At 53.8% G+C, this 42,255-nt stretch carries 40 protein-coding genes, 1 tRNA gene, 1 pseudogene and 1 other annotated feature; of the genes and pseudogenes, 29 read left to right on the forward strand and 13 right to left on the reverse strand.

The window, feature by feature from the left end:
- Window positions 1–238 precede the first annotated feature (238 nt).
- The 23 genes from upp to efp all read left to right on the forward strand — a co-directional run bounded on the left by upp (window position 239) and on the right by efp (window position 27,547).
- Window positions 239–898, forward strand: a complete 660-nt coding sequence (gene upp, locus M1136_03965; GenBank protein MCL5074796.1) for a uracil phosphoribosyltransferase — start codon at window positions 239–241, stop codon at window positions 896–898.
- A gap of 160 nt (window positions 899–1,058) precedes the next feature.
- The gene (locus tag M1136_03970) at window positions 1,059–2,414 is read left to right on the forward strand and encodes a glycerate kinase (protein ID MCL5074797.1); all 1,356 of its coding nucleotides are present in this window, start codon (window positions 1,059–1,061) and stop codon (window positions 2,412–2,414) included.
- A gap of 10 nt (window positions 2,415–2,424) precedes the next feature.
- Window positions 2,425–3,672: a glycosyltransferase gene (locus M1136_03975; protein MCL5074798.1), complete on the forward strand. Its 1,248-nt coding sequence runs from the start codon at window positions 2,425–2,427 to the stop codon at window positions 3,670–3,672.
- Between the two features lie 37 nt (window positions 3,673–3,709).
- Window positions 3,710–5,809, forward strand: coding sequence for an acetate--CoA ligase family protein (locus M1136_03980; protein MCL5074799.1), 2,100 nt, complete (start codon window positions 3,710–3,712; stop codon window positions 5,807–5,809).
- 55 nt (window positions 5,810–5,864) lie between these two features.
- Window positions 5,865–6,926, forward strand: coding sequence for a phosphotransacetylase family protein (locus M1136_03985; GenBank protein ID MCL5074800.1), 1,062 nt, complete (start codon window positions 5,865–5,867; stop codon window positions 6,924–6,926).
- Window positions 6,927–6,940: 14 nt separating this feature from the next.
- A complete protein-coding gene (gene eno, locus M1136_03990) occupies window positions 6,941–8,254 on the forward strand; it encodes a phosphopyruvate hydratase (GenBank protein MCL5074801.1) in 1,314 nt (437 codons plus the stop codon).
- A gap of 164 nt (window positions 8,255–8,418) precedes the next feature.
- On the forward strand, window positions 8,419–9,429 hold the full coding sequence (gap, locus tag M1136_03995; protein ID MCL5074802.1) for a type I glyceraldehyde-3-phosphate dehydrogenase: 1,011 nt from the start codon (window positions 8,419–8,421) through the stop codon (window positions 9,427–9,429).
- Between the two features lie 57 nt (window positions 9,430–9,486).
- Window positions 9,487–10,659, forward strand: coding sequence for a phosphoglycerate kinase (locus tag M1136_04000; GenBank protein ID MCL5074803.1), 1,173 nt, complete (start codon window positions 9,487–9,489; stop codon window positions 10,657–10,659).
- A 37-nt stretch (window positions 10,660–10,696) separates the two neighbouring features.
- A complete protein-coding gene (gene tpiA / locus M1136_04005; protein ID MCL5074804.1) occupies window positions 10,697–11,470 on the forward strand; it encodes a triose-phosphate isomerase in 774 nt (257 codons plus the stop codon).
- 193 nt (window positions 11,471–11,663) lie between these two features.
- A complete protein-coding gene (locus tag M1136_04010) occupies window positions 11,664–13,283 on the forward strand; it encodes a phosphoenolpyruvate carboxykinase (protein ID MCL5074805.1) in 1,620 nt (539 codons plus the stop codon).
- 211 nt (window positions 13,284–13,494) lie between these two features.
- Entirely contained in the window at window positions 13,495–14,838 is a 1,344-nt protein-coding gene (locus M1136_04015; GenBank protein MCL5074806.1) for an NADP-dependent malic enzyme, read from the forward strand.
- Between the two features lie 54 nt (window positions 14,839–14,892).
- Window positions 14,893–15,738 (forward strand): fumarate hydratase, encoded by an 846-nt coding sequence (locus M1136_04020; GenBank protein MCL5074807.1) that lies wholly within the window; start codon window positions 14,893–14,895, stop codon window positions 15,736–15,738.
- Window positions 15,739–15,774: 36 nt separating this feature from the next.
- Entirely contained in the window at window positions 15,775–16,347 is a 573-nt protein-coding gene (locus tag M1136_04025; GenBank protein MCL5074808.1) for a Fe-S-containing hydro-lyase, read from the forward strand.
- Window positions 16,348–16,353: 6 nt separating this feature from the next.
- Window positions 16,354–16,770: a succinate dehydrogenase, cytochrome b556 subunit gene (gene sdhC / locus M1136_04030; GenBank protein MCL5074809.1), complete on the forward strand. Its 417-nt coding sequence runs from the start codon at window positions 16,354–16,356 to the stop codon at window positions 16,768–16,770.
- A gap of 28 nt (window positions 16,771–16,798) precedes the next feature.
- Window positions 16,799–17,215 (forward strand): succinate dehydrogenase, cytochrome b556 subunit, encoded by a 417-nt coding sequence (locus M1136_04035; GenBank protein MCL5074810.1) that lies wholly within the window; start codon window positions 16,799–16,801, stop codon window positions 17,213–17,215.
- A 15-nt stretch (window positions 17,216–17,230) separates the two neighbouring features.
- On the forward strand, window positions 17,231–18,928 hold the full coding sequence (locus M1136_04040) for an FAD-binding protein (protein MCL5074811.1): 1,698 nt from the start codon (window positions 17,231–17,233) through the stop codon (window positions 18,926–18,928).
- The gene (locus M1136_04045; GenBank protein ID MCL5074812.1) at window positions 18,928–19,668 is read left to right on the forward strand and encodes a succinate dehydrogenase iron-sulfur subunit; all 741 of its coding nucleotides are present in this window, start codon (window positions 18,928–18,930) and stop codon (window positions 19,666–19,668) included. Before M1136_04040 ends, M1136_04045 begins: the two co-directional genes overlap by 1 nt.
- Complete coding sequence (locus M1136_04050) at window positions 19,644–20,840, forward strand: C39 family peptidase (protein ID MCL5074813.1); 1,197 nt, start codon at window positions 19,644–19,646, stop codon at window positions 20,838–20,840. Before M1136_04045 ends, M1136_04050 begins: the two co-directional genes overlap by 25 nt.
- Window positions 20,841–20,871: 31 nt before the next feature.
- Window positions 20,872–21,975, forward strand: a complete 1,104-nt coding sequence (gene dprA, locus M1136_04055) for a DNA-processing protein DprA (protein ID MCL5074814.1) — start codon at window positions 20,872–20,874, stop codon at window positions 21,973–21,975.
- A 102-nt stretch (window positions 21,976–22,077) separates the two neighbouring features.
- Window positions 22,078–23,475: an amidohydrolase gene (locus M1136_04060; GenBank protein ID MCL5074815.1), complete on the forward strand. Its 1,398-nt coding sequence runs from the start codon at window positions 22,078–22,080 to the stop codon at window positions 23,473–23,475.
- A gap of 199 nt (window positions 23,476–23,674) precedes the next feature.
- A complete protein-coding gene (gene topA / locus M1136_04065; protein ID MCL5074816.1) occupies window positions 23,675–25,813 on the forward strand; it encodes a type I DNA topoisomerase in 2,139 nt (712 codons plus the stop codon).
- 34 nt (window positions 25,814–25,847) lie between these two features.
- Complete coding sequence (locus M1136_04070) at window positions 25,848–26,957, forward strand: aminopeptidase P family protein (GenBank protein MCL5074817.1); 1,110 nt, start codon at window positions 25,848–25,850, stop codon at window positions 26,955–26,957.
- A gap of 29 nt (window positions 26,958–26,986) precedes the next feature.
- Entirely contained in the window at window positions 26,987–27,547 is a 561-nt protein-coding gene (gene efp / locus M1136_04075) for an elongation factor P (protein ID MCL5074818.1), read from the forward strand.
- Window positions 27,548–27,564: 17 nt separating this feature from the next.
- Here the strand turns inward: efp and M1136_04080 are convergent, their stop codons facing one another.
- Complete coding sequence (locus tag M1136_04080; protein MCL5074819.1) at window positions 27,565–28,506, reverse strand: radical SAM protein; 942 nt, start codon at window positions 28,504–28,506, stop codon at window positions 27,565–27,567.
- Window positions 28,507–28,515: 9 nt separating this feature from the next.
- A complete protein-coding gene (locus M1136_04085; protein MCL5074820.1) occupies window positions 28,516–29,355 on the reverse strand; it encodes a hypothetical protein in 840 nt (279 codons plus the stop codon).
- 174 nt (window positions 29,356–29,529) lie between these two features.
- Between M1136_04085 and M1136_04090 the strand changes: the two genes are divergently transcribed.
- Both M1136_04090 and M1136_04095 read left to right on the forward strand, forming a co-directional pair.
- Window positions 29,530–30,411 carry a site-specific DNA-methyltransferase gene (locus M1136_04090; GenBank protein MCL5074821.1) on the forward strand — a complete coding sequence of 294 codons (882 nt, stop codon included), beginning with the start codon at window positions 29,530–29,532 and terminating at the stop codon, window positions 30,409–30,411.
- Window positions 30,412–30,430: 19 nt separating this feature from the next.
- Complete coding sequence (locus M1136_04095; GenBank protein MCL5074822.1) at window positions 30,431–32,386, forward strand: glycosyltransferase family 39 protein; 1,956 nt, start codon at window positions 30,431–30,433, stop codon at window positions 32,384–32,386.
- Between the two features lie 51 nt (window positions 32,387–32,437).
- Here M1136_04095 and M1136_04100 read toward each other — a convergent pair whose 3' ends face one another.
- Window positions 32,438–32,590 carry a DUF86 domain-containing protein gene (locus M1136_04100; GenBank protein MCL5074823.1) on the reverse strand — a complete coding sequence of 51 codons (153 nt, stop codon included), beginning with the start codon at window positions 32,588–32,590 and terminating at the stop codon, window positions 32,438–32,440.
- A 105-nt stretch (window positions 32,591–32,695) separates the two neighbouring features.
- Window positions 32,696–32,772: transfer RNA gene (locus M1136_04105), tRNA-Asp, on the reverse strand.
- Window positions 32,773–33,074: 302 nt separating this feature from the next.
- Between M1136_04105 and fabF the strand changes: the two genes are divergently transcribed.
- From fabF to fabD, 4 genes and pseudogenes are all read left to right on the forward strand, one after another.
- A complete protein-coding gene (fabF, locus tag M1136_04110; GenBank protein ID MCL5074824.1) occupies window positions 33,075–34,313 on the forward strand; it encodes a beta-ketoacyl-ACP synthase II in 1,239 nt (412 codons plus the stop codon).
- A gap of 23 nt (window positions 34,314–34,336) precedes the next feature.
- A pseudogene (locus M1136_04115) lies at window positions 34,337–35,320 on the forward strand (ketoacyl-ACP synthase III).
- 130 nt (window positions 35,321–35,450) lie between these two features.
- Entirely contained in the window at window positions 35,451–36,194 is a 744-nt protein-coding gene (gene fabG / locus M1136_04120; protein ID MCL5074825.1) for a 3-oxoacyl-[acyl-carrier-protein] reductase, read from the forward strand.
- Between the two features lie 21 nt (window positions 36,195–36,215).
- Window positions 36,216–37,202 carry an ACP S-malonyltransferase gene (gene fabD, locus M1136_04125; GenBank protein MCL5074826.1) on the forward strand — a complete coding sequence of 329 codons (987 nt, stop codon included), beginning with the start codon at window positions 36,216–36,218 and terminating at the stop codon, window positions 37,200–37,202.
- Here the strand turns inward: fabD and M1136_04130 are convergent.
- The 9 genes from M1136_04130 to rpmG form a co-directional block, all read right to left on the reverse strand.
- Window positions 37,195–37,602: a hypothetical protein gene (locus tag M1136_04130; GenBank protein ID MCL5074827.1), complete on the reverse strand. Its 408-nt coding sequence runs from the start codon at window positions 37,600–37,602 to the stop codon at window positions 37,195–37,197. The genes fabD and M1136_04130 overlap by 8 nt on opposite strands.
- A 15-nt stretch (window positions 37,603–37,617) precedes the next feature.
- Entirely contained in the window at window positions 37,618–38,205 is a 588-nt protein-coding gene (locus M1136_04135; GenBank protein MCL5074828.1) for a UbiX family flavin prenyltransferase, read from the reverse strand.
- A 194-nt stretch (window positions 38,206–38,399) separates the two neighbouring features.
- The gene (gene rplL, locus M1136_04140) at window positions 38,400–38,789 is read right to left on the reverse strand and encodes a 50S ribosomal protein L7/L12 (GenBank protein ID MCL5074829.1); all 390 of its coding nucleotides are present in this window, start codon (window positions 38,787–38,789) and stop codon (window positions 38,400–38,402) included.
- Between the two features lie 206 nt (window positions 38,790–38,995).
- Complete coding sequence (gene rplJ / locus M1136_04145; protein ID MCL5074830.1) at window positions 38,996–39,532, reverse strand: 50S ribosomal protein L10; 537 nt, start codon at window positions 39,530–39,532, stop codon at window positions 38,996–38,998.
- A 12-nt stretch (window positions 39,533–39,544) separates the two neighbouring features.
- Window positions 39,545–39,700, reverse strand: a sequence feature (ribosomal protein L10 leader region).
- A gap of 157 nt (window positions 39,701–39,857) precedes the next feature.
- The gene (gene rplA / locus M1136_04150; protein ID MCL5074831.1) at window positions 39,858–40,574 is read right to left on the reverse strand and encodes a 50S ribosomal protein L1; all 717 of its coding nucleotides are present in this window, start codon (window positions 40,572–40,574) and stop codon (window positions 39,858–39,860) included.
- 80 nt (window positions 40,575–40,654) lie between these two features.
- Complete coding sequence (gene rplK / locus M1136_04155) at window positions 40,655–41,083, reverse strand: 50S ribosomal protein L11 (GenBank protein MCL5074832.1); 429 nt, start codon at window positions 41,081–41,083, stop codon at window positions 40,655–40,657.
- 21 nt (window positions 41,084–41,104) lie between these two features.
- Window positions 41,105–41,677 carry a transcription termination/antitermination protein NusG gene (gene nusG, locus M1136_04160; GenBank protein MCL5074833.1) on the reverse strand — a complete coding sequence of 191 codons (573 nt, stop codon included), beginning with the start codon at window positions 41,675–41,677 and terminating at the stop codon, window positions 41,105–41,107.
- 29 nt (window positions 41,678–41,706) lie between these two features.
- Window positions 41,707–41,937, reverse strand: coding sequence for a preprotein translocase subunit SecE (gene secE, locus M1136_04165; protein ID MCL5074834.1), 231 nt, complete (start codon window positions 41,935–41,937; stop codon window positions 41,707–41,709).
- 166 nt (window positions 41,938–42,103) lie between these two features.
- Window positions 42,104–42,247 (reverse strand): 50S ribosomal protein L33, encoded by a 144-nt coding sequence (gene rpmG, locus M1136_04170; protein ID MCL5074835.1) that lies wholly within the window; start codon window positions 42,245–42,247, stop codon window positions 42,104–42,106.
- Window positions 42,248–42,255 lie beyond the last annotated feature (8 nt).

Raw genomic sequence — 42,255 nt, forward strand, 5'->3', positions numbered from 1 at the left:
AATCTTAGCCAGAACCACCGCTCGCTTGTTCTCCTTCTTGCTCAACGTCACCATCTCCGTATTCATACTTTAATGGTGACATATTCACTGAACAGTTAACAGGTGACAGAATCATAGACCATTCACATAATCCCCGAGCGACCCTTGACTCCACCATCTAATTCTAATAAAGTGAATGGTAAAATTGAGCATCAACAGCGCTGGCTTAATGTTTCGTTCGGAAGATGGGGGTGTAAGAATGATACACAGTTTTGAATCTAGCCCAGTTATCTCTTATCACTTGATGTATTTAAGGGACAAGAATACGGAACCGAGCCAATTCAGGGAGCATCTGATACAGCTAGGCACATTTCTGGGCTATGAAATCGCCAGGGCATTGCCAAAGAGGCAGAAGAAAGTGCTCACCCCGATGAACTATGAGGCCACCGCTGAAGTATTACACAACAGTAGTACTGTATTAATAGCTATTCTGAGGGCTGCCCTGCCATTGACGGAGGGTTTGCTGCGCATTTTGCATTGCGATGTCGGATTTGTGGGGCTTTCCAGGGACGAAGAGACCCTCAAGCCTAGATTCAGATATGCCGGTGATATAGATGTGGAAGATAAGAACGTTGTCTATGCAGATACTATGATCGCCACCGGCGGCTCAATAATAGAGCTGGATAGAATCGTCTGCGAGAAAGGCAAGCCGAAAAGAAAGGTCCTCGCTGGGGCTATATCTACAGATTATAGCTTAGATAGAATCAAGAAAGCTATACCGGAAATAGAGATATATGTTGCAGGCATCGACAACAAAGTTTATGAAGAGGGCTTCATCGCCCCTGGTTTGAATGGCAAAGGCTATATTGTGCCTGGTTTAGGAGACGCGGGCGATCGGTCCTTTGGCAAGACAGTTTGACACGAGGCCAGCAGTTATGTTAGACTCTGTAAAGAGTAAGTAGCTGTTCTTCTGGCTGGGGCGGTCGATACCTTTGCAGATGTTGTAAAGAGCGGGGACCGCCCCTTGTTGTATCTGGAGGGCATTTTTTAGTCCCAGTGTGAGGAACCATAAGGACGCCATGATAATAACTCCCCCTCCTCGTGGGTACGATAGACAGTTCAGGCAAGAGATAGCTCACCATCTATTGCAGGCTGCCCTGCGGGCTGTCGATCCGAAGGAGACCATTCGGCGTTATGTCCGTCTCCGCGGACACGATCTGAAAATCGGCGAACGGGCCTATGATCTCCACCAATATCGAAGAATTATGGTGGTCGGAGCGGGAAAGGCGACGGCACCGATGGCCCAGGCCCTGGAAGAGATGCTTGGTGATTGGCTGAGTGGCGGGATCATTAACGTTAAGTATGGATACATCGCTCCCACCTCTAAGATCGAGCTCAACGAGGCCGGTCACCCCATCCCTGATGAGAAGGGGGTGGCTGGAACGAAGTGCATCGCGGATCTGGTACGCTCGGCTGGGAGGGACGATCTGGTCATCTGCTTACTCTCCGGCGGGGGTTCGGCCCTGTTAACCCTCCCTTCAGAGGGGATATCCCTGGCGGATAAACAGCGGCTTACCGAGCTCTTGCTGCGTTCAGGAGCGACGATCAACGAGATCAACACAGTGCGCAAACACCTCTCGCAACTTAAAGGGGGAGGACTGGCCAGTCTAGCCTATCCTGCCCAGGTTATATCCCTGATTCTCTCCGATGTGATTGGCAACTCGCTGGATGTGATAGCCTCCGGACCAACAGTGGCCGACCCGACCACTTTCCAAGAGGCTTATGCCGTTCTTGAAGCCTATAAGCTGGTGGACGAAGTCTCTCGCCCCGTAGTTGCCCACCTTCTGGCAGGCTGCCGGGGATTAACGCCGGATACCCCAAAGCCGGGCGACGCTATCTTCACCAGGGTTTATAATTTGGTGATCGGTGGCAATGATAGTGCTGCCCGAGCGGCGATGAAGGAGGCCATCGATGGAGGATTTAATACCCTCCTATTATCAACCTATGTTGAGGGCGAAGCGCGGGAAGTGGCTAACGTCTTTGCAGCAATAGCCAAAGAGATCCATTTCTCAGGCGGTCCTCTTGCCAGACCGGCGTGCGTGATAGCTGGGGGAGAGACGACCGTCACCGTCAAAGGAGATGGGCTTGGCGGTCGTAATCAAGAATTGGCCTTAGCCGCGGCCATCAAGATTGACGGACTGGAGGACGTTACGATCATCAGTGTGGCTACCGATGGCACAGACGGCCCCACGGACGCCAGTGGGGCGATAGCCGATGGAACCACTTTGCGGCGAGCCAGGGGACTCGGGCTGAAGGCAGTCGATTATCTGGTCAATAACGATAGCTACCATTTCTTTCAGCGATTGGGTGATCTCATCATCACCGGGCCAACCAATACAAACGTAAACGATTTGATCTTCGTTTTTGTCGTCTAGGGAGGATCAGGTGAAGCCACTGACAGCGATGCTACCGGAGGACGCCTCTCTCTGGTTGCAGGGGAGGGGGAAGGCTGAATTGGTGATCGGTATCCCCAGCTTCAATAACGCCAGCACTATTGGCTATGTGGTGCGCATGGCTGCTGAGGGAGCAGTCAAATATTTCCCTGACCTTAAACCGGTGATCATCAACGCCGATGGTGGCTCGACTGATGGTACACGCCAAGCAGTCCTAACGGCCGATATACCGTCGGGAGTGGATCGACTGATCTTGATTTACAGCGGCCCTTCTGGTAAGGGGAGCGCTTTGCGGGCCATTTTCGGCGCGGCAACGCTTCTGAAGGCGAAGGCCTGTGTCGTTTTGGATTCCGATCTACGTAGCGTCGCTCCAGCGTGGATTGAGCGACTGGCAGCGCCCATCGTTAGAGAGAACTATGGCTACGTTACGCCGCTCTACAAGCGCCACAAATATGATGGAACCATTACCAACAATATCGCCTATCCCTTGACGCGAGCCTTGTATGGCTGGCGGGTCCGCCAACCAATCGGAGGGGACTTTGGTTTCTGTGGCGAGTTGGCGCGGCGTTGCCTTGAGCAAGAGGTATGGGAAAGCGACGTCGCCCGGTATGGTATAGACATATGGATGACGACGACAGCTGTCAGCCAAGGTTTCGCCTTGTGTCAAGCCGATCTAGGGGTGAAGATCCACGATGTGAAAGATCCAGCTGTCAGTCTGGGCCCTATGTTCAGGCAGGTAGTGGGCACACTTTTCGCACTAATGACCACCTATGAAGACAAGTGGAAGGGAGTCACGGCCAGTCGACCGCTACCTGTTTATGGAGAATCACTGCGGGTCGAACCAGAACCGGTTGTGGCGAGCTTGGACGCGATGGTAGATAAGTTCTACAGTGGTGTAAAGCAGGTTGGCCATATTTGGAAATCGGTTATGTCTGAGGGGACATTCAAGGCAGTGATGGATGCGCTGGCTCTGGATCGGGAGTGGTTCTCCTTTCCGGCAGAGACGTGGGCCCATGTCGTTTATGATTTCGCCGTGGCCTATAACGGGCGGCAGGCGGTGAAGGGCATCGATGCTGCTGACCTGATAGCGGCTCTGACACCGTTATATTATGCCCGCACAGCCGGCCTGATCTCGGAGACGCTGGAAATGGATAGTGATCAGTTCGAAGAGGTGATCGAATCCCAGGCGGTCATTTTTGAACAACTAAAGCCCTATCTTCTGATGAGATGGGATGGGTGACTCTTAAGCAAGAACTGGCCTATAAAGAGGTAATGAGGTGCTGGAAGCGTTTTTCGCTCCGAAAGCGGTGGCCGTTATCGGGGCTTCAAGGGATGAAACTAAGCTGGGTCATTCTGTTCTGAAGAACATTGTTCAATATGGTTATAAGGGGAAGGTTTATCCCATCAATCCTAAAGCTGAAGATATTCTGGGATTAAAATGTTATAAGAGTGTGAGGGACGTACCCAACGCAGTGGATCTGGCGGTCGTTGTTGTACCTCGCCCGGTGGTGGCCCCAGTGATCAGCGATTGTGTGGCGCACAAGGTTAAGGCGGCGATCGTTATCGCTGCTGGTTTCCGCGAGGCAGGGCCAAGGGGGGCTAAGGCGGAGAGCGAGATTGTTCGTATCGCTAAGCAGGGTGGAATGCGCCTGCTTGGTCCAAATACCCTGGGGCTAATTGATACGCAGAGCTTCCTCAACGCCAGTTTTGCAGCCAGCATGCCGTCTCCGGGCAGGATCGCTTTAATGTCTCAGTCGGGGGCTTTGTGCACCTCTATTCTAGATTGGGCTAATCGGGAGAAGGTCGGCTTCAGCAAGTTCGTGAGCTTGGGTAATAAGGCTGATATCACGGAATTAGATCTTTTGGAGGCTCTGGGGGAGGACGCAGCCTCCAGCGTAATTGTTGGCTACTTGGAAGGAATCGCTGATGGGCAGCGCTTCATGCAACTGGCCGTGGAGGTCACTAAGCGTAAGCCGTTGATTCTGGTGAAGTCCGGTAGCACGGCGGCTGGTTCTAGGGCCGTCTCATCGCATACAGGAACCCTAGCCGGTTCTGATACAGCCTATGAGACAGCCTTTAAGCAATCTGGGGTAATCAGAGCCACATCTATGGAGGGCCTCTTCGATTTATCTCTAGCCTTTGCCTATCAGCCCCTGCCCAAGGGGAAAAGAGTGGCTATCGTTACCAATGCTGGTGGACCTGGCATTATGGCCACCGATGCTTTAGAACGTAGTGGGCTAGAGTTGGCTACTTTCCAACCGGAGACGGTAAGAACGCTACGGAAACATCTGCCGTCCGCGGCGGCAGTGTATAATCCGGTAGATGTAATCGGCGATGCCCGCGCCGATAGGTATCGGGTTGCCTTAAGAACGGTGTTGCAGGATCCGGGGGTTGAGTCCGTCGTAGTTATTTTGACCCCTCAAGTGATGACCGAAATTGAGGAGACAGCGAGGGCTATCGTGGAGGAAGCAACGGAAACGGATAAAGCGATCATCGCTAGTTTTATGGGGGGCGATCTCATTGAGCCCGGCGTACGGATTCTCACGGAGGGACACGTGCCAAATTATCTTTTCCCGGAGCGGGCCGTGGCTGCACTGGTGGCAATGAATCGGCAATGGGAATGGCAGTCTAAACCTCTTGGACAACCGGAGCATTTCGAGGCGAGGAAAGAGAGGGTCAAGGAGGTTCTGCAACGTGTAAGGGGGGGACAGCGGGATGCTCTAGGTGATGTGGAGGCCCGTGAAGTATTAGAGGCCTATGGCCTCCATACACCGCGCTCCCGCTTGGCCAAATCAAGTGAGGAGGCCGTCCATCTGGCTGAAGAGATTGGCCTGCCGGTGGTGATGAAGATCGTTTCCCCCAATATTCTGCACAAATCAGATATTGGTGGTGTGCGCGTTGGGTTGCGGACGCTGGATGAAGTAGCCACGGCTTATGTTACTATTGTGGGAAACGCGCGACGTTATATGCCTCAAGCAGAGATTTGGGGGGTGGCGGTACAGGAGCTGGTCAAACCGGGCCGGGAGGTTATCGTTGGGGTGACCTTTGATCCTCAGTTCGGTCATCTCTTGATGTTTGGGATGGGGGGAATATACGTGGAGGTGCTCAAAGACGTGACCTTTCGGGTGGCCCCCTTGACACGTGACGTGGCGCTAGATATGATTCGTGAAATTCGAGCTTACCTCTTATTACGTGGCGTTCGTGGCGAGCCTCCAGCCGATGTGGAGGCCATCGTCGATGCCCTTTTGCGAATCTCACAGCTGGTGGGCGACTTCCCGGACATTTTAGAGTTGGATGTCAATCCGCTCATCGTCCATGAGGCGGGACGGGGTGCCACGGCCGTAGATTGCCGCATAATTCTGCGCCCAGTAAGATAGTATCGTAGTGTTATTTGATGGTGTATAGCAACAAGAAGCGAGGTGGTAAGCAATTATGGCCACTTTATACTTGACTTCTTTAGAGCCTTATTCAGGGAAAAGCGCTCTTTGTGTCGGTCTGGCCCTGGAACTGAAATCTCAGGGGCTTTCTATAGCGTATATGAAGCCCCTGGGGGCATCGCCAACCGAGGTACGTGGCTGCTTAACTGATGAAGACGCCGTTTTCATTCAGCGGACCCTGGAGCTGGATGAGCCTCTGGAGGTGATTTGTCCCTTGCTCTTAACACCTGAGCTTATGGCTCAGCCCCTGCGCGAGCCAGTGAGGGACAAAGAGAGGCAGCTCTTGGATATTCACGACCGGTTAGCTGCTAGTCATAACGTGGTCATTATGGAGGGACCGAGAAGTCTGGCTACTGGCTGGGCCATCGGTATCCCACCTGCTTATTTAGCCAAAGTCACCAGGGCGAAGATGATCATCGTGATCAGGTACGAGCCTGACTTGTCCATCGACGATCTGCTGATGGCCAAGGAGGCGGTAGGTGATCATTTGAGTGGGGTTATCGTGAACAGTGTTCCTACTGAAATGATGTCATATGTAAAACAGAGTCTTGCGCCGTTCCTTGCTCGTCACCAGATGAGGCTCTTTGGAGCATTGCCGCTCGATAAGTTGTTGATGGCCATCACCGTACGTGAGTTGGCTAATCTCTTGAACGCAGAGATTCTCTGTAGCGCGGACAAGCAGGAAGAGTTGGTGGAAAATTTCAGCATTGGGGCGATGAATGTTGATAGCGCTTTAAAGTATTTCCTGCGTACACCGGACAAGGCGGTCATCACAGGGGGTGATCGCGCTGACATCCAACTGGCCGCATTGCAGACCTCGACTAAGTGTCTCATTCTCACGGGGAACCTGTACCCTGATGCGATCATCCTCGGGCGCGCGGCGGAGTTAGGTGTTCCTATGCTTCTCGTACGGACGGATACAATGCGCACGGTGGAGATAGTGGAGCGAGCTCTTGGACATATCAGACTGTCAAGTCCACGGCAGATTGACCGGCTGACCAGCATGATCAGAAGTGAGATCGATCTGGCCGGCTTGCGGCAGATTTTAGAGAAATAGATGGAGCAAGGGTTATGGAAAAAGAGGTTATTACCTTAGAAGAGGTAGCCATTGAGGAAGTTGTCGCCCGTGAAATTCTGGATTCACGGGGGAATCCAACCATTGAGGTTGAAGTACAATTGGTCGATGGAACGATTGGTCGGGCTGCTGTGCCTTCAGGAGCGTCCACCGGCCTCCATGAGGCCATCGAATTGCGTGATGGTGACCCCTCACGTTTTTATGGTAAGGGCGTATCGAAAGCGATAGCGAATGTCAAGGATAAGATTGGACCGCGGGTCGCTGGCCTCTCTGCGCTAGAGCAGGCTCGCCTGGATATAGCCATGACCCAGCTTGATGGTACTCCCAATAAAGCCAATCTTGGGGCTAACAGTATTCTGGGTGTCTCGTTGGCTGTGGCTCACGCCGCGGCTGCTTTTGTAGGACTTCCCCTCTATCGTTATCTGGGAGGGGTCTCAGCGCGCACATTGCCTGTGCCCTTACTGAATATCTTAAACGGTGGCAAACATGCCGAGGATGCGGCTGACCTACAGGAATTTATGATCGTGCCCGCCGGCGTGGCCTCCTTCTGCGAGGCGCTACGCGCCGGAGCCGAGGTGTTTCAGGCCCTCAAGGGGGTCCTGAAGCAGAGGGGGCTGGCCACTGCTGTTGGGGATGAGGGAGGATTCGCGCCCAAAGTAGGATCGAACGAGCAGGCGCTTGAACTCATTCTGGCGGCCATTGAAGCGGCTGGCTATAAGCCCGGCCGGGAGGTGTACATCGCCCTCGACCCAGCTGCCTCTGAGCTGTACAAGGATGGTAAATATCTTTTGGCCAGAGAGGGGAAGAGCCTCTCTGCGGCGGAGATGGTCGAACTCTACGCCAGCTGGGTCTCTAAATATCCCATCATCTCCATCGAAGATGGCCTGGCCGAGGACGATTGGGATGGATGGAAGCTCTTAACACAGAGATTAGGTTCAAGTATTCAACTGGTGGGCGATGACCTCTTCGTGACTAATGTAAAACGCCTGGCGCGAGGTATCGAGGAAGGTGTGGCTAATTCTATTTTGATCAAGGTTAATCAGATCGGCACGTTGACGGAGACGCTAGAAACTATGGAGATGGCTAAACGAGCTGGTTATACGACGGTCATCTCCCATCGCTCTGGGGAAACAGAGGACGTCAGTATCGCCCACATCGCTGTGGCTACGAACGCTGGCCAGATCAAGTCAGGCGCGCCATCGCGTGGTGAGCGGGTGGCTAAATATAACGAGCTGTTGCGTATCGAGGAGGATCTTGGTACAGCGGCCCTATTTGCGGGTTTGGAAGCATTTCCCTGCTTCTCTGGGTAGGATTAACTGTAAGCTGTTGACAGGGGATTCAGAGGCTTGAAGCCTCCCGCGTGGGGCCTGGGAGCGTCCCCAGTCCCCTTTTTTCAAACCTGCTCTTGATCGCAGTTAGATCTATATTAATCACTATTCAATGACTAATACTATTCAAAAGGAGGAAGCGATTTATGGCTAGGATAGGTATAAATGGTTTTGGGAGAATTGGACGGCAGGTTTTAAAGGCTATTGGGGAACGACATTCGAACGAGATAGAGGTGGTGGCCGTAAATGACCTGGCCGATACAAAGACGAACGCCCATCTGTTCAAGTATGACTCCAATTATGGTGTTTTCCCTGGTAGGGTCGAGGCTACTGATGACGCGATCAAGATCGATGATAAGGTGATACGTGTTCTAGCGGAAAAGGACCCAGGGGCCATCAACTGGAGATCGTTAGGTGTGGATATCGTCGTCGAATCAACGGGTGTGTTCACCGATGCGACCAAGGCGGCGTCTCATCTGAAAGGCGGGGTGAAGAAAGTGATCATCACTGCGCCGGCGAAGAATGAGGATCTAACTATTGTGATGGGGGTAAACGAACACAAATATGATCCAAGATCGCATAACATCATTTCTAATGCTTCCTGTACGACTAACTGTCTGGCGCCGGTTGCTAAGGTTATCTACGATAATTTCGGTATTCGGCGTGGTTTGATGACAACGGTCCACTCGTACACGAATGATCAACGGGTTCTTGATGTGGTGCACAAGGATCTGCGTCGTGCTCGAGCGGCTGCTCTAAATATTATCCCAACCACCACGGGCGCGGCGAGAGCAGTAGCCCTGGTCATCCCAGAATTGAAGGGTAAATTTGAGGGTATCTCCTTGCGTGTGCCCACCCCAACCGTTTCCATCGTCGACTTTGTCGCTGAGACAGAACAAAGTGCTACTGTGGAGCAAGTGAATGAGGCCTTGAAGAAAGCGGCGCAGGGCCGCCTGAAAGGCATTTTAGACTACTGTGAGGAGCCGCTTGTCTCAGTAGATTTCAAGGGGAATCCAGCCTCTTCTATTGTGGATGCCCTGTCAACTATGGTTCTGGGAGGCGATATGGTTAAGGTGCTTGCCTGGTATGATAACGAGTGGGGCTTCAGCTGCCGTGTCGCCGACCTCATCGCCTACATAGTTAAAAAGGGTCTCTAGAAACGAACCACCCGCGAGGGCCCACGGGGAATCGGAACAAGTCTGGGAGAAATAGTCATGAAGAAGACAGTGGCTGATGTTGATGTCAGCCATAAGAGGGTTTTGATACGCGTCGATTTCAACGTTCCCCTTGATGAGGCGGGGCGCATTACCGATGATACACGGATAAGAGCCGCGCTCCCGACCATCAAGTATTTGCTTGAGCGTGGGGCGAAAGTTATCCTGATGTCCCATTTAGGCCGACCAAAGGGCAAAGTCGATGAGAAACTACGTCTTACGCCCATTGCGGCGCGCCTTTCGGAACTGCTGGGAAGGCCGGTCGAAACGGTCAGGGATTGTGTCGGAAAGGAGGTAGCCGATAAGGTCCGCCAGATGAAGCCTGGAGATGTCCTCCTTCTGGAGAACCTTCGTTTTCATCCGGAGGAGGAGAAGAACGACGAAGATTTTGCCCGTCAGTTGGCCAGTTTGGGAGACATTTTCGTCAACGATGCCTTTGGGACAGCTCATCGGGCTCACGCCTCTACGGTGGGCGTGACTAAGTTCCTGCCCGCTGTGGCTGGCTTTCTCCTAGAGAAAGAGATCAAGATAATGGGTGACGCTCTTGAGAATCCGCGACGGCCTTTCGTCGCTATCATTGGCGGAGCGAAGGTATCGACAAAGATCGCTGTCCTGGAGAATCTTTTAGGCAAGGTTGACCACCTGCTCATCGGTGGAGGAATGGCCTGTACTTTTCTTAAAGCGCAAGGGCGTGAGATTGGTAAATCCCTGGTAGAGGATGATAAGATTGAAGTGGCCAGGCAGCTCCTGGCGCACGGTGGGACGAAGATCATCCTCCCGGTTGATGTGGTGATAGCTGATAGTCTGAATGCGGAGGCCCAGACGAAGATCATCGCTGTGGATAACGTACCTTCAGATTGGTTGATCGTTGACATCGGTCCTCGGACGATCGATTGGTTCCAGAAGGAATTAACGGCGGCGAGCACGATTATCTGGAACGGGCCGATGGGTATCTTTGAGATAGAGAAGTTTGCGGCAGGCACGAAGGCTATCGCCGAGGTGCTGGCGGGTGCCCAGGCGACAACGATCATCGGTGGTGGCGATTCGGTGGCTGCTGTAGAGCAGATGGGCTACGCTGATCGTATGACGCACATCTCTACAGGTGGTGGGGCATCGTTGGAGTTCCTGGAGGGAAAGGTGCTGCCGGGTGTAGCTGCTCTCAACGATAAGTAGTTACGCCAGATTTGCTGAATCCAATGAGGAGGGATAGGTGCGCAGGCCGATTATCGCTGGAAACTGGAAGATGAATACCAATGTGGCTGAGGCCATCGCTCTGGTCAGGCTGATAAAGGACGATCTGGATAAAATGGACGGCATCGACAAGGTTCTCTGTCCCCCCTTCGTCTCCCTTGCGCCGCTGGCTGAGCTCCTTTGTGGAGCTTCGGTTGCCCTGGGGGCCCAGAATCTCTTCTTCGAGGAGAAAGGGGCCTACACCGGGGAAATTTCGGCCCCGATGCTGGCTCCTCTTTGTCGGTATGTGATCATTGGGCATTCGGAGCGTCGCCAGTATTTTGGGGAGACGGATGAGATGGTTAATAAGAAGGTGATCACTGCCCTCAGGCACGGGCTGATACCCATCCTCTGCGTCGGCGAAAATCTTGAGCAAAACGAACGAGGGGAAACAAGGGTAGTCGTGGAGAGGCAGGCCGAGCGCTGCTTGATGGGTGTAACTGACTCAGATTTGGAGGGGATGGTCATCGCTTACGAACCTATCTGGGCTATTGGCACCGGTAGGCCGGCGACAGGGGAGGGCGCCAATGAGGTTATAGGCTTCATTCGTGCCCTGCTAGCCAAACGGTATGGACGACAGGTGGCAGACAGAGTGCGCCTGCAATACGGGGGCAGCGTTACGGCCGCAAATATTGCGGAGTTCGTCTCGCAGGCGGAAATTGACGGCGCTTTAGTCGGAGGTGCAAGCCTGAAGGCTAGGGAGTTCGTCTCTATCGTGGATGTCACGGCCAAAATCAAAGGGAAACGAGACTGAAACGGATAGAACTCTGGGAAGTGGGGAGGATCCTTTTTAGGGCAGTATTGGGGATGTCTCCAAAGTGAGTTATAATTAAGGAGGGGTAGCCATATCCTGCTTTGGAGAGGACCTCGTTTGAACTAGGGGCTAGCGCGGGCTCGTTTGTGTAAGGCGAAGTATCATGGCTATTAACGTGAGGTGAATCTTGATTATGGAAAGCGTTGTCAATGCGGTGAGAGAGCTGTATCACCAACCCAATGTCTCCCATCCTAACGATTGGGAGCTGCGGCAGATAGCTGAAACGTATGGAACATTTACCAGGTTCGGGAATGTCGTCTTCCACACTACGGTTAAAAATAGGAGCGCCGGCCTGACCGTCTATGTTGGAGGACCTGAAGTACAGCAGGCGAAGCTGTCGGCGCGTCAGAGAGAGATCCTAAAAAAGGTGCCTGAAACACTCGAACAGGTGCACGCCTATATGAAGAAAGCACCATTCGTTTGCATAGAGAGGACGATGGGCGATAATACTGAATTCGCCCCACATTGTACCCTTTTTGTTTCCACGCAGAGGAAAGACTCTATACGCCTCGCTCATATGTGGGGGAGTACACTTTTCCCTCCGAAGGAGGCTGTTGGTCCAAACCTTTATCTTGTATATATACCAGAATGGCAAGAGAAGGATAGGCAGATACTGGTCTTTCCGGAAGAAGGTGTTACCTACGTCCTGGGTAGTGATTATTTTGGTGAGTCTAAGAAGGGTTTCTTGCGCATGGCAATGTGGAGGGCCAAACAAAGGGGGATGCTGGGTGTCCATGCTGGGGCCAAGATACTCCGAGCCAGGGATAGAACCGGAAGGATCAGAAGATACGGTATGCTCATCTTCGGGCTCACGGCAACAGGGAAAACGACCCATTCTTGTCATAACCACGGCTTGACTGGGGAAGGGGAAGGCGTGGAGATTGTGCAGGATGATATTGTCCTTATGAAGCCGGATGGTTCGGCCTTAGGTACCGAAAGGGGCTTCTACATCAAGACTGAGGGGGTGAATCCTGAGTCTCAACCCTTAATTTACAGCGCGGTGACCAAACGCGATGCCATTCTAGAGAATGTGATGGTTGACTATCTTGGCAATGTTGATTTTCAGGACGAGTTACTGACAGGCAATGGGAGGGGGATAATCCAGCGAGATGATTTGGGGATTTATAGAAGTGAGAGCATCAATCTTCCTCCCCTTGAGGAGATTGATAGACTTATCATCGCTTCCATCACACGCCGAAATACCGTTGTCCCTATCGCTTCGAAACTGAGCCTTGAACAGGGTGTGGCCGCCTTTATGCTTGGAGAGTCTATAGAGAGTTCTGGGAGTGACCCCCGGAGGGCCGGCGAATCCGTGCGGGAAGTCGGTACCAACCCCTTCATAATAGGTAATGAGGCGGCTGAGGGGAATAGATTCTATGAGTTTATCAACAGGCATCCCGAGAAAGTGCAGTGTTACCTCCTGAATACTGGCGGTGTGGGGGAGATAATGGAGGAGGGCGAGGGTGGTGCCAAGGTTATTAGGCGGAAGGTAGTGCGGGTAGAGATACCGGAGATGGCGGCCATTATCAGAGGGATTGCCAGAGGCGACATAGAATGGGTAGAAGAGCCTCACTTCGGCACTCTGGTGCCAAAGAAGGTTGAAGGCGTCGATATGTCTCGATTCGACCCACCCAAATTTTACTCCCAGGAACAGATAGACGCCTATGTCAGCAAGTTACGGCGAGAACGGATAGAGTATCTCGAAAGCTTCCCCAGTTTAGATCCGGCCATAGTCGATGCGATCCGATACTGAGGCTGATGCTCGGTCACTGCGCTCTAGCGCCTGAATTCTAATCCTGGATCGTCGAGTGTTCAATAACGCTGCTGGGGGCCATAATACTGTGCTCCGGCTCGTTTGGATGTCTTACCAGAGGTTATGGTGAGATTAAGATGTTGAACCGTTTCTTAGGGCGCTCCTTTCCTGCTCTAGGAGCACTGGGAGAAATCGATGGGGGAGGTTCGCTATGGAAATGAGGGAAGACGAACTAGTGGCGAAAACACGTAAGCCTGGTGAAGATGCGATGCGTCTCCACCCCTACTATCGGGGCAAAATCGAGGTTGTGCCCAAGTGTGCGATAAGGAATCTCAATGATTTTGTCATATGGTACACGCCAGGTGTTGCCGAGCCGTGCAAAGCTATCAAGGCAAACAAGGAGGCTGTCTACGATTATACCAATAAGTGGAACACTGTAGCGATAGTGTCCGACGGTACACGCGTGCTTGGCTTGGGAGATATCGGGCCGGAGGCGGGCATGCCTGTTATGGAAGGGAAGGCTCTTCTCTTTAAGTACCTTGGCGGTGTCGATGCTGTGCCTATCTGTCTCGATACCAAGGACCCTTTAGAAATAATTGCGGCGGTCAAATGGCTTCAGCCGTCGTTTGGTGGCATAAGTCTCGAAGATATTGCTCAACCCAAATGCTTTCATATTTTAAACGTGCTGCGCCAACAAATGGATATCCCGGTCTGGCACGATGATCAGCAGGGCACTGCGACCATCCAGTTAGCTGGGCTCGTCAATGGCTTAAAAATTGTCCAGAAGTCGATTGGCGAGATCAAGGTGGCAATGATTGGGGCGGGCGCTGCTAGCATCGCCATCACCCACCTACTTTTCAAGGCGGGAGTGATGCCTGAGAACATGATTGTGGTTGATAGTCAGGGGATTTTGCATCCGGGCCGTGAGGATATCGTCGCAAGGAAAGAGGAATTCGTGGACAAATGGCGGCTTTGCCAGATCACCAATCCTGAGAGAAGGACTGGGGGTATAGCGGAGGCCATGAGAGGAGCAGACGTGTGCATTGCGTTGTCGAAGCCCGGGCCTGATACAATCAAAGCGGAGTGGGTTGCGGGTATGGCGTCGGATGCCATTGTTTTTGCTTGTGCTAACCCTGTGCCTGAGATTTGGCCGTGGGAGGCGAAGGAAGCTGGCGCACGCGTAGTGGCAACTGGTCGCTCTGACTTTCCTAATCAACTTAATAACTCACTTGTCTTCCCGGGCATTTTCCGCGGTGTTCTTGATGTTAGGGCAAGGACCATCACTGATGAGATGTGTATAGCTGTGGCAACTGAGGTGGCTAGATGTGCTGAGGAGCATGGTCTGAGCGAGGACCTCATTGTCCCAACGATGGACGATTGGGAGGTATTCCCACGGGAAGCTGCAGCTGTGGGGATGATGGCCCAACAACAAGGTGTTGTTCGAGCGAAGGCCACGCGAGATGAATTATACAGGCACGCCTCGGAGGTGATCAGGAGGGCACGGGAGCTAACCCAAACTATGATGAGGGAAGGTTACATCCCACCAATGATTTGATGTAATAGAGGAGGGCGTGGTGTGGCCTTGGGCAGTGATTGAGGAGGAAGCTCAGTGCGGTCGATTGATTGTGCTCAGATAACGGAGACGGTGGCCCAGCTGGCCATAGAAGCGAATTATGTCCTGGGTGCGGATGTCAAGGCTGCGCTTCGGCAGGCCTTAGAGAGGGGATCTTCTCCCCAAGGTAAGCAGGTATTAGAGCAGCTACTGGAGAATGCTGAAATCGCCGAGCAGGAGCGTGTCCCGATGTGTCAGGACACCGGTTATGCAGTGGTCTTCCTGGAATTGGGACAGGAGGCACATATCATTGGGGGTTATCTGTACGACGCTGTACAGGAGGGTATCAGGCGGGGTTATCGGGAGGGTTATCTGCGCAAGTCTATTGTCGCTTATCCCTTCACGAGGAGGGCGAATACCAAAGACAACACGCCAGCTGTGATTCACACGGAGATCGTTCCTGGCGATAGCCTGAAAATAACCGTGGTGCCTAAAGGGGCTGGCAGTGAGAATATGTCTCGCTTGTTTATGCTGATACCGGCCGAGGGGGTCGAAGGTATCAAACGAGTGGTGGTCAGGGCAGTTGATGAGGCTGGTCCTAATCCATGTCCACCTGTAATCGTTGGGGTGGGCATTGGTGGTACGGCTGAGATGGTCATGTTGCTGGCCAAAAAGGCCCTCCTGCGCCCGCTGGGCGAACCTAACCCTGATCCTGAGATGGCGGCCCTTGAGCATGACCTTGGGCAAGCAGTCAATGCCCTGGGCATAGGGCCAGCTGGATTCGGTGGACGAGTAACGGCCTTGGCGGTTCACGTGGAGTCGTTTCCGGCCCACATCGCCAGTCTCCCCGTGGGCGTCAACATTCAGTGCAATGCCGCTAGACATAAATCAATCGTGCTCTAATCTATCCTCAGTGTGTTTATCCCTAAGGAGACTTCGGTGAAGATTTCGGCCCCCTTTACAGAGGAAGCTGTTTGTAACCTAAAGGTTGGCGATGCGGTAGAAATTTCGGGCACCTTGTACGCCGCCCGTGATGCGGCTCACAAACGCCTGGTCAGCGCCCTAGAGAATGGTCATCCGCTTCCCTTCGATCCGCAAGGGGCGGTTATTTACTACGTTGGGCCAACCCCGGCGAAGCCAGGGCAGGTCATCGGCTCAGCCGGACCCACTACGAGCTATCGTATGGATCCCTATGCAATACCATTGCTGGCGGCTGGGGTTCGGGGGATGATCGGCAAGGGGGGGCGTTCTCCAGAGGTGAAAGCAGCTCTCCAGCGCTATAAGGCCATCTATCTGGCGGCGATCGGGGGGGCAGCGGCCCTCATCGCTAAAACCATTAAAGCCGCAGAGGTGATAGCCTATGAGGAGCTTGGCCCGGAGGCGCTCTTGCGCTTGAGCGTAAAAGACTTTCCGGCCGTCGTCGTCAACGATATCTATGGGGGTGATTTATACGAACGGGGAAAGCAGCAATGGGCCTCGCCATCGGAGCCATCCAGCGGGCTTAGGGGGTAGGGTCAGGTGCTTAAAATAGTAGGGTGGCGTGGACGGAGCAGCAATACACCCCTTTGGCCGACCAATTATCGGGTCGGCATGTGGGCATGGTTATTGCAGCGAATCACAGGCCTGGCCTTAGTCTTTTATCTCTTTTTACATATTTGGGTGATCTCGTTTTCGGCGGTAGGGAAGGATGGTCTCAGTTTCGACCTTGTCTTAACCGCGCTCCAGACGCCATTTTTTATCGTGCTTGATCTGGCTCTGCTGGCAGCGGTACTTTTTCACGCCCTTAATGGGATACGCATCTTGCTCTTTGATTTGGGGATAGGGGTGAGATCGCAAAAGGTTCTGTTTGGATTGTTCATGGCTATAGGGTTGTTGGCCTTCGGGGCTGGAGTGGCTGTTCTTCTGCCGTATGCCCTGGGCAAGCCTTTATCTTAATCGCTGCCCAGTTTAGGGAGTGATGAACATGGTTTCTATAGGGGTGAAAGAGGAAGTGAGCGAAGTAGGCCTTAGGCCAGAAGAGGCAGGAATTGGGGTATGGTCGTGGGTTCTGCAAAGAGTGACGGCTGTTTTACTTCTGGTCTTTCTTGGGGCGCACTTCTGGGTTTTACATTTTGCGGTCGTCGGTGAGCAGATCAACTTTGTGCGGGTGTCTGAGCGGCTGCGGACGCCTTTCTTCATCGTCCTCGACCTGGCCCTCTTGGCGACGGTTCTTTACCACGCTCTCAATGGCTTGCGCATAGTTATAGTTGACTTTGGGATCAGCCCTATGGCCCAAAGGCTGCTCCTTGGGGCGCTTTGGCTAATAGGCATCCTCACCTTCATCTTTGGAGCTAACACCCTTTTGCCGTTTATTACTAGCACGCCCCTGTTCTATCGCTAGGAGAAGGATGAACGAATGATTCGTCATCAGATTTTGGTAGTTGGTGGGGGTCTGGCTGGCTTACGAGCGGCCATAGAGGCCAGCGATAGCTTGGATGTGGCCATTTTATCCCGAGTACACCCTGTCAGGTCTCATTCTGGGGCAGCGCAAGGTGGGGTTAACGCGGCCTTAGGCAATGCCCCTGAAGGCAGGGATGATAGTTGGGAAAGGCATGCCTACGATACGATTAAAGGAAGCGACTTTTTGGCTGATCAGGACGCCGTGGAAATAATGACCAAAGACGCCCTGGCGCGTATTTACGAGATGGAGCACTGGGGGACACCTTTCAGTCGCACCAAAGAAGGGAAGATAGCCCAGCGACCCTTTGGAGGAGCTGGTTTCCCCCGTACGGCCTACGCGGCCGATAAGACTGGACATGTCCTGCTGCACACGATGTATGAACAGGTGGTAAAGAGACGGATTATCGTCTATCCAGAGTGGATGGTGCTATCTTTGGTGGTGGAAGATGGGGTATGTCGGGGTGTAATTGCCTTGCACCTTCCCACTGGAAAACTGGAGCCCTTCTTCGCTGAAGCGGTGATCTTTGGAACCGGTGGGGCGGGTCGAATCTACGCCCGTTCGACAAATGCTCTGATTAACACTGGTAGTGGCATAGCCAGTGCTTACCGAGCGGGGATACCTCTGAAAGATACGGAGTTCATTCAGTTCCACCCGACAACCCTTGTGGGGACGAATATCCTTATCACGGAGGGTGCTAGAGGCGAAGGAGGATATTTGATTAACAATATGGGTGAGCGTTTCATGCAAAACTATGCGCCAGCGGCGATGGAGCTAGCCCCCCGAGATATCGTTGCTCGCTCTATCCTGATTGAGATCAACGAGGGTCGTGGGTTCGAGGATGATTATGTGTATCTGGATCTGCGCCACTTGGGTCGAGAGAAGATTATGGAGAGGTTACCGGGCATCCGCGACCTGGCCGTCAATTTTGCCGGTGTGGATCCTATAGATCTTCCGATCCCCGTTCAACCTGGGCAGCATTACACTATGGGTGGTATTGATACAAATTATGATGGAGAAACGGCGGTCAAGGGCTTCTTTGCCGCCGGTGAATGTGCTTGTGTCAGTGTTCATGGTGCTAACCGCTTAGGGGGCAACTCCCTCCTGGAAACCATCGTCTTTGGGCAACGGGCAGGCTGGAAGGCAGCGGAATACATCCAGGGACGGGAGATGACCGAAGGTGGAGAACATTCTCTGTTGCAGGCCCTGGAAGAGACCGAGTCCAGGATAGAACGACTTCTGCAGAGCGAGGGAGACGAGGACCCACTGGTCATCCGTGAAGAGATGCAGGCGCTTATGACTGAGAAGGTAGGAATCTTCCGTGAGCGGGGGCCGCTGAGGGAGGCATATGCAAAGATAGAGGAGCTCCAGGAACGCTACCGAAGGGTTCGGTTGGCCTACAAAGGGAATAGATTCAACCTGGATCTGGTGCGTGTCTTAGAGCTGGAGGATATGCTGGCCATCGCTGAGATAGTGACGCTAGGAGCCCTGGTTCGGGAGGAGAGTCGTGGCTCTCATTATCGCCTGGATTGTCGGGAGAGGGATGACCAGAATTGGTTGAAGCATACGCTGGCCTATCATACGCCGGATGGTCCTCGCCTGGAATACGAGCCAGTGACCATTACCCGGTTCCCACCAGAGGCCAGGAGGTATTGATGGTTACGTCCCCTACAGTTGTCTTGAAAGTGTATCGCTACGATCCGGAGCGTGATAGTGAGCCTCGTTATGATACCTTCAAGGTGCCCGTTCGGGAAAGGATGACTGTTCTAGATGCCTTGTTTTACATTTTGGATAGGCTGGACAGTTCCTTAGCCTTTCGATATTCCTGTCGTGGCGCAGTGTGTGGTTCCTGTGCAATGTACATCAATGGCTCTTACCGTCTGGCTTGTGGAACACAGATAGCGGCCTTGCGCTCCCCCCAGATTAATGTCGATCCCCTGCCCAATCTAGCACCGCTCAGAGATCTGGTAGTCGATATGGATCCATTTTTCGCCAAGTACGAGTTAATTAGACCATACTTGATCAACACGATAGCTGCTTCGGAGGGAGAGCGGTTGCAAAGTCCGAGAGATAGGAAAGCCATCGATGAGATGATCGACTGTATCCTCTGTGGATCGTGTTACTCCTCATGTCCGGTAGCCTGGATGGATAAGGACTTTGTTGGCCCGGCTGCCTTTGTGAAGACCTATCGCTTCATAGCCGATTCCCGAGATGAGGGAGGCAGCGAGCGTCTCAAGATAATCGATCGGGGAGACGGCATTTGGCGGTGTCATACCGTCTTCAATTGCGCTGAGGCTTGTCCTAAGTCGATCAATCCAACCTATTCCATTCAGCAGTTGAAGAGATGCGGGGTGCTGAGGAGGCTAGGGCTTTGGCCACGTTTTATCAAGAGATAGGCCGCGTTGGTGTCGTTATCTGTGGGCCAGCTAGGGGGTTAGCCAAACAGGCTGCAGGGCGACTGTTGAGGTTATCTCTCCTTCTACTCATCATTATTTCCCTCTCTTATCCACCGGTAGCCACCGCTCAGCAAATTAGTGCCTATGATGGGGCAGCACGTGAGATCGGGGCCTCGTTCGATTGGTACCGTTATCAGGGCGAGTGGGATAGTGGACCAAACAACCGTGATAATTGCCGTGTGACGGCAGTGGCGATGGCCATTCAGTTTAGCCAGAACAACGTTTGGGTGTCCATCAGGGAGATCAGGGACTATCTCCAGCATGGGGGTCCAACAAGCATCTTCGATGCCCAGAAGGACCTGTCTCATTGGGGTATCCGCTATAAGGGCTTAGATACCATCCATGATGTGCTCGAAAGTGTCAGACGCGGCCACATCGTCATCGTGGGCATGGTTATGGGTGATATCTCTGAGGGCCCCGATTACCTGGTCGCCTACTCTGATCCTGGGCAACGTTATGATCGTTATTACTCCTATAGCGGTGGTCACGCCATTGTGGTTAAGGGCGTCTCCGCCGACGGACAATGGCTGACGGTTTATGATCCAAATGTCTGGGATGGTAATGGTATTTACTGGTATTCCGATGGGACGCCAAAGGGCAAGGATAGGTACTATAGGACGGCTGAGGTAGCCACAGCGATGCGCCATATGGGCGAATCGCCAGCCGCTTTAGAGATACTTGACGTGCCACCTAGCTTGAGCCCGGCTGTGGCGGAAACGAAGTCTCCCTCCTTGGCCGGTGGCGGCTCCTCTCAGGAGCAGGCCCCTGCTCAATTGAAGCAATCAAGTGATCTGACAGTCTGGCTTTCCGGCGGGGCGGGATGGCGCAGCGTTATTTTTTGTTTCAGTGTGACCAATCCTGGTGCTCAGTCGCTTCACTTGCGGAATATTGGGGTGGTGGGGTGGAGGCCGACAGGCCGAGAGTTCGTTGTTTGGCAGCGGAATGTTATCGTCCACCCCGGTTGGAACGAATACCTCGCCCTCCCACTGTCTATAAATGATCCGGGTAAGTGGCTGATAAAAGGGATCAGATACCAGGTGGAGGATAAGTGGTACGAATTGGCTGCAGATGGTCACCAGCAAAGTATACCCTTCTTTGTTGCTCAGGACTGATGTCGTTGAGTAGAAGGTCGCCGCAGTGCAAATAAACGAACTACCCTATTGGGTGGGATTCAATCTGGTTCCCGGTATAGGTCCGGCCAAGCTGCAACGGTTACGGGAATATTTCGGGGATTTAGAATCGGCCTGGTTGGCCAACGCTTCTGAGATGGAGCGGTCTGGCTTAGATGCTCGGGCCATCACGTCTGTCGTAAGTAAACGAAATGAGGGCGCTCTCGAGAAAGAGATGGAGAAGATCGAGGGTGCCGGCGTAACGGTGCTAACCTGGGACAGTCCTCAATATCCAGAGAGGCTACGACACATTTATTACGCGCCGCCGGTGCTGTATGTGAAGGGGACCATCCGGCCGGAGGACGAGCTATCTGTGGCTGTGGTTGGGACGCGCAAAGCAACAGCTTATGGACGGCAAGTAACAGAGGAGATCGTCGGGGAGTTGGCCAGGAGTCGAGTGACCATCGTGAGTGGCTTGGCTAGAGGGATCGATGCCTTTGCTCACCGGGTGGCCATCGAGGCCGGTGGGCGTACACTGGCCGTACTAGCCAGTGGGGTGGACATCATTTATCCCTCTGAAAACGCCAAACTGGCGCAGTCTATCGTGGAGTATGGCGCTTTGATCTCTGAATATCCACTTGGGACACGGCCGGAGGCGAGGAATTTCCCGGTGCGCAACCGCATTATTAGCGGTTTGACTCTCGGTACACTTGTGGTGGAGGCCGGACAATCCAGCGGGGCCTTAATTACGGCGGGCTTTGCCCTTGAGCAGGATAGAGATGTCTTTGCTGTGCCCGGGGGCATCTTTTGGCCAAAGAGTAGCGGGACTAACAGCCTGATCCAACAGGGGGCAAAGCTGGTCACTGCGGCCCGAGACATCCTGGAGGAGCTTAATCTGGGCATGGCTGTGCAGCAGATAGAAATGAAAGAGCTGTTGCCAGAAAATGAGGCTGAGTCTGCGCTTCTAGCCCTTCTGTCAACGCAACCGGTACACATCGATGAGTTGGGAAGGAACAGTGGTTTACCGATGCCCACTGTTAGTAGCACGCTAGCGATGATGGAGCTGAAGGGAATGGTGAGGCAGATTGGAGGCATGCACTATATTAGAGAGAGTCGTGCTGACTATGCCTCGTTCTGAGATATAGAGACTGTTCCTCAAGAAATGCGGAATTTACAAGACTTGAGGCTAAAAAGGTTTACGCTTTTTGTGTGACCTGATACCTCTGAGGAAGGTTGACTTATGCTGCTCATTACCAACGTGATCGCGGTGACGGTTGACGCGCGGCGGCGCATTATTATCGATGCGGCTATCGCCGTGGATGGCGACCGGATCGCCGCCATTGGCAAAGCTGCTGAGATTGAACCTCGCTATCCGAATGTTGAGCGGCTCGACGGCTGCGGGATGCTCGCGCTGCCTGGTCTGATCGACGCGCACGCGCACTCGCCTCAAGCGCTCCTGCGCAGCGTCGCCGACGATGTGCCCTGGCGTCCGTTTCTTGAAGACTTCATCTGGCCGCTGCAAGGCTGCTATACTCCAGAAGACGCCCTAATTAGCATGAAGTTGTGCCTGCTGGAGATGCTGAAGTCCGGCACGACGTGCTTCGTAGACCCGCTCATCCACAGCCGTTATGACTTCGATGGGCTGGCGCAGGCTGTGAACGATATGGGCATGCGCGCAGTAATGGCAAAAATGGTAATGGATCAGGCCGGGTTGGCGCAGCAGGCCGGCGTGATCAACGCGGGCATGCTCGAAACTGAGGAACAGTCCCTAGCCGAGGCCGAACGTGCGATCCGAACCTGGCATGGCGCGGCCGGCGGCCGGATACAGGTGTGGTACGGGCCGCGTGTGCCGCGCGAGCCTGCCGTCGCCTGCTCGCCGGATTTCTATCGCAGGGTCTCCAGACTGGCGAAGGATCACGACGTTGGCATCACCGTCCACCTCGCTGGTGAGAAAGACGATCTGGCCTTCTTCCAGCGCGGGTATGGCGCGCGGCCGGTCGAGTTCGCCCGGCGTTACGGGTTGGTCGGGCCCAACGTGCTCATTGCCATGGGCTGCTGGATATCCGAGGAGGAGATTCCGATCCTGGCTGAGAGTGGCACGAAGATCGCTCACTGCCCGTCGGCAAATATGAAAATGGCCTCCGGCATCGCCAAAGTGCTGCAGATGCGCGCGGCCGGCGTGACCGTGGGCCTGGGTTGTGACTCTGGCGCGAACAACAACTGCTTCGACATGATCCGCGAAATGAAAGCTGCCTCCCTCTTGCACAACATTGCAACCATGGACGCGCGTGCGCTGACAGCGGAAGATGCGGTGGAGATGGCGACGATCGAGGGCGCGCGGGCGATCGGATGCGAGGCCGACCTCGGTTCATTGGAAGTCGGCAAGCAAGCCGACGTAATCCTCGTCAACCTGCGTCAGCCGCACGCCACGCCCCGCTTCGATCCCATCGCCAACCTGGTTTACGCCGCCCATGGCGGTGATGTAGATACGGTCATCGTCGCCGGGAGGGTATTGATGCGAAACCGCCAAGTGCTTGTCACAGACGAAGCGGCGATATTGGACGAGGCCGAGGCGCGTGGCCGGGCATTGCTCGAACGCAGCGGCATCCGTGTGGCCCCTGATTGGCCTCTTGAGTGATGTCCTAACAATGCTACATTCGGCAGTTCACAGTGCGCTACGCAGCGCGGCAGAGTGGCGCACCGGAGCACACCGCCCCGCCGCGTGCTCCACTACGAGTACGTTCGTCGAGGGTGCCACGTTGCACGAATTGTGTATCAGTTTGGCTCTCGATCTGTGTGTTATAATTTGGTGTTAACAGTTGGAGGTAAGAATCTTAGTGGCGAAGAAATTGGTGATAGTTGAATCACCGGCCAAGGCACGTACGATCGGTCGGTTCCTTGGCAGTGAATACACCGTCAGGGCTTCAATTGGGCATATTCGCGATCTGCCCTCGAATAGACTTGGGGTAGACATTGATAACGGTTTTACGCCCCACTATGTTGTGCCTGAGAAGAAAAAACAGGTGGTCCAGGAGCTGAAGGGGTATGTTAGGGAGGCATCGGATGTCTATTTGGCTACAGACCCTGACCGCGAGGGCGAGGCTATCTCCTGGCATTTAGTCAATGCCCTCAGGATACAGGATAAAGCGATTCATCGGGTGGAGTTTCACGAAATAACCGCTGAAGCGATCACGGCTGCTTTCGCTTATCCACGTGAGATCAATATGCAACTGGTGGATGCCCAGCAGGCACGACGAATCCTTGACCGACTTGTTGGCTACAAGCTTAGTCCATTGCTCCGTCGCAAGGTGATGAAAAAAGGGCTTTCAGCCGGGCGGGTACAGTCGGTGGCTTTACGTCTAATCGTTGAGCGAGAACGTGAGATTGAATCCTTCGTACCGCAGGAATACTGGAGCATCGAGGCCGAGCTAGCTAAACGCCGAGAGGATAAGCGGCGAGGCAAGCGAGAGCGGTTCAAGGCGAGCTTGCAGCAGATTGATGGACATAAGATAGAGATCAAGAATGAGGCCGAAGCAAAAGCTATCCTATCTGACCTGGAAGGCGCCAGCTATATCGTAGCTGAGGTCAGGAAGAAAGATGTACAGCGAAATCCGGCGCCACCCTTCACCACCAGTACGATGCAACAGGAAGCATCCAGGAAACTCGGCTTCACGGCCAAGAAGACGATGGCCGTAGCCCAGCAGCTCTATGAGGGTTTGCCGATCGGCGCAGAGGGCAATGTCGGGTTGATCACCTATATGCGCACGGATTCAACTAATATTGCTCCCTCGGCCATAGCTGAAGCAAGGTCGTATATCACTGAGCATTTTGGTCAGAACTATGTGCCGTCTAAGCCACGGTTCTTCCGTGGTAAGGTAAAAGGAGCTCAGGAAGCACACGAGGGGATACGCCCGACGTCCATCGCTCGTTCTCCTGAGGCTATAAAGCCGTATCTGTCTTCAGATCAGTATAAATTGTATCGACTAATCTGGCAGCGTATGGTGGCTAGTCAGATGGCCGCCGCAGTTATGGAGAGCACCTCCATTGATATACAGGCGAGCAATGGATCGCATGATAGGCGTTATCTATTTCGAGCCACTGGCTCAGTAGTCAAATTTCCTGGCTTCACTGTCCTTTATATGGAAGCCCGCGATGAGGATAAAGCCGAGAACGAGCAAAAGGCGTTGCCCCCTTTAGCTAAGGGTGAACTGCTCGACTTGCTGGCGCTCTTACCGGAACAACATTTTACCCAGCCGCCACCACGCTATACAGAGGCTACCCTGGTTAAGGCCTTAGAGGAGTATGGCATAGGCCGTCCTAGCACTTATGCGCCTATTCTGTCCACCATTCAGGAACGTGGTTACGTGGAGCGCATCGATAAGCGTCTAAACCCAACATCCATCGGCTTTATCGTTAACGATCTCCTGGTGGGTCACTTTCCGGAGATCATCAATGTCAGTTTTACTGCCCAGATGGAGGCCCAGCTCGATGAGATTGCCCAGGGGGCGCGCCAGTGGGTGCACATGATTCGCCAATTTTATACTCCTTTTGAAGCACTGCTCCAAAGGGCAGAGCAACGGATGGAGCGGGTGGAGCTGATGGCCGAGCCCACTGGTGAGATTTGTGAGAAGTGTGGTGGCTCGATGGTCATCAAGTATGGGCGCTTCGGCAAGTTCATCGGCTGCGCGAACTATCCTCGGTGTCGCAATGCCAAGCCATTGGCGGTCAAGATTGGGGTCAAATGCCCTGAGTGTGGCGCTGACCTGGTGGAAAAGAAGACGCGGCGCAAGCGTACCTTTTATGGCTGTTCCAGGTACCCTCAGTGCTCATTTGGGGCCTGGAATAAGCCCTTACCAGATCCATGTCCGCAATGTGGTGGACTGCTAACGCTTGCCGGTAAGGATGGTATTCGGTGTCTTAAGTGTGGCTATGTAACTGCTGGGCTTCCTGAGGCGGAGCCCATCGTAGTGGGCTAAAGCTCTGTTTGGCCAGTGGATGCGAGGTTTATCTTTGGATAGGTCGATTATCGAGCGTAGGTTGGCGCTGCTGCGCCGCAAGCTGGTGGAGAACGATCTCGAGGCCATACTGGTCTCACAGCCAGAGAATAGATATTACTTGAGTGGCTTTGCTGCTCGTGAATTAGAAGCCGGCAGTTTGGCGGGTTGGCTGTTGCTTACTGGGGCTGAAGCGTTACTATTGACAGGGTTTAATTATTACCAGGCGGCCTGCCATCAGGTGGAGGGGTTCGGAGTGGTCATGGTGCCCTCTCAGCTCTTGCCGGGGGTACCCGCCTTGGTGCAGGAGCAGGGCGTGCGACGACTGGGGTTCGAAAGCGGTTATCTCACTGTCAAGCAACATAAGGATCTGGAGGCCAGCCTATCAGAGCGCTGTGACCTGATTCCTACCACCAACTTTGTAGAAGAGCTCAGGATGTTTAAGGATTCAGAAGAGATACTTGCCATCAAACAGGCGGCATCTATCGCTGATGCAGCCCTCCAACACCTCATCAGTTTCATCAAGCCGGGGATGACGGAGCAGCAGGCAGCGTGGGAGCTAGAAAAGTTTGTGCGCGAGAATGGGGGCGATGATTGCTCTTTCCAACCCATCGTCTCGGCTGGGCCGGGCTCGGCTGTTCCCCATGCTACACCATCAGACAGAGCTATGCAAAGTGGTGAACCTACCTTCGTTGATATTGGGGCCAGGGTTAACGGTTATTGTTCCGATCTGACCCGTTCTTTTTGTCTGGGCAAGGCCGAGGCGCAGTTCAAGGATATTTACGACCTGGTTCAACAAGCGCAGGCCAATGCTTTGCAGGGGATGCGGCCCGGCTTGACCGGGAAGCAGGTGGATAATTTGGCCCGTTCCCTGATCGATGAGGCTGGCTACGGGGCTGAGTTCGGGCACGGTCTGGGGCACGGCGTTGGACTGGCCATACATGAGGCGCCCACCCTGGGGAAAGAGAGCGGCGATGTTCTACAATCAGGGATGGTTGTTACTGTAGAACCGGGCGTCTATCTCCCGGGTTGGGGTGGTGTTCGCTTGGAGGATCTTGTGCTTATAAAAGAGGACGGTGTGGAGATTTTGACGGCTGCCCCTAATCTGATGGTTGTGGAGACATAGATAGTAGGGAAATTGGAGGGGGTGAGAGGATGATTGATGCGGGTGAGCTTAGGAAGGGTATCACCATAGAGTTAGAGGGTCAGCTATTCAATATCGCTGACTATCAGCATATTAAGATGGGGAGAGGCGGTGCGCTCGTGCGCTTGAAGTTAAGAAACCTTCGCTCTGGCTACACAGCCGAGCGCACGTTCCCGGCCAGCGAGAGATTTAAGAGGGTTTTTCTAGATCGACACCGCGTCCAGTTCATTTATCATGACGATGCGAATTACTATTTTATGGACGTGGATACATTCGAGCAGACAGGCTTGCCCAGGGGACAGTTAGGCGATGATGTGGGCTTCTTGAAGGAAGGACTCGTCGTTGATCTGTTGACCTATAATGAGGCGCCGATAAGCATCGAGCTGCCAGTGACTGTTGATTTACAGGTGGTTGAAACTGAACCTGGCGTGAGGGGTGACACAGCCTCTGGTGGTAGCAAGCCGGCTACGTTGGAGACGGGACGGCGTATTCAGGTACCCCTTTTTGTCAACATTGGGGATGTGGTCCGGGTGGATACCCGAAGCGGTGCCTATCTCGAGCGGGTGTCTTAACCACTACTCTGGCCGATTCAGAAAAGGGCCCAGCTTCTCCGCGCATCTAATCGCCTCAGTCCATATTGCAGGGCTAACTGTACTGCTTGCCTATATTCTTCGCTCGTTAGGTGTCGGTTCAACTGGGGGTATTCGTGGGCTCTGTAACAGGGCCTATATTGGTCCATAAGGTTCAGGTAGGTGTTTTTGGAGATCTCCTCGGCTAGGAAGCAGACTATCTCGGATGTGCCGGCGAGCCCATTCGGCAGCACCAAATGGCGGACAAGTAATCCCCGTACCGCGATGCCCTGATCGTCTATGACCAAATCCCCTACCTGGCGATGCATCTCCTTTACGACCAACCTGTTCACGGTCGGGTAGTGTTTTATTCCGGAGAGCCTCTCAGCGATGGCTGGATCACTGTATTTCATATCCGGCATATAGATATCGACGATCCCTTCGAGCAGGCGTAACGTGGGAATGGCGTCGTAGCCGCCCGTGTTGTACACGAGGGGTAGGTGCAGTCCGTTCTCGACGGCGATCTGGAGGGCGGAGAGGATCTGCGGAACGACGTGGGTCGGGCTCACCAGGTTGATATTATGGCAACCCATATATTGAAGCTGCAACATCATCGCCGCTAGCTGTTCATCGCTTACCTCTACCCCATCACCGAGATGACTGATCTCATAGTTTTGACAGTAAATGCAGGCCAGATTGCAATGGGTGAAGAAAATGGTACCTGATCCACGGCTGCCAACGAGCGGAGGCTCTTCCCCGAAGTGAGGATGAAAACTACAAACGACAGCCCATCGTCCGGTGCGGCATTTACCCAACTCACCCGCCAGGCGAGCGGATTTACAAACCCTGGCGCAGACGTAGCAACGCCCCAGCATAGCTACCGCCTGGCGGACACGCTTTTGAAGCTCGCCGCTGGCAGCTAATTTCAAGTATGATGGTGCTGGTCTATCCTGTTGACTCATGAAAAATATTTATTCTTCCGGTGCCTCTGGTTTGAGTATTCCCTCCTGTGGCCTGCCTGAAATTGGGGGGATAAGGACATCACCGAGGCGAGTCCGACCTAGAGGACGTCCCAGTCCCTTGATGACTGTGTGGAACGAGGCAACCCGTGCTTCAGCCTCCTGGGCATTCATTCCGGGTGTCATTTCCAGGATCACTCCTTCGATGCCCAGGTCTCGTAATTGTACCAGGTCATCCGGCTGCAAGACGCCTTGGCTGGAAACAAGGACTGGTTTGCGGATGACGTCACAAACCTGCCGATAGCGTATTAAGTCTTGCACTATTAGGATAGGAGGCCGATTCTGTCCTTCGTTTACATTTAGCTGCAAGGCATCTATCGGCAGATCATTGAGGGTGGCCAGCAGACGTGGATCATGGGATAGGTCGATCGAAAGCACCTTACCGATATGAGACAGGCGCAGGATGGCGGCAGCCTGATTGGCCCGGAAACAAACGAAGTCCAAGCCCAGAGTACCAAGTCGCTCCACCTTGGAAGCGTCTATTAGCGTATCCTCCAGGGTGACCCCGCAGGGACGGTCGCCTGCGATCTCTAACAGAGAGTGGAAGGCTTGACTTTCTATAGTCGAGTCCTCCTTCCCAGGCAATTGGCCAGGGCAGATCAGGGCGTCAGCCCCAGCCTGTAAGACGGCTTGGGCCAGCTCCGCTGCGGTGCTTCGGAGACTGGCGAGTAAGATTATGGCAGGTAGCTGTACCTCTGTGGCGGGGGTGAGCCCTATGCGACGTGAGACGCCACGTGAAACCTGATGTAGCTTTTCCACAAGCTGACTTTTTGTCATTTCTCTTTTATCCATCAGACACCCCATCTGAACGATAGAGCTACGGATCGCTCAAAACGTTTTTTATTGAGACCGGCCGTCTCTTAAGGTAGAGCCCGATGAAAGATTATAGTGCAAAAGTTTGACAATAATTATATCATGTAGGGGATGAACACGTGGCATAGGGTTATATTCGGCAATTGCCGGAACATGTCAGAGATCCCAGATGGCTCTATTCATCTGGTGGTTACTTCACCGCCTTATTATAATGCCCCCTTTGATTACCCCTATCTTTTTTGTGACTATGACGAATTCTTGGGGATGCTCGGTGCCCTCTCTGAGGAGATCTATCGAGTGCTTGTCCCAGGAAGGATCGTTTGCTTTGTGACTGATGATATGCTTGTAGATGGGGAGAGGTATCCGATTGTAGCCGATACGATTAGGATAATGCGGAATAACGGTTTTCGTTACCGGGATAAGATCGTTTGGCGAAAGCCGGAAGGATACGTAAGGATCAGCCATAGAAGTGGTGTGGCTCTTCGTCATCCCTACCCCATGTATTTCTACCTGGATAATATCCAGGAGAGCATCTTGATCTTTCAAAAGGGCCGGTTTGATTACAGCTATGTGCGTCAGCTGGACCCCAAGGTGAAAGAGTCTTCCCGAATCGATCTCGCGATATACCAAGCGCAGAAGTGGTACCTTAGTGTTTGGGACATCACCAATGTTTTGCCTCGGGAAGGGAGGATAGAGAAAGGCATCGCCGCCTTTCCGGAGGAGATTCCGGAGCGGTTGATAAGGCTCTTTACCTTCATGGGTGAGACGGTGTTAGACCCATTTTTAGGCTCAGGAACTACGGCGAAGGTGGCCAGGGCGTTAGGACGGAATAGCTATGGTTACGAGATCGACTCCGAGCTTTTTGAGGTTATTGAACGAAAGCTGGCTTATCAGCCAGGTTCGCCTACAGAAGATGAAGTGGAGCTCATTATTAGAGAGGATGCCCGTCGTTTGAGGAGTCGACTGCAAGAGCGAATTGCGACCCAAAAAGGGAGAATGAAGCGACCCAGGAAGAGGCGAACAGAGCCCCTCTAGAGCAGGAGGTGATGGCGGAGTGGTATCGCGGAGCAGAAATGGTTTGCGGTGCGGGTTGAGGGCCTCGCGCAACAGCCTCCTCGTCTGCCTGTTGTTGCTGCTAGCCCTTTTCCTGCGGCTTTTCCGGCTTGACTTTCAGAGCCTCCGGGGTGACGAGTCCTTCAGTGTGCTCTTCTCGGCCCAGTCCCTGGGGCAGATCACAGGGGCATTGCTCAGCGGGGAGCCCCACCCTCCCCTCTATTACTTCGCCTTACACTTCTGGATGGAGCTTGCAGGAAACAGCGAGTTTGCGGTCCGTTTCCTCTCGGTATTCTTTGATGTGCTTGCGGTCCCCCTGCTTTACAGCCTGGGGAGGGCCCTTTTGGGGGAGAGGGTGGGCCTGGTCGCTGCGGGGATCCTGGCCATTAATCCCTTCCACCTCTGGAATGCCCAGGACGCCCGCATGTATACCGCCTACTCCACCTTGGGGCTGGCAGCCACTGTAGTATGCGTGAGAGCCCTCGGTTGGGGTATGCCCTCTGCCACTGCCCATCTCCCCAGGTGGACCCTTCTAGCCTCATATGTGGGCCTTGCAACACTGGTCCTTTATACCCATTACTATGCTGTCCTCGTGATCCTGTTTCATAATCTCCTGGCCCTCCTGCGCTTACGCCGGGACCTGCCTGCCCTCTCGCTCTGGCTGGCAGCCCAGGGGGCCATCGCCATCTTTTACTTGCCCTGGCTAGTGGCATCCGTTCCGGTCATATGGAGCTATGGGGGAACGGGCGATTCCCCAGAATTCATCTCAATGTTGCAGCGGCTGTTGAGCGTCTTCAGCCTCGGACGGATGGCTGAGGAGGGCTTAGCCACGGGGTTTGCCTGGGGCTTCGGCCTGCTTTTCGTAATTGGATTCTGGAGGGCTGCCATGGGCAGGGCGCCCTCTCTTGCGGCGGCGGCTCTCTACCTGGCCGTGCCCATCCTGGGTGTTTTCCTCGCCTCCCGCCTGAAGCCAGTCTTTAACGAGACTTACCTCCTGGTGGCTACTCCAGCCTACTACCTTATCCTGGGCTGTGCGTTGGCCGGGGGCTTACGCTCGAGGGCCTGGCCCTTTGTGGGATTGGCCTTTGTTGCTGTCGCCAGTGGCATCTCTGTCCATAATCTCTTTTACGACGAGGCCTTCGCCAAAAGTCCCGACTGGCGCTCTGCGGCCGAGTATCTCGTCTCCCACTTCCAAGAAGGGGATGCCATCATCCTCAACTACCCCGACCCGAGCCTGGTCTACTACTGGAAGACTCACGGCCGGGAGGGCGATATCACGGTGCTCCCTTCCAGGTGGCCAGTAGATGAGCTGGCGACAGATGAGGAGCTAGTTACCCTGATAGGAGGAAGGAAGCGGGTATGGCTGGTGCCGGTGAGGACGCTGAGCTGGGATGCCGGTGGCCTGGTCGAGGGCTGGCTGGACCACCGAATTTTGAAGGTCGGCGAGGCCGCCTTCCGTGGGCTGCGCCTGGACCTCTACGAAACCCCTGTCAGCCTCCTCTCCCACAGTCAGCACCCCCTTTGGATTGTCCTCGGCGGCCAAGTCATTTTGAGAGGTTTCGATATAGGCCAAGGGGCGCATGGGCTGGCGGCCGGAGAGGAATTGGCTATAAGTCCTGGAGAGCCCATCCCCCTGACCATATACTGGCAGGCTGTCCAAAGGATGGAGGACGATTACAAGGTCTTCACCCACCTCGAAGATGGCTCGGGGCGCATCTGGGCGCAGAAAGACGCTGTGCCGGTGGATTGGGCTTATCCTACCCGGCGCTGGCACCCGGGTGAGGTGGTGATGGACAGGTATATTATTCCCACGTGGCCCGATACGCCAGCGGGGGAGTATGAACTGAAGGTCGGGATGTATGATCCCATAAGCGGGCAGCGCCTGCCCCTCCTGGATAGTAAAGGGTCGCCGACGGCTGACAGTATCACCCTGGTCATAGTCAACGTACGTCGCTGAGAAAGCCCCTTTGGGGAAGACCGGCTGAAGACACTCGCCTTTCGCTAGGCTTCAACCGCCAGAGTATTCCTCTGCAAGGATCTTGGCGGCGACTTTTTGTCGCAAGTCAGGAGCATCTTGCGTTGCCGCCACCCAGACGATGGACCAATCCACAGCGAAGTACTCGTGAACGGCAATGTTGCGAAACCCAATGATGTCGCCCACTCAACCGCCCTGAAATCCAGAGCGGTGTTCATACCTCTGTTCCGTCAGTCTCCATGCTTTGTAGAAACCGATGACGGTAGAAACCGATGACGGGCTGTTTAGTATTGGCGGAAGCGACGGGATTCGAACCCGCGATCTCAGCCTTGACAGGGCTGCATGTTAGGCCGCTACACCACGCCTCCTCTTTCACCACAGGGAACAGATGGCTGTCTTTGTCGTTTTGCACACGCCTGGTTGTCAAATAGGCCGGCGGGCCATCCTGGCCCTCTGCACGCATTATAGCAAAGCCAACCGATGGTTGCAACTATGCTTGCAATCATCATCCCCGTAACCTATACTCATTGCGTAAAAGGATGGATGCATCAAATAACACCTGAGGGAGAAGTTCGGCCACCTTTAGCCGATCAAGGGGGCGTATCCTTTGGCCAACTCTGGTGTTATTTTTAATAGATATCTTGGATAACTCGCTTGGGAGGTACGGGATTTGGCCACACGTGTGGTAGTTACTGGGTTGGGGGCGGTGACCCCTGTTGGTGATGACGTCGAACAGACCTGGGCTGCACTGATCAACGGGAAATCTGGTGTGGCCAGAATTACTCTCTTTGACCCATCCCCGTTCAGCGTGCAGATCGCTGGTGAGGTCAAAGGGTTTGATCCCACAAACTACATCGAACCTAAAGAGGCCAGGCGGATGGACCGCTGTGTGCAGTTCGCCGTCGTAGCCACCCAGGAGGCGCTTAAAGACGCCGGATTGACTATTGATCCCAGTAATAGCGAAAATATTGGTGTCATCATTGGCACCGCAGTCGGTGGTATACGTACCCTGCTTGAACAGCAGAAGGTCTTGGAGGAGCGAGGGCCAACACGTGTCAGCCCCTTCTTCCTGCCAATGATGATCCCTGATACGCCGGCTGGGCAGGTAGCCATCTCGATGGGGATAAAGGGGCCGAACCTGGCCGTCGTTTCGGCCTGTGCTACCGGAGGAAATGCCATCGGTGAGGCTACAGAATTGATCAAGCGTGGCGATGCCGATGTGGTCGTCACAGGTGGTACTGATGCGGCTCTTGTCCCTCTCGTGTTGGCCGGATTCATCGTCATGCGCGCTTTAGCCGCTGACAACGATGCTCCTGAGACAGCTTCTCGCCCATTCGATCTCACTCGATCTGGCTTCGTTATGTCGGAGGGGGCGACTATTCTCATCCTGGAGAGACTGGAACACGCTCGGGCCCGAGAGGCCCGCATTTACGCTGAAGTGATCGGCTATGGCTCTACAGCTGATGCTTACCATCTGGCCGCCCCGGCTGAGAGGGGTGAGGGTGCGGCACGGGCTATGCAAATGGCCTTGCGTAAGGCGGGTATAAGACCCGAGGAGGTCGATTATATCAACGCTCACGGAACCAGCACCCCCCTAAATGATAAACTGGAAACAGTGGCGATAAAAACAATCTTTGGTGAACACGCCTATCGCCTGGCAGTGAGTTCTACCAAATCGATGGTTGGGCATATGATGGGTGCTGCCGGGGCGGTCGAGGGTATGGCTTGTGTCTTGGCTATTCGTGACCAAATTATTCCACCGACGATGAATTACCGGAACCCCGATCCTGAATGCGATTTAGACTATGTTCCGAATGTCGCCCGCCCAGCCAAAATAAATGTAGCCCTATCAAACTCGATGGGATTGGGTGGACATAACTCATGCGTCATCTTCCGCAAGTTCGAATAGGCTAGTAAGCGGGAGGATAACGATTGAAAAGCTACGCCCAGATCGTGAGTTGGGGCAGATACGTCCCCTCTAAAGTGTTAACCAACGCCGATCTGGAAAAGATGGTCGATACGTCTGACGACTGGATCCTCTCCCGTACAGGCATCGTCGAGCGTCATATTGCTGACGATAAGGAGAGCACCTCTACCCTGTCTATCAAGGCTGCCCGTGCGGCTATTGAGATGGCCGATATTCATCCCTCTAAGATTGAACTTGTGATCGTCGCCACTGTTACCCCAGACTATCTCTTTCCGGCTACCTCCTGCCTGGTACAGGACGCTCTGGGGGCAACCCAGGCCGGAGCGCTTGACCTTAATGCTGGCTGTAGCGGATTCGTCTATGGCTTGGGCATGGCCGGCGGATTGATTGCTGCCGGCCAATATAACAATATCTTGGTCATCGGGGCGGATACGCTCTCCCGTATCGTGGACTGGACCGATCGTAATACCTGTGTTCTGTTCGGCGATGGGGCTGGCGCTGTTCTCCTACAAGCGACAGATTTGCCCACTGGTGTACTCTCCTCTGTGCTCGGTTCTGATGGCTCAGGTGGTAGTCTGCTCCAGGTTCCGGCTGGAGGGAGTCGCCATCCAGCGAGCCAGGAGACTGTGCAGAATCGTTTGCATTATATGAAAATGGCTGGTAATGAGGTCTTCAAGTTCGCCGTTAACGCTATGTGCAAATCAGCCCTACAAGCCATTAAGGATGCCGGACTCTCTCCAGACGACATCGATCTTCTTATTCCCCATCAGGCTAACGCACGCATCATCCAGAGCGCGGCCAAGATGCTTAAGATACCGGGCGAAAAGGTCTATGTTAACGTTGATCGTTATGGCAATACCTCGGCTGCCTCGATCCCTATCGCCCTTTGCGATGCTATCAGTGAACAGCGTGTGAAGACCGGTGATCATCTTCTTCTTGTTGGCTTCGGTGCTGGGCTTACTTGGGCTGCGGCTGTGGTGCGGTGGGGCGTGTCGCCGCTCGTACCCACATTGCCTTGGTGGAAAACGGTACAATACAGGTATTGGGATGAAGTGTCCAGCGCTCGCTCACGCTTGCGTCGTGTGCTACGTAGGATCAGTCTATTAGGAAGGTGAATGGATGGGGTATGAAGGGAAAGTAGCTCTAATTACTGGCGCCTCCCGCGGCATAGGTCGCGCTATCGCCTTGAAACTGGCCAGCCTTGGAACCAAGATCGGCCTCAATTATCATTTAAGCGAGTCGGCAGCTAAAGAGGTGGCGGGGAGTATCGCGGCAGAAGGGGGCGAAGTGATCCTTTTACAAGGAGATGTCAGCCGGGCTGAGGAGGTTGAACGCCTAACGAATAGACTTTTAGAAAAGTGGGGCACTATGCATATCCTGGTGAATAACGCGGGCATCATCAGCGATGCCTTACTTATGCGCATGAGTGAGGAAGATTGGGATTCGGTCCTCAGTACTAACTTACGAGGGGCCTTTTTATGCACCAGGGCTGTTCTTCGCCCTATGCTGAAGCAGCGCTGGGGACGCATTATTAATATCTCTTCTGTAGCTGGGTTAAAAGGCAATCCGGGCCAAGCCAACTACGCTGCAGCCAAGGCCGGTCTCATTGGACTAACCAAGACAACGGCCAGGGAGGTCGCTTCGCGCAATATCACCGTCAACGCCATCGCCCCTGGATTCATAGTGACCGATATTACCAGCGCCCTGCCCGATAAGGTGAAGGAGAGCATCCTCAGCCAAATACCCTTGCAGCGCTTCGGTGCTCCGCAAGAGGTGGCCGAGGCCGTAGCCTTCCTCGCTTCTGAGGCTGCAGGCTATATCACTGGGCAGGTCCTTAATGTTGACGGTGGCCTGGCTATGTAGGAACTGACGGAGGTAATGCGTATGGGACTGACCGACAGGATTAAAATGAACGTCGCCTTCATTTTCCCAGGACAAGGTTCACAACGGGTGGGGATGGGTAAAGACCTTTATGAGTCCTCTCCGGCAGCAAGAAGCATCTTCCAGCAGGCTGAGGAGATCCTTGGTATTGCCTTGTCCAAGCTTTGCTTCGAGGGTCCAGAGGAGGTTCTCAACGATACAATCAATACCCAGCCGGCGGTGTTCACCGCCAGCATCGCTTGTCTGGCCGCTTTGCGCGAGCGCCTGGGGTCGTTCAGCGAGCGTTTGACTCCTCTTTTTGTCGCCGGACATAGCCTCGGGGAGTACTCTGCTCTGGTAGCTGCCGGCTCACTCGATTTTGGGGATGCTTTGCGCCTGGTACGGGAAAGGGGACGCCTGATGAAGGAATCGGGAGAGGAGAAGCCAGGGGGGATGGCCGCGGTCGTCGGTCTGGATAATGGGATAGTAGATGAACTTTGTCGGGCAGCTAGCACAAAAGGAGTGATCTGTACAGCCAACTACAATTCGCCCGGGCAGACCGTGATTTCGGGTGAGCTGGCTGCCCTAAGAGAGGCGATGCAACTGGCTCTGGCGCGTGGTGCTCGCAAGGTCGTCTGTTTGGCCATCAGCATCGCTGCTCATTCCCCGCTGATGCGCCGTGCCTCCGACCAGTTTGCCGAAGCGATCTCTCGGCTGCGCTTCCGCGAGGCAGAAATACCGATCGTAGCCAATATCACGGGCAAAGCCATAACGAATGTGGAAGATATCCAGCGCGAACTGCGCGAACAGATCTGCTATTCTGTTCAATGGACAAGGTCAGTAGCTGAGATGCTCAATGCCGGTGTCTCCACTTTCATTGAGGTTGGACCTGGACAGGTCCTCTCTGGTTTAGTTAAGCGGATCAGCAAGGATACGGAGTCCTTGAGCCTTAATGATCTCAAGAGCATAGAGGCCTTTAGCAATCGGATCAAGCAGCAGGGCTTTATCTAGTTCTCTGGACCTCGCCGAGTAACGCCTCTGCTGCTTCCTTACTATGGTGAATCAAGGTCTGAATCTCCGATGCTGAAGCCCTTTCGACGTGTAGACCGGCCACAACCACAACGACCTGGTTCAGTCTGGCTGCAAGGCTCTCTGAAATGGGCTTAACGATCTCGTCCTCTTTGTGTCCTATCACGGTTAGCACCGACGCTGTGGCGCTCATCCTGGCCGGATCGGCCAGGCTAGGGCGAGGGATGGCCAGGGCCACAGCGCCAATATGAGGATGCTCACCACCCAGAATATGGACTATTAAGCCATTCGCCGTGCGAATGGCTGTTGCCCGCACCTGCAGGCGTCCCTCCCCTACCGAGGTCGTGAAGATATGTTCTTCCTCTTGCATACCTGATTCCACAGCAGATATCCAGAACTAGGAGGGCTGCTCGTTGCGCCAGCGCTTATAAAGTGCATGCTCTATCCGCAAGGCATCGAGTACCTTACCGACAACGTGCCTGACCATATCCTCGATGGTCTGGGGCAGCATATAGAAGCCGGGCATGGCTGGAATGATGATCGCCCCTGCTCTGGCCAGGCAGAGCATATTCTCCAGATGAATAATGCTTAGGGGCATCTCCCGTGGAACGACGATCAAGCTGCGGCGCTCCTTTAGAGTCACATCAGCGGCCCGCGTCAGAAGGTTATCGGAATAGCCATGGCTTATTGCCGCTAGAGTCCGCATACTGCACGGGATGATCACCATACCATCGGTATGAAAGGAGCCACTACTGATGGGGGCTTCCAAATCCCTTATATCGTACCAATAGGTTGCCAGTCCCCTGATCTCTTCCTGCGTCGTCCCGGTTTCATACTCCAGGATTCCTTGTCCAACCTCAGATACGATAAGGTGCGTCTCGATCTTCTTGTCCTGTAGGATAGTGAGCAGAGTCTTGCCGTAGACTGCCCCGCTAGCTCCGGAGATGGCCACAATGAGTCTTTTTCTCTCAGGTTTGCTGGTCATTCCCTCGCCTCGCTGCTTGGCCTCAAACCGTTAATGGTTTCTGCCAAGGTACTTTTCCAATCCACGGGAATATCCTCCCTGTGGGCTGGGTTATGCCTAGCCATCACAATTAGATAAGAAGGGCAAAGGACTTGTCTTCCCTTTTGCGGTGCTCGCCCCAGGAATATGGGGCGAGCACCCGAGTGGTGGTGAAACTACTTCACCTCGACAACTGCACCCGCTGCTTCAAGTTTGCTCTTCAGCGTCTCAGCCTCTTGCTTGTTCACGCCCTCCTTCACTGGTTTGGGTGCAGCCTCCACGAGATCCTTGGCTTCTTTCAGCCCCAGGGCGGGATTTATTTCCCGCACCGCTTTAATCACGTTGATCTTATTGGGCCCGATCTCCTTGAGGATGACAGTGAATTCTACTTGTTCCTCTACTGGGGGAGCCGTGGGGGCCGCAGCGGCCGCGGGCCCCACTGTGGCTGCGGCTGTAGCCACAGGAGCAGCGGTCACCCCAAACCTTTGTTCCAGTGCCTTCACCAATTCGGAGAGCTCAAGGACGGTCATCTGCTCGATGGCCTGGATTACTTCTTCCTTAGTCATATGTTGTTACCTCCCTCTGTGGCGCCAATGGCGCCATTATTTATCGCCATAAACTCTATGTTTGGGAATGCTCTCTATCCCCCCTTCTCCTGCGAAGCGGGAGAAGGGGGGATAGAGGCTAGGTCGAAGACTCTTTGAGGCGGAGCCCTAGCCTTCTTCAAAGGACTCCCAGAAGGGGGATTGGCCCCCTTCTGGGCTATCCCTTTTTAGCTACCAGACGAAAGCTGACTCACTCGGGCTTGAAGCACATACATCAGGCCACGTATGGTCCCGCTGAGTACGTTCACCAGCCCGGTTAATGGAGCCTGCATCCCAGCTAACACCTGAGCCAGTAACACCTCTCGTGGAGGAAGAGTGGCCAAGACCTCAACCGCGCTTGGGTCAATCACCCTGCCACCCAGTAAAGCGCCCTTGATAGTGAATGTCTTGTAATTCCGAGCACAATCCAGGAGCACCTTAGCTGGTTCAACTATATCCTTGTAGCTGAAAGCGATGGCTGTAGGCCCCATCAGCAACGTGTCCAGATCAGCCACGCCAGCCCTTTCAGCTGCAAAACGGGTCAGTGTATTTTTGGTCACTTGATACTCGACGCCTAAGCGATGGAGCTTGCGGCGCAAGTCATTCATCTCAGCTACACTCAGACCACGGTAATCTGTAAGGAATGCCGCCGTGCTACGAGTTATTTTCTCTGTCAGATCCTTGACTACCTCGCTTTTTAGCTCACGCTTTTTGACCGTAGCCATATTGTCCACTCCCCTCTTAACAAAAAACCTCGTTGCCATAGAGCACGAGGTTTTGGAAATCAATGATCAGCTCACGCTGATGACGGATAACCATTGATGGCCTCGGCAGGACTGTGATTAAGTGCTCTAAGGCACACCTGCTGTCTATGGCTTCTTTATTTATTCTGAAAGTGTTGAATGTCTCCCCAAATCCACTGAAGGCGGATTCAAGGTTGTCCTTCCTGCGGAAGGAGGGCACATCCCCAGATCCGCCGCAGGCGGACTGTGCCCCCTTGGAACCCCTGTTATTCGGCAGTTTCTAATCTGGAATATCCTCTCCCCCCGCCTAGGCCACTGCAGCCAAAGCAATCAGTTTAGAGAGATCAATCTTGATTCCAGGGCCCATCGTCGTTGTCAAGGTTGCGCTCCTAATGTATTGCCCTTTTGCTCCGCTTGGCCTTGCCTTCTGCAAGGCGTCGATAACAGCCCCGATATTCTCCAGTAATTTCTCCGGGGGGAAACTGACCTTGCCTGCTGGCACATGGATGAGGGCCGTCTTATCCAGTTTAAACTCCACACGGCCTTTCCGGGTGTCGCTGATTACCCTGGGCAAGTCTGCTTGGGCAGCAATAGTGCCCGATTTTGGGTTAGGCATCAAGCCGCGACGTCCCAGCAGCTTACCCAGTCGACCGATCTTACTCATCAAATCCGGTGTGGCGATGGCTATGTCGAAATCAAACCAACCCTCCTCGATCCGCTTGACCAGTTCATCACTCCCTATATGGTCCGCACCGGCTTCCTCGGCTATCTTAGCCGCTTCACCTTGAGCGAAGACGAGCACTCGTACCTGCTTGCCCAAGCCGTTTGGTAAGAAGACGATACCACGCACTTGCTGGTCGGCATGCCTTGGGTCTACCCCCATTCGCAGATGCAGCTCCACCGTAGCATCGAAGTTGACGTACGATGTCCGTTTCGCCAGCTCTACAGCTTCTGCTGGTGTATAGGCTTTACCTGGTTCGATTAATTTCGCTACCTCGATATATTTCTTGCCCCGTTTGGCCATGCTATTCCTCCCTGTGGTTCTAGCGGGATTAACCCTCCCACTGATACAAGCGAGACGTGAAAACGCCAATCAGATGATTTTTATTTTTCCACGATCTCAATGCCCATGCTGCGGGCGGTGCCTTCTATTATTCGCTCTGCTGCCACCAGATCATTAGCATTGAGATCCCTCATTTTTAGCTCGGCAATCTCCCGAATTTTCTGGCGTGATACTGTTCCCACTTTGGTAAGATTGGGCGCACCGGAACCCTTCTCAACACCGGCTGCCCGTCTCAGTAGATCAGCAGCAGGCGGCGTTTTCGTTACAAAGCTAAAAGAGCGATCCTCAAAGATGGTTATCTCAGCTGGGATGATCGTCCCAGACTGAGCCGCCGTGCGCTCATTATAGTCCTTACAGAAGGCCATTATGTTGATCCCGTGTTGTCCCAAGGCCGGTCCCACCGGTGGGGCCGGGGTAGCCTTGCCGGCTGGAATCTGTAGCTTAACTATCGCCTTAACTTTCTTTGCCATTTTTCTCCTAGAGTTGCGTTCCTAAAGCCTCTCCACCTGTAGGAGATCGAGCTCAACGGGGGTCTCTCGACCAAAGAAGGAGACAAGGACGCGGAGCTTACCTTTCTCTTGGTTAACGTCATCCACTACGCCGACGAAATCGACGAAAGGACCGTCGATGATGTGTACACGCTGTCCTCGATTAAAGCTGATCTTAACTCGTGGTGCCTCTGCCCGCATCTGTTTTAGAATATCCTCTGCCTCTTCGTCCCGCAGAGGAATCGGCTTGTTACCAGACCCCACAAACCCGATTATGCCAGGCGTATTGCGCACGACATACCAGGAGCTCTCGGTCATTATCATCTTAACGAGCACGTAGCCAGGGAACACCTTGCGTTGTACGGTACGCCGTTGCCCGTTCCGAATCTCGATCTCGTCCTCCATAGGGATGACCACTTGAAAGACCTTATCGGCCATATCCATAGAAGCGATGCGGTGCTCAAGATTCGTCTTCACCTTATTCTCGTAACCTGAGTAGGTGTGGATGACATACCACCGTGCTGATTCCCCTTCCGCCTGACGTTCTTGTGCCTCTTCCCTCAACTGCTGTTCCATAAATCTCTGGATTATTAGTCCATTCCTCCTTAAGATCCAGTGAACAATAATTCGAATATCTTCTTAAGAACGTAATCAACACCGCCCAAGAAGAGGCCAACAGCGATGGAGATGGCGATCACGATGATCGTCAAGTTGGTAGCCTCATCACGCGTCGGCCAGGCGATCTTCCGAAGCTCTGCTCTTGTCTCCCGGATAACTCTCTTGAAACGATTTTCCACCGCTACGGTCGCCTTGGTCGGTTTCACCTTCGTTGCCAATGGCTGGTCCTCCTCTGGGGTGCCTTATCTCTCCGCTTTGTCCCCTCACCTTTCATACTCAGAAGGTTAACAGACGATAATTGTCTGGGGTAGGCCTTATGTTCCTCGTGCTCTTATTGGGGAGAGGATGGCACCTACATCACCCATTTTCCCTCTGCAAGAGTTCTCATCTTGTTTCTCTATGCACTGTATGAACCCGGCAACGTGGGCAATACTTCCTCAACGCCAGACGGTCCGGATCATTCTTCTTATTCTTGGTCGTTGTATAGTTGCGTTCCTTACATTGAGAGCAAGCCAGGGCGATGATTATCCTGACTT

The sequence above is a fragment of the Chloroflexota bacterium genome (assembly GCA_023475225.1).
GTDB lineage: Bacteria > Chloroflexota > UBA6077 > FW602-bin22 > JAMCVK01 > JAMCVK01.

Bases quoted from the DNA above. Each gene is read 5' to 3' on its own strand.
- upp (MCL5074796.1), top strand. From the start codon at position 239: ATGATACACAGTTTTGAATCTAGCCCAGTTATCTCTTATCACTTGATG.
- M1136_03970 (MCL5074797.1), top strand. From the start codon at position 1,059: ATGATAATAACTCCCCCTCCTCGTGGGTACGATAGACAGTTCAGGCAA.
- M1136_03985 (MCL5074800.1), top strand. From the start codon at position 5,865: ATGGCCACTTTATACTTGACTTCTTTAGAGCCTTATTCAGGGAAAAGC.
- eno (MCL5074801.1), top strand. From the start codon at position 6,941: ATGGAAAAAGAGGTTATTACCTTAGAAGAGGTAGCCATTGAGGAAGTT.
- gap (MCL5074802.1), top strand. From the start codon at position 8,419: ATGGCTAGGATAGGTATAAATGGTTTTGGGAGAATTGGACGGCAGGTT.
- M1136_04000 (MCL5074803.1), top strand. From the start codon at position 9,487: ATGAAGAAGACAGTGGCTGATGTTGATGTCAGCCATAAGAGGGTTTTG.
- M1136_04010 (MCL5074805.1), top strand. From the start codon at position 11,664: ATGGAAAGCGTTGTCAATGCGGTGAGAGAGCTGTATCACCAACCCAAT.
- M1136_04015 (MCL5074806.1), top strand. From the start codon at position 13,495: ATGGAAATGAGGGAAGACGAACTAGTGGCGAAAACACGTAAGCCTGGT.
- M1136_04035 (MCL5074810.1), top strand. From the start codon at position 16,799: ATGGTTTCTATAGGGGTGAAAGAGGAAGTGAGCGAAGTAGGCCTTAGG.
- M1136_04040 (MCL5074811.1), top strand. From the start codon at position 17,231: ATGATTCGTCATCAGATTTTGGTAGTTGGTGGGGGTCTGGCTGGCTTA.
- M1136_04045 (MCL5074812.1), top strand. From the start codon at position 18,928: ATGGTTACGTCCCCTACAGTTGTCTTGAAAGTGTATCGCTACGATCCG.
- M1136_04060 (MCL5074815.1), top strand. From the start codon at position 22,078: ATGCTGCTCATTACCAACGTGATCGCGGTGACGGTTGACGCGCGGCGG.
- efp (MCL5074818.1), top strand. From the start codon at position 26,987: ATGATTGATGCGGGTGAGCTTAGGAAGGGTATCACCATAGAGTTAGAG.
- M1136_04080 (MCL5074819.1), bottom strand. From the start codon at position 28,506: ATGAGTCAACAGGATAGACCAGCACCATCATACTTGAAATTAGCTGCC.
- M1136_04085 (MCL5074820.1), bottom strand. From the start codon at position 29,355: ATGGATAAAAGAGAAATGACAAAAAGTCAGCTTGTGGAAAAGCTACAT.
- M1136_04090 (MCL5074821.1), top strand. From the start codon at position 29,530: ATGTCAGAGATCCCAGATGGCTCTATTCATCTGGTGGTTACTTCACCG.
- fabG (MCL5074825.1), top strand. From the start codon at position 35,451: ATGGGGTATGAAGGGAAAGTAGCTCTAATTACTGGCGCCTCCCGCGGC.
- fabD (MCL5074826.1), top strand. From the start codon at position 36,216: ATGGGACTGACCGACAGGATTAAAATGAACGTCGCCTTCATTTTCCCA.
- M1136_04135 (MCL5074828.1), bottom strand. From the start codon at position 38,205: ATGACCAGCAAACCTGAGAGAAAAAGACTCATTGTGGCCATCTCCGGA.
- rplL (MCL5074829.1), bottom strand. From the start codon at position 38,789: ATGACTAAGGAAGAAGTAATCCAGGCCATCGAGCAGATGACCGTCCTT.
- rplJ (MCL5074830.1), bottom strand. From the start codon at position 39,532: ATGGCTACGGTCAAAAAGCGTGAGCTAAAAAGCGAGGTAGTCAAGGAT.
- rplA (MCL5074831.1), bottom strand. From the start codon at position 40,574: ATGGCCAAACGGGGCAAGAAATATATCGAGGTAGCGAAATTAATCGAA.
- rplK (MCL5074832.1), bottom strand. From the start codon at position 41,083: ATGGCAAAGAAAGTTAAGGCGATAGTTAAGCTACAGATTCCAGCCGGC.
- nusG (MCL5074833.1), bottom strand. From the start codon at position 41,677: ATGGAACAGCAGTTGAGGGAAGAGGCACAAGAACGTCAGGCGGAAGGG.